Below are 47,106 nucleotides of genomic sequence, written 5' to 3' on the forward strand. Positions count from 1 at the left end.
CGAAACTCCCGCGGCGGTGACCCGTAGGGTGGGCACCCGTGCCCACGCGTTACGTGCATCGCCGTAGTCGAAGCCAAAAAAACGCCACCGCGAGGTGGCGTTTGTATTCATGGGCTACTCAGCACACAGCTTAGTGCTGGTTGATCTTCCCGCGCCAGGCACCCGTTTCGGCGCCACGCTTCTCGAGCATTTCCTTGAAGTTCTGCAGGTTACCGCGCGCTTCCATGCGCACCGCGCCGAACGCGTCGCCGATGGTCTCCAGCACGCCTTCGGGCGTGTAATCCATTTGCAGGGTGACGCGGGTCACGTTGTCGGAAATCTTGTGGAAGGTGACGACGCCGCCATTGCGCACGCCGCCGATGCTGCGCCAGGCGATGCGCTTGTCCGGGATCTGCTCGGTGATTTCGGCATCCCATTCCTTGTCTTCGCCGGCGACGTTGGCCTTCCAGTGCAGGCGCTTGTCGTCGAGCTGGCGGATCTCGTGGACGCTCTTCATGAACTGCGGGAAGTCTTCGAACTGCGTGAACTGGTTGTAGGCCGTACGCACCGGGACGTTGACCTCGATCGATTCGATGATCGACGAGTCATTGCCCGAACCACGGTTCTTCTTCATCTGTTTCGACAGCATCATCCCGCCGACAGCGAGGGCGGCAACAGTAACCACTCGATTAAGCATGTGACTCTCCTTTTGACAGTAAGCCGGCCGGCACGCGGTGACGAAGTTCAGCCCGACCCGAAAACGCGTGCACAGCCTTGCGGCTTAAAAATAGTTGGGTCGTAGTGGGCCACGCGATGGGTTCGCGTCTTTGCTGTTAAGTTAAGCGAATTCCGGAACAGGAGGCGCGCGCTAGAATTACGCGTCGATACTGATGAGTTGAGCGTAGTTGCCGACAAATGAATGCTTTGAGAATCTTTTTGTAGAGAAAAGAAGTTGACGATCAGTCGCCGCTGCAATCATATGCATTGAAATATTATTTCATAATGATTGCATTAATGAAATAATATTTCGTACAACAGGTCCGCAGTTACCGCCTCGACTGGATGGGCATACAGTAAATCCCGGCGGTATAATGGGCGCATGCAGAATCTCCTTCACAACCTCAATCCCGAACAACTCGCGGCCGTGACCCTGCCACCGCAGAGCGCGCTGATCCTGGCGGGGGCCGGCTCGGGCAAGACCCGCGTGCTGACCACGCGTATCGCCTGGCTGATCCAGACCGGGCAGGTGGGCCCGGCCGGCATCATGGCCGTCACGTTCACCAACAAGGCGGCGAAGGAGATGCTGACGCGCCTGTCCGCCATGTTGCCCGTGAACACGCGCGGCATGTGGATCGGCACCTTCCACGGCCTGTGCAACCGCCTGCTGCGCACGCACTACAAGGACGCCGCGCTGCCGCAGTCCTTCCAGATCCTCGATTCGCAAGACCAGCTGTCGATGATCAAGCGCCTGCTGAAAGCGGCGAACGTCGACGACGAGAAGTACCCGGCCAAGAACCTGATGTACTTCATCAACAACGCGAAGGAGCAGGGCCTGCGCGCCGGCCAGGTCGAGGCCTATGACCCGATCGAGCGCAAGATGGTCGAGCTGTATGAACTCTACGACCAGCAATGCCAGCGCGAAGGCGTGGTCGACTTCGCCGAGCTGCTGCTGCGCTCGTACGAGCTGCTCGCGCGCAATGCGCCGCTGCGCCAGCACTACCAGATGCGCTTCAAGCACGTGCTGGTCGACGAGTTCCAGGATACCAACGACCTGCAATACAACCTGCTGAAACTCCTGGCCGGCCACGGCGAGGGCAACGGCGGCGCCATCTTCGCCGTCGGCGACGACGACCAGAGCATCTATGCCTTCCGCGGCGCCAACGTCGGCAACATGACCGCCTTCGAACGCGACTTCCAGGTGAAAAACCTGATCAAGCTGGAGCAGAACTACCGCTCGCACGGCCACATCCTCGACAGCGCCAACTTCCTGATCGCCAACAACAAGAACCGCCTCGGCAAGAACCTGCGCACCGACGCGGGGCAGGGCGAGCCGGTGCGCGTGTATGAGGCCTCGTCCGACCTGGAAGAAGCCCAGTGGATCATCGAGGAAGCGAAAAGCCTGATGGCCGACGGCATGCCGCGCAGCGAAATCGCCATCCTCTACCGCTCCAACGCGCAAAGCCGCGTCATCGAGCACGCGCTGTTCGCGGCCGGCCTGCCCTATACGGTCTACGGCGGCCTGCGCTACTTCCAGCGCGCCGAGGTCAAGCACGCCATCGCCTACCTGCAATTGATGGACAACCCGCACAACGATTCGGCTTTCCTGCGCGTGGTGAACTTCCCGACGCGCGGCATCGGCGTGCGCTCGATCGAGCAATTGCAGATGGCGGCCGATACCTATGGCGTCTCGCTGTACGCGGCCGTGCCTTACATGACCGGCAAGGCCGGCAGCGCGCTGGGCAGCTTCGTGAAACTGATCGAAGGCGCCCGTTTCGAGACCCAGCAACTGCCGCTGCCGGAAATGGTGCGCGTGGTGCTGGAACGCAGCACCCTGCTGACCCACTACGCCAACGAAAAGGAAGGCGCCGACCGCATCGAGAACCTCGAGCAGATGGTCAACGCCGCGACCCAGTTCGTGCAGGAAGAAGGTTTTGGACAGCAGGCGCCGGCCCACCTCGGCCCGCCATCGGCGGCCCAGGCCGGCGACGCGATCCTGAACCAGGACGGCATCGAGATCCTCGACGCCGATGCGCCGCTGCCGTCCGTCATGTCGCCGCTGGCGGCCTTCCTTGCCCACGCCTCGCTGGAAGCTGGCGACGCCCAGGCGCAGGCCGGCCAGGACGCGATGCAACTGATGACCGTGCACTCGGCCAAGGGCCTGGAATTCGACGCCGTGTTCATTACCGGCCTGGAAGAGGGCCTGTTCCCGCACGAGAGCAGCTCGCGCGAGATGGATGGCGTGGACGAAGAGCGGCGCCTGATGTACGTGGCGATCACCCGTGCCCGCAAGCGCCTCTACATGAGCTTTACCCAGCAGCGCATGCTGCACGGCCAGACCCGCTTCAACATGAAGTCGCGCTTCTTCGACGAACTGCCGGAGGAGGCGCTGAAGTGGCTGTCGCCGCGCGTGCAGAGCCACTGGTTCGCCAACAAGAAGGCGCCGACCGCCTGGGACGACGCGGCCTTCCGCAATGCCGGCAGCGACAACAAGATCGCCCAGCAGATCACCCAGAAGTCGGGCGGCGGCTCGGGCTGGCGCATCGGCGAAACGGTGGCGCACGCCAAGTTCGGCGAAGGCGTGATCGTGAACATCGAGGGTGGGGCGGGCGCGGCGCGGGCCCAGATCAACTTCGGCCCGTCCGGCATCAAGGTGCTCGACCTGTCGGTGGCCAAGCTGGAGCGCGTGTCGCGCTAAGGGTCTTTGGTGGGCCGGCGGCGTTCGCGAACGCCGCCCAAGCACCGCCGGTCTGCCGGCCGGGCAGGATTTTACTTCTGCAGATTGACCCGGGCAGCGCCTGCCTCGACCGGCTTGCCGAAGATGCGGCGGTAAGCCGCGTACAGCGCGCACTGCAGCAGCAGGACGAACAGGAAGATCAGCCACATGATGGCCACGCGCGCCACGTTCGAGGCGCCCAGCAGCAGCGTGAACACGATGCACAGCCCGAACATGATCCCGAACCAGGACAGCAGGAGCACGGCGAACACGCGCGCGCTTTTCACGACGGCGAAGAAACTGTAGAAGGCAGCCTTGCCCGGACCCATCTGCTGCCAGTAGACCAGGGGCGCGGCGAAGGCCAGCGAAATCATCATGAGTGCGTTGAGCACGAAAATGCCGAATGCCGTGAGCAAGTCCCTGCCCGCCACCTGGGGCAGGGTATTCGGGTCGCGCTGCGCGAACTGCTGGAAGAAGCCGGGATCGATGGCCAGGCGCGCGGCCACGGTCAGCAGCAGCGATACCAGCAGGTAGATCAGGCCGACCTTGCACAGCTGCACCAGCACCGGCTGGCGGAAGCCGGTCAGCAGCACGGCCGGCGTGACGCGTTCGCCGTTCTCGATCATCAGGCAAGCCTTCATGAAGGCCATCGAGAACGAGGGAACGAGCACCATGACCAGCAAGGCGCCGAGCAGCGGCACGGCGCTGACCAGCAGGCTGACGAGGATGTTTGCGAAAAGCAGGGTGGTCAGTGCGGCGGGTTGTTTGCGGAAGAGTCCGGCTCCTTCCTTGAGCCAGGTCCAGCCGGTCATTGCGGGCATGTTATTCATTGTTCTCAGCGGCCAGGCCCGGCGCCGGGCTGGCAATGCGGTCGCGCAGGATGCGCTCGAAATGGGTCGGATCGTGCGGCGTCAGCATTTCGGCCGCGCGCGGCACGTGCAGGTCGTACAGGCGCGACAGCCAGAAGCGCAGGGAAGCGGCGCGCAGCATGGTCTGCCACGCCGCAACTTCTTCGGCGGTGAACGGCCGCACCGCGCGGTAGGCGTCCAGCAGCGCCTGCACGCGCGCCGCGTCCAGTTTGCCGCTGGCGAGGTCGATGCACCAGTCGTTGACGGTCACGGCCAGGTCGAACAGCCAGGTATCGACGCCGGCGAAGTAGAAATCGAAGCAGCCCGTCAGCTTTTCGCCAACGAACATGACGTTGTTGCGGAACAGGTCGGCATGCACGGGCCCGCGCGGCAGGCGCGCGTAGGCTTCGGTGGCAGCAAACGCTTCCTGCGCGGCAACTTCCTCGCGCAGCAGGCGCGCATTCTCCGGCGCCAGGTGGGGCAGCACGACCGGCGCGGTCGCGCGCCACCAGGCCAGGCCGCGCAAGTTGGGCTGGGCCAGCGGAAAGTCCCGGGCCGCAAGGTGCATGCGCGCGAGCATCGTGCCCACTTCCGCGCAATGCGCCGGCTGCGGGTCCATCTGCGAGCTGCCGGCCAGCTTGGTGACGATCACCGCCGGCTTGCCCTGCAGCGGCACCACCAGTTCGCCATCGTGGTTGGCGACCGGCGCCGGCACCGGAATGCCGCGCTCGGCCAGGTGGCGCATCAGGCCGATATAGAAGGGGAGCTGCTCGAAATCCAGGTTCTCGAAGATGGTGAGCACATACTCGCCGCGTTCGACCGTCAGGAAAAAATTACTGTTTTCGATGCCGGAAGCGATGCCGTCGAGGGCAAGTGCCTGGCCAAGGGGGAACTGCTTGATCCACTGGGTGAGCTCATCCAGTGTGACCGCGGTGAAAACTGCCATCGTGGGAGCAAGAATGAAAGGTCAAACGGCGGGGCGGTTCGCCCCGCGGTGGTCGGGTCAGCGCTGGTTCGTCGGCAACGGCGGCGGCGGCGGAACGTCCGCCGGCGCCGTCATCGGGACGGTTGCCGGCGGCACTGTGCCGGCCGGCTTGCCGGTTGCCGGCGCACCCGCGGCAGCGGCGCCGGCCGTGCCGCGCGAACCCGCCGCGGCTGCCGGTGCGGTCGAGGCCTCGTCGGCCGCGGCCTGCTTCTTGGCGCCGATGTCGAATTCCAGTACCTGCCATTGCGGCGCGCGGAAGGCGCTGCTCTGGGCGTCGCCGGCCTGGGCATTGCCGGCCGGGTTGTTCGGGCGCATGATGTAGTGGCTCTTGCCGCTTTGCACTTCGATCTCGGTGACGGTGCCGTCGTTGGAACGCTTTTCGTTGATCTGCGTGCCGCGGCGCGGCGGAATATTCGTCGTCGGCACATCGCTGCCCGGTTCGATGCGTTCGGTCGGCGTTTGTTGCTGGGTCGTCGTCGTTGCCTGCTGGGCCCCGGCGAGGCCGGTCAGCAGGGCAAAGGGAAGGACGCTCAGGCGGAGAAATGTGCGCGGCATGATGGTCACCTTGTATTGATTAGACCATTGTAACAAACAGACACCCTTCGCTGTGAAATGCGTGATATTTGTTCTCGCCGCCGGCTCCCGGACTGCACGTTATCGTGCCCGCCGGGCGTTGCGAAGGCGGTTCAACCCTCGCTTCTCCGTGCTCAACCGTGCTCGGGTATCCATTCGAGCAGATCGGTGACGCCGACATCGACTCCCGACTGCGACAACAGCGTCGTTGCCTGGCCACGGTGGTGGGTCTGGTGGTTGAACAGGTGCAGCAGCAGGCTGCCGAAATGCTTGCGGCATTCGCCGCGCGAGTTCCTGTACGTGAGCGGTTGGGCCAGGTTGCTGTCCGTGACCTCCGCCGCGAAGGCTTCGATGACCGCATCGAGCCGCTGGCGGTGTGCCAGCAGCGTGTCGAGATCGTCGCTGTAAATGTGGGCTAGTCCGGCGGGCGGCGGGATGTCGCGCATGGCTTGCAATGCAGGGAAGTTCGATGGGTGCCCCATGAAGCGGCGCAGCCAGATCGTGTCGCCGGCAACGATATGGTTCAGCGTCCCGATGATCGAGCCGAAAAAGGCGCCGCGGTCGGCGCTCAGGGCGTCCTTTGGCAAGGTGGCCGCGGCGGCGTACAGCCTGGTATTCATGGCGGCGTTATAGGTCGCCAGTAGAACGATGTCGTTCCGGGTTGGCATGCCTAGTCGTCCCGTCGATGAACTATTCTCGCAGCTGGATTGGCCGCACCGAATGTCGCTCCATTCCACGGACTACGGTCTTCCGGGTAAACAAGCTGTGCATCGTTTTCCAGCATATGGCCGAGCCTTGTCGCGATCAGTCCCATCGCGAGAGACAATGCCTGCATCGAACCGTCTCCAAAAATATCCGGGTAACGCCCATCGACGCCTTCCAGCGCAGCCGGGCAGGCCCAGGTTCGCGCGTCGACTTGATACGGCTCGCCGATGCGGGCTTCTATCTGTCGAGTCCCGTTTGATCGTAAACGCGTTTAACGAATAATTCTGGCCGTTTTTGCTGCCATTCCTTGAGCGCCAAGATGGGCGTCTTTGCGTCGAGTGCACGCTGCGGAATGTGGTGGTTGTACAGCTTCAGATAGTTCATCAATGTGGCCTGCAGGTCGGCACGGCTGTCGAAGCGGGTCTGCTGCAACAGTTCGTTGATGCGGCCGTTGAAGCGTTCAACCATGCCGTTCGTCTGCGGGTGCCGCGGTGGCGCCAGGCGGTGCTCGGCAGGTAGTGCGGCGCAAGCTACGTCGAAGGCGTGCTGGCCGCTTGGCTTTTTGTCTTTGGTGGCGAAACGATCGGTAAATTGCGAGCCGTTGTCGGTCAGGATCTTGCTGATCTTGATCGGCGAGGCCAGCTTCAAGCGGCGCAGAAAATCGACGCTGCTCTTGTCGGTCATGTCGCCGTAGATGTGCATGAAGACCCAGCGCGTGGCGCGATCGATGGCGACGAACAGGTAGCGGCGCGAGGTCTCATCCGGCATTTGTGGCAGGTACTTGATGTCGATGTGGATGAAGCCCGGCTCGTAGTCCTTAAAAGTCTTCTTCGGTTGAATCGTTTCGCCCTCGGCCTTCGGGATCACGTCTTCAAGGCGCGACATGCCTTCGCGCTTGAGCAGGCGTGCGATGCCTGACCGGGAGACGTCGGGGTTGATGTATTGCCGCGTGATGAACAGCAGATCGTCAAGAGGCAGGTAAAGCGACTGGCGCAGCGCGAGCACGATGTTCTCCTGCGCTGCGCTTAGGGTTGTATGCAGCGTGTGGGCACGATGGGAACGGTCCTGCACGTCGTCGCGCTTGAGCCATTTGCGGGCGGTGGCGCGGCTGATGTTGAAGACCTTTGCGGCCTGCCGGTCCGACAGGCCAGAATCCTTGATCTCCTGCCGGATTTTCGGGGTGGTACGGGCTTGCGGGTGAATGCGTGAACTCATGCTGCCAACTGCTCCTGGTGCGATTGAATGCCGGGACTGCTGAACCCAGCAATCAAGTCGCCCAGCATAGCTTTTGCACGGAACAAAGGCCAGCTACGACGAGGTAAATGATCGCACGAAACTAAACATCTAGTAGCTTGGTCAGGCCTAATTTACGCAACAAAGCTAATCAAACTGGAAACTAACAAAGTTCTTCCGCGCAATCTTCTCTCTTTAATATCCCTAAATGAAATAAAATTGCGCGAGAGCCCGTTTATTGTAGAACCTATCTACTTTGAATTTACAAATCGTCTTTTAACATGCGCCTATAAATAATATTTTCCTTATTTATTAGGTTTTAGCACGACTTTGGTCCACCCTTCCGCACGTTTATCAAAATTCCGATAGGCAGTCGGTGCATCATCTAGTCCAAGCTGGTGTGAAATGATCTGCGAAGGCGTTGCTTTACCTTTATGGATCAACTTTGCCAAATAACGGTTGTAATGCTTGACGTTGGCTTGGCCGGTGCCAATCTTCTGACCCTTGAACCAAAAATTGCCGAAATCGAAGGCAATCTTGCCTTCCTTTTCCAGCGCGTCTGGACCCTTCGGATCCTGCGGGAGGAATACACCAACCACGCCGATGCCGCCAGTGGCCTTGACCGTCTGCACCAAGTTATTCATTGTCAGATTTGGCACTTCCTTACCGTGCTTGTCGCAACACTGGTAACCAACGCATTCGCAGCCGCAGTCGGCGCCCTTGCCGTTGGTAAGGTTCAAGATCTTCTCGACGCCGGCGCCTTCGGTGTCGTCGATCGCCACCGCGCCCATCTTTTCGGCCAGTGCCAAGCGGTCCTTGTGCGTGTCCACGACGAAAACTTCGCTTGCGCCTTTAATGAACGCAGACATGGCCGCCATTAGGCCGACCGGGCCGGCGCCGTAGATCACGACCGATTCACCCGGCTTAAGGCCAGCCAATTCGGTAGCGTGGTAGCCGGTCGGGAAAATGTCCGACAACATCACGTAGTCATTTTCCTTTTCCTTGGCGTCTTCCGGCAGCACCAAGCAGTTGTAATCGCCAAACGGCACCCGTAGCAGTTCGGCTTGGCCGCCGCTGTACGGGCCCATGCCGGCAAAACCGTAGGCAGCACCCGCTGTGCCTGGATTTGCCGTCAGGCAAAAGCCGGACAAGCCCCGTTCGCAATTTTCGCAAAAGCCGCAGCCGATGTTGAACGGCAGACAGACAACGTCGCCGACCTTAACGCGCTCGACGGCGTTGCCGACCTCGATGACTTCACCCATGTTTTCGTGGCCCAAAATACGGCCCGTTTCCATGTTGGTGCGGCCTTCGTACATGTGCAGGTCAGACCCGCAGATGTTAGTTGTCGTGATACGGACCAAGACGTCAGTCGGCTTTTCAATCTTGGCGTCTGGCATGTCTTTAACTTGGACGTCGCACGGACCATTATAAACGAGTGCCTTCATGATTTTCCTTTCAGAACGAGAGTAAATTCATCGCAAATAGCAGCATTAGGGAAGAAAGGTATAACAAATTTTTTCACGAGTGCGCACTGTTGAAAGCGGCTCTATTGCGTAAATCAGGCCCGGCCAGCGTAAAGCGCGTAAGTATGGCAGTCTGGCCAGACTACAGCACGGTCAGCAGGCGGAAAAAGACGCTGCAGGTGGCCATCGTTATGCCGACCACGACGGGCTTGCACCTGCTGGTGGACAGCACTGGCATCAAGATGCTGGGTGAAGGCGAGTGGAAGACGAAGAAGCACGGGGCAAAACATCGCCGCCAATGGCGCAAGGTGCATCTCGGGATCGATGCGTTTACGCTCGAGATCCGGGCCATGGAAGTGACCGATAACGGTATCGGCGACGCACCTGTCCTGCCAGCGCTGCTGAGCTAGATTTCTGCTGACGAGCGCATTGCCAGCGTCAATGGCGACGGTGCGTACGACACGAAGGACTGTCATGAAGGCATTGCGTTGCGCATTGCGCATGTCATCATCCCAACCCGGAAGAACGCCAAGCCCTGGAAGGCAAACAACCGGGTGCCGATGCACGTAACGACATCCTGCAAGCTACAAAAAGGCTGGGACGGGCAATCTGGAAGAGATGGAGCGGCTACCACCGGCATAGCCTTGTTGAAACCAAGATGCGCTGTTTCAAGTTGCTGGGCGAACACGTCATGGCACGCAACTTCGAACGTCAGGTCGCCGAGCGACAAGTACGGGCTGCCATGCTGAACCGCCTCACCCGGCTGGGCCGGTTCGGCCAAAAGCGGAAGTTCGTCGGATTACCCATCTGGTTGTATAAGTGTTAAACTCATGGCAGTCACTGAAGTGTTGAGAAACCCAGTGTCGCCCTGTGTCTACTCTTTGCCACGTGCAGGAGGCGGCGTCGCCGCAAATGGTAGCGGTGCAGTCATCATTACATTTGGCTCACCGGAAAGTCGGTAATTTGGTGGCTGTTTAACTACAGGAGATATCTCATGGTCAAACTTGCGTTGTTCGTTCGTCTAGAAGCCAAGCCGGGTAAGGAGAAAGAAGTAGAGAACTTTCTGTTAAGCGGTCTTCCCCTCGTTCAGGCAGAGCCAGCTACTACAGCTTGGTTCGGCATCCGCCTGGGGCCGTCAACCTTTGGCATCTTTGACGCGTTTCCAGATGAGGCTGGGCGGCAAGCTCATCTTTCCGGCGAAGTCGCGGCCGCGCTCATGGAAAAAGCGGGTGAGTTATTCGCCCAGCCGCCGTCAATCGAAAAGGTTGACGTTCTTGCGGCAAAGCTGCCAGGCTAAGCAACCCCAGTAAGTCGCCCTGGCCGACGACTTAGAGCCTATCCCAGTAGACCTGCTGAGCGCCAGGCAATGATTCCACGAACGAGGTGAAGGCAGGCGAGATAGTTGCCTGCCTTCTTCGGCCAACGGATCAGCAGGCCACGGAATCGATTCATTCAGCTGTGCGTGCGCTCGACGACCCAACGTCGGGCGCGAAATCCTGCATCCTTGTTCAGTTCTAAAGCTTCTTCATCGCGCGCTCGAATGTGGGCGATGAAGCCAAGATCCTCGACCCATTGACGGTAAGCGTCCAGCCGCCCCACCTTCAGGGCAGAGTCAGGCCAGCGTAGAGTCTGCAAATGGCAGCAGCGAATAGATTCGGCTGTTCGGGCAGGTTGGCAGCCTGTCGAGGGTGTCGGCGAGCCAGCGGGCTGGATCCAGCCCGTTCAGTTTGGCCGTGGCAAACAGGCTCTGGCTGGCCGCGGCGCGGCGGCCAGCCCGCTCGGAGCCGGCAAACAGCCAGTTCTTCTTGCCGATGGCGATCGGGCGGATCGCGTTTTCGACTGGATTGTTGGCGATCGGTAGGATGCCGGAGCTGGCGTAGCGCACCAGGGCCGACCAGCGCTTCAAGGCGTGCTCGATAGCTTTGCCCGTACCGCTGCCGATGGCCACGGTGCGCTGTGTGGCCAGCAGCCAGGCGTGCAGTTCGTCCAGCGCCGGCACGGCGCGCGCGATGCGCATCGCCAGACGCCCGGCGGGCGTCGAGGCGGCAGCGTCCTGCTCGACGGCATACAGCTGCGCGATACGGCGCAGCGCTTCCTCGGCCACGGGGCTACCGCTGGCAGCGTGCAGGTCGAAGAACTTGCGCCGGATGTGAGCCAGGCAAGCCAGTTCGGTCGGTCCCTGCGCAAACAGGGCCTTGTAGCCGGTGTAATCGTCGACCATCAAGTGGCCGCGCCAGTCCTGCAAGAAGGCGCGCGCATGGGCGCCGGCACGGCTCGGCTGGTAGTCGAATACCACGATGGGCGGCCCATCCTCCCATGTGCCGCAGCGGTAGGCCCACAGGTAAGCCTGCTTTGTCTTGCCGCTGCCGGGATCGAGCTGGCGCACCGGCGTCTCGTCGGCATGCAGGCAGCTGCGCTGGCGCAGCAGATCACCCAGGCGGTCGGCCAGAGGCTGCAGGGCCACGCCGATGCGGCCGACCCACTGCGCCAGCGTCGAGCGCGCCAGTGGCACGCCCTGGCGCGCGGCGATTCTCTCGATCCGGTACAGCGGCAGGTGATCCAGGTACTTGCAGCTGGCAACCCAGGCCAGCAGTCCAGGCGCGGCCAGGCCGCCATCGATAACCGCGGGCGGGATCGCCGCTGCGGTGACGGTGTCGCAGGCGCGGCAGGCATATTGAGGACGGATATGGCGATGCACGAAGAAGCGCGCCGGCTCCACGTCCAGTTGTTCGCTGACTGTGGGTTCATGACGGTTCTCGATGCGCGGCAGTTCGGGCGGCAGTGCCTGACGGCCAGCGCGCTTGCGCGCAGGCTTGCTGCTGGCCTGGCTTTCCAGCTTGCCCTCGATGGCGGCCAGGTCCATGTCAACCGCTTCCTCGAACAGCGAGCGCTGCTCGCCGCTGAGCACTTCGCTGGCCTTGCCATAGCGGATGCGCTTGAGGTAGGCCAGTTCGTGCGTCAGGGCCGTGATCTTGAAATCCTTCTCGGCCAGCTGGACCTGCTGCTGCTCGACCAGCGCACGCACCTTCGCCAGCATGGCGGGATCGATATCGGTGCGGGCGAGTTCGTCGAGCAGATTCATGGGGATGCAGTGTAGCGAGCTGCGCCGACGTTTACAAGCAAAACAGTATACGTGCCGGCCCTACAGCCGCCATTGCGAGGGCGCCTGGGCCGACAGGCGCTGCCAGTCCACGCCCATGACCAGCCATTGCCACTGCTCTGCGCTGAGTTGCCAGCATTTGTCGCCAGGCTCCGGCCAGACGAACTGGCCGCGATGCAGGCGGCGCAGGCACATCCACACGCCGGTGCCGTCCCAGCTCACCACCTTGAGCCGCGTGCGGCGCCGGTTGCTGAACACATAGGCCGTGCCGTCGCAGGGCGCACGGCCCAGTGCCTGCTGCACGTGCAGGGACAAGCCATCGACGCCGGTGCGCATATCGACCGGATCGAGCGCCAGCCAGACTGACTCCGGCAGCAGCTTCACCGCAGCTCCTGCAGCAGCCTGGCCAACCACGCCGCATCGACGCCAGTGTCCATGCGCATGCTCCAGCCGGAAGGGCTGCGCAGCTCCAGGGCCGGTGCGCAACTCGGCACACCGATGCGCACCGGAAGCAGCTGGGGGCTGCCTGCTGCCCGCTCGACGCGGCGCGCCCAGTACTTGAGACGCTCCACGCCAATATCGTGATCTCGGCAATATGCTTCAGCGGATAGGCCTGTGCCGCGCCAGTGCGCCACGCGCTCGTGCCAGGTTGATGCGGGAATTCGGAGACGGGTCATGGGATCCTCGAGGTGGAAAACATCGAGTCTGCCCGTCGTCGGCACTACATCATAGGTAGGTGGGCTGCATGCTTACCGTTGCGTGACTGGATCCATCACTACAACTGGCATCGCCCGCACCAAGGCATCGGCGGCAAGGCGCCAATGTCCAGGCTCTCAACTAACCCTAACAACCTCTTGCAATTTCACACCTAGCCCTCCGGTTTTTGTCGCCCAAAGCACGAATTTTTCGGGCTGTAACCCGCATCCAGCCTAAAAACCGGTTTCTGGCCGCTTTTAAGGCTGCTTTTTGGTACTTTTAGTACTTTCCGCCCACTCTGGACGGAGTTATCCCACTATCGCCGACAAACGCCAGCCAAAGATGGTCGCCATGCGTGTCAAGTTGTAGGCGGCGAATGTGAACGTGGTCTGTGCGTACCTTCGCCAGGCCGACGAAGCGCGCCTTGCACGGCCCGCCGATGGTTTTGCTCCAGCCGAAGATCTCCTCGACCAGCTTGCGTTTGTTGATGCTGACCGCATAGCCAGCGTAGCGCGTGGTCCGTCCATCGATGGCGCTGTGTTTTTTCTGCGCCACGTGCGGAGTCACGCCCTGGTCGCACAACTGATTGACGAATTCGGCCGCGTCGTAGCCTTGTCGGCGCCCAGTGTCGCGCCGGCTTTTTCGATGCTGCGCTTGGCCATGATAAGCGCAGCGTTGCGTTCTGCGGTGCCGCTCGCCAGCGTGGTGGTGGCGTCGACCACCAGGCCGTTGCGGTTCTCCATCAGCGCGTAGCCCAGATAGCACAGCCTGGACTTGTCGCCGTTGCCCTTTTTGTATAGCCGCGCGTCCGGATCGGTCGTCGATTGATGCGTCTCGTTGGATCGCTTTTCGCCCTTGAAGTCAACCGTGGCGTTGCGCACTTCATCGCTCGGCGTTGGTCCGCTGCCATCCGTCTTGGTGAAGCTCTTGACCGATGCCCATGCCTCGATCATGGTGCCGTCCGAAGGTTACATCGACTATCCCGCGCTGGGGACGTCGCCGGCGGCGATGACGTGAGCGGGCAGCTGGCGCGCTGCCTCAGGCGCGCGCCAGCGCGGGGTCGGAAAAAGCTTCGACGATCGCGTCGAACACGCGCCTGATGCGCGGCGGCACTGGACCGCGCTGCGGACGATAGACGAATACATCCCACGCGGGTGGCGCGAACTCGTCGAGCACCGTGACCAGGCGTCCGCTTGCCAGGTCGGCAGCGACCAGGTAGTACGGCAACTGGCCGTAGCCGACGCCGGCCAGCACGGCGTCGCGCTCGGCCTCCGGATCGTTGGTCATGAAGGCCGAGGAGGCCGGCATGAACTGCTTGTCGTCGGCCAGGTACCATGGCCACACCCTGCCGCTGCTACTATCCACAAAGCCGGTGGTCGGCAGCGCCGCCAGCGCGTCCGGCGACGCGGGAATCCCGGCGCGCGCCACCAGTGCAGGCGAGCCGGCAATCACGAACGACATCTTGGTCACTGCGCGCGCCACGAAGCGGTTGTCGCGCATGAATCCCAAGCGCACCCCGATATCGATCTGTTCGTCCACCACGTCCGCAATTGCATCACCGAGGCGCAAGTCGACGATGATGGACGGATGCGCCAGCGCTAGGTTGGCCAGGGCCGGCAGCAAGTGCATGCGCGCCAGGCTGCGCGGCGCCGTGATGCGCACGCGGGTTGGCAGTTCCGGTTCGGCCGAATCGCTGGCGCGCTGGAACAAGGCATCGAGCTGCAGCAGCGAATCGCGCGCGCGCGCGGCCAGCTGCCCGCCGAACTCGGTCACGCGGATCTGCCGCGTGCTGCGGTGGAACAGCACTTCGCCGAAGTGGCGCTCGAGCTGCTGGACCGCACGCGTCACCGCCTGCGGCGAAATGCCGAGCCGCGCGGCGGCCTCGCGGAAGCTGGACGATTCGGCAGCGGCGCAAAAGATTCGTATCAGGTCAGTCTGGTTCAGCAAGCAGGAACTCCTTGGTAGCCGTCGATTATTCCACAAAATTGAATTCTGAAATCGCTCTTGTTCCATATACAACGCTGCGCCGCACTTTCATACTGTGTCCTGAACTGAACCCCATCCCTTTCGAAGGAAGCACTCATGAACCAAGATATCGCAGGCAAAGTAGTCGTGATTACCGGCGCCAGCAGCGGCCTGGGCGAAGCGACCGCGCGCCAACTGTCATCGCTGGGCGCGCACCTGGTGCTGGGCGCGCGCCGCCAGGATCGGCTCGAAGCGCTGGCCGCGGACATCCGGGGCGCCGGCGGCAAGGTCGAAATCGTCGTGACCGACGTGACCCGCAAGCAGGACGTGGTGGCGCTGGTGCAGACCGCGCTGACCAATTTCGGCCGGCTCGACGTGATGATCAACAACGCCGGCCTGATGGCCGTGGCGCCGCTTGCCGAACTGAAGGTCGACGAGTGGGATAGCATGCTCGACATTAACGTCAAGGGCGTGCTGTACGGAATTGCGGCCGCGCTGCCCGTGTTCCAGAAGCAGGAAAGCGGCCATTTCATCAACATCGCATCGGTGGCCGGGCTGAAGATGTTCGGCAACGCGACCGTGTACAGCGCCACCAAGTTCGCCGTGCGCGCCATCTCGGAAGGCCTGCGCGCTGAAGTCGGCGGCAAGATCCGCAGCACCGTCATTTCCCCGGGCGCCGTCGAATCGGAACTGAAACACGGCAGCAGCCACGCCGAGAGCGCGAGCGCGGTGCATGACTTCTACGAGATGGCGATCCCGTCCGATGCGGTGGCGCGCGCGATTGCGTACGCGATCATACAGCCGGCTGATGTCGACATCAACGAAATCGTGCTGCGCCCCACCGCCCAGGAGTTCTAAGCCATGAAAGCGGTTGCCTATCGCGCGGCACTTCCCATCTCCGCGCCTGAATCGCTGATCAACATCACGTTGCCGGACCCTGTCGCCACGGGGCGCGACCTGCTGGTGGAAGTGCATGCGGTGTCTGTGTGGACCTTGTGGCCAGCCTGACGCACACCGACCAGCACCTGCCCGAGATCGTCGCCGCGCTGGCGCCGCAGGGAAAGCTGGGATTGATCGACGACCCCGAGTCGTTCGACCTGCTGCTCCTAAAGCGCAAGAATATTTCGCTGCACTAGAAATTCATGTACACCCGCTCGATGTTCCTGACCGCCGACATGATCGAGCAGCATCGCTTGCTGACCCGGGTCGCCGATCTGAGCGACAGCGGCGTGCTGCGTTCGACGCTGGCGGCGCGCTTCGGCGCGATCAACGCCGCGAACCTGCGCCGCGCGCATGCCTTGCTCGAAAGCGGCAAGGCGCGCGGCAAGATCGTCCTATCCGGATTCTAAGGAGCCGTGAAAAAATTAGTGTGTCATGTGGGCGGTTCTGGCGGGATGCGATGCAAGGCGCGCGCAGGAGTCATAGCGAGCAATGGCGACGACGAGCAACGCCGCAGCGCGCCTGTAAGAGCCGATCCAAATGTGACAGTAATTCTTGAGCGGCTCCTAAGCGGCCCGGGCTGTCGGGCACGCTTTCATTTTTATCTAAACAACCATATCAGCTATGAAAACAAAAGCAGCAATTGCATGGAAGGCAGGCGCCCCACTGACGATCGAAGAAGTGGACCTGGCCGGGCCTAGGGCGGGTGAAGTGCTGGTGGAAATCAAGGCGACTGGCATCTGTCATACCGATTACTACACCATGTCCGGGGCGGATCCGGAAGGCATCTTCCCTGCTATTCTCGGCCATGAAGGTGCGGGCGTAGTGGTCGACGTCGGCCCCGGCGTGACGACGGTGAAGAAGGACGACCACGTCATCCCGCTCTACACACCCGAATGCCGCCAGTGCAAATTCTGCCTGTCGCGCAAGACCAACCTGTGCCAGGCGATCCGCTCGACGCAGGGCAGGGGCCTGATGCCGGACGCCACGTCACGCTTCTCGATCGGCGGCAAGCCGATTTTCCACTACATGGGCACGTCCACGTTCTCGAACTACATCGTGGTGCCGGAGATCGCGCTGGCCAATATCCGCAAGGATGCACCGTTCGCAACGGCCGCCTATATCGGCTGCGGCGTCACCACCGGGGTGGGCGCGGTGGTATTTTCGGCCAAGGTCGAAGCCAGCGCCAACGTGGTCGTGTTCGGGCTGGGCGGGATCGGCCTGAATGTGATCCAGGCGGCCAAGATGGTCGGCGCCAACAAGATCATCGGCGTCGACATCAACCCGGCGCGGGTCGAGATGGCGCGCCGCTTCGGCATGACCGACTTCGTCAACCCGAAGGAAGTGGCGAACGTGGTGGACCACATCGTCCAGCTGACCGACGGCGGGGCCGACTATTCGTTCGAATGCATCGGCAACACCACCACGATGCGGCAGGCGCTCGAGTGCACCCACAAGGGCTGGGGCCAGTCGTTCATCATCGGCGTCGCGGCGGCGGGCGAGGAAATCAGCACCCGTCCATTCCAGCTGGTGACCGGACGCGAATGGAAGGGTTCCGCGTTCGGCGGCGCGCGCGGCCGCACCGACGTGCCCAAGATCGTCGACTGGTACATGGACGGCAAGCTGCGCATCGACGAACTGATTACGCACACGTTGACGCTCGATCGCATCAACGAAGGATTCGACCTGATGAAACGGGGCGAATCGATCCGCTCGGTGGTGCTGTACTAAGGAGCCGTTCAAAAATAACTGTCACATTTGGATCGGTTCTGGCCGCGCTCTGCTGCGTTGCTCGGCGTCGCCATAGCTCGCAATGACTCCTCCTTACGCCTTGCGTCGCGGCGTGCCTTTTTCCGCGGTCCGGATTGCGGCGCAATCTGTCCGGCCAGAACCGCCCAAATGTAATACTTGTTTTTTCACGTTTCCAAAGCGCTGCGCGCTTCCCTGTGGACCGCCTGTGGACAACGGTGCCCGTTGCTCACCGTCTGTCCACAGGTCGGATAGATGTGCATGAAGACCCAGCGCGTGGCGCGGTCGATGGCGACGAACAGGTAGCGACGCGAGGTCTCGTCGGGCATCTGAGGCAGGTACTTGATATCGATATGGATAAAGCCCGGCTCGTAGTCCTTGAAGGTCTTCTTGGGCGTGATGGTTTCGCCTTCGGCCTTCGGGATCACGTCTTCAAGCCGCGACATGCCCTCGCGCTTGAGCAAGCGTGCAATGCCTGACCGGGCGACGTCGGGATTGATGTGCTGCCGCGTGACGAACAGCAGGTCGTCAAGGGGAAGATAGAGCGACTGGCGAAGTGCCAGGACGATGGCTTCCTGGGCTGCGCTCAAGGTCGTATGCAGTGTATGGGCACGGTGCGAGCGGTCTTGCACATTGTCCCGCTTGAGCCACTTTGCAGCCGTCGCTCGCGTGATGCCGAAGACCTTTGCAGCCTCACGGTCAGACAGACCGGAATCCTTGATCTCCTGCCGGATTTTCGGGGTGGTACGGGCTTGCGGGTGAATGCGTGAACTCATGCTGCCAACTGCTCCTGGTGCGATTGAATGCCGGGACTGCTGAACCCGGCAATCAAGTCGCCCAGCATAGCCTTTGCACGGAACAAAGGCCAACTACGGCGAGGAATATGATCGCACGGAACTAAACAGTTAGCCTGCTCAGCAATTCATCCAGACTGTCGATATCTCATCTCCTCACGAAACTGCAGCTGTACGATACGTCTGCTTCTGGCCGGTTGCAGACGTTTGGAACGGCTCAGTGTACGCCCTTGTTGCTCTGATGATAAGGACAGGGCTTTAGGCGTTTTTAGCTTGGCGGCATTGCTTCCAGCGCGTGCGCCGCAGCCAGCACGCCATCCAGAACCTTGTCCGCTACTACGGCTGAGAAGCCGTCCGGAAGCTCACTGCGGACCTTCTCCACGGCGTCCGGCGTGCGGGCGATGAACTCCTGGAGCAGCAGCTCCGCGTTAGCGCCGTAGCCAACCATTTTCGCGGTGCTGTTGAAGTGCCGTCGTTGGATGTCGCGCGCCAGGTAGTGCCGGTTCTTGCCGAGGAGGGCCATTGCCATCTTGACTTCGTGTTCCGACCACTGGTTCGGGCCTGGGCCCATGACGGGATAGGCCGACATCACATCATAGATGGGCGTCAGCTTGAAACGCCCCGTGCCGGCCAGCAGCTGGATACTGAAGTTCTTGGCATGGCCGTCCGGCGCGCGCATCATCCAGAACAGCAGCTGCGACGCCATCAGCGTGCGCATGTCCTCTTTGGCCTGCTGCGACTGCTGGACCAGGGTAAAAATTTGCTTCAGGCCCGGGCCGCCTTCATTTTCGTACTTCACCAGAGGCGACACGCCGGTGGCCTGGCAAAAGTCTTCCTGGACGAGCCGGAACAGCTGCCGGCCATTGGCCGCACGCACCCGGTCGAAGCGCTCGACGACGAGGACACGCTGCTTGCCAAAGGTGGCAATCTCGGCGTTCGCCGTCGGCAGGCCGAATTCCTTGAACAGTCGCAGGCAGAGCCACTCGTTGTCGACCGAGGTCGAAAAGTCAGCTTTGCGGCCGCCCACCAGCCCGATTGGAAGCTTGAAGATGTGCGTTGTCGGCGTGGCGCCGCGCGGCTTCATCCATTTGCCATCCCACCACAGGAACGCGTCCTTTTCTTGCGCGCCGGCCAGAGAAATCCGGAAGTCGTCGTCTGGGGCCTGCGGACCGCCGCGATGGTCTGGGTTCACCACATCCAGGAGGTGGCGCTCGATGGCTTCGTCATCGACTACAGTGCCGTCCACATGGTCAAGGCCCTCTGGATGGGCGCCATCCGGCAGCAGCTGCAGGGCGCCTACGCAGTCCCGGCCGATGGCGGCCAGCAGGTCGAACGGGTCAATGGAACCCGTCTTGAACCGGGCCGCAACCCTTTTGCGAATCGAATCGCTGTCGGGCAGCAGGCCGTCGAAGTAGTGGGAAACCCGGGCTCCCTTCAGCGGCTCATTGTGCAGGTTGAAGGGTAACGACAGCGAGATAGGGCGGCCGCGCGGAGAGGCGCACCAGCCGGCATCGTACTGCAGCTCCGAGTTTCCGGCGGCGTTGACCGTCCAGCGGCCGACATACTCTCCGTTGGCCCAGAGATTGAGGGTCTGGCTGTGCGAGCGACGTCCCATGGTTACCACTCTGCCGAGCTGCTGGCCGCCGACGTGTCCCTTTCGCCGAGTTTGAGCTCCAGCTCTAGTGCCGAGCACCAGCTGAGCAGCTGCTTGACGCTGATTTCCTCGGGGTGATTCTCGAGGTGAGAGAGGCGGTTCTGGCTGACCCCGACATGGACTGCCAGCGCAGCTTGCGTGATTTTGTGCCGTTTGCGCGTGGTCTTGAGGAGCTGACCGAGGTGAGACGCCGTAGAGAGCGTAAAGTAGTCGGGCGCGAAGGACATAGACGAATATCCGCTATTCAGATACGTTGATTTTATCCGAGTAACAGATAAAGTCAATATATCCGAATATCAGATAAAAAGCATTTAGCCGATATTCAGATAAATAGCAGCGCTTGGCCAAGCGGTCGAGCCAGCATAGCATCGCGATGGACAGTGCGGCCCTCAAGCTTGGGCAGGCTGTCGTAGCAACTCACTATGCTTGACTACGCTATCTGCTCGTTGGGCATGATTGTATTTCTTACTTTGCGTAGTCATGAACGTCCGCTCTTGGCCCCAAAGCGGACAACGCATTCGACTAGGTAGGTGGTAGGCTGTCAACGCCGAGCAGACATGCTTCGCATTGATTTTTCGTTTGTACGATAGCCATAAGTCCGGCAATGAACCGGTCTATGGCATTCGGTTCGGTAAGTATTTCGACTTCAAGCTTGTTCTTGCTTTCCCATGTGTGGACCGAACTCGATTCGAACGCCACACGACATTGACAGTGCCCTACCGAGTCGATAACAGAAATTGTGACCCCAAGGTACGCATAGCTATTCCGCTTTCCTGCTTGAAAGCCGACAGATTGCCCTGCAACGAGTGGAAGAGCGGCAAGCTCTCCCGCCCATTTCTTTAACGCTTCATAGGTCGTATAGACCTGAGTTTTTCCGACGAAACCCCAACTTGCCGCACGACTATCGATAGTCAACAAGCCGTCGTCTTCCCAAAGGGCTTGAATCGTAAGTTGAGATTCCATCAGTTCTCCTTAGAAGTGAACGTCTGCTCCTGGCCGATTGCAGGCATTATGAAAGGCCCAGTCTACGCACTTTATTGCTCTTGTGGCAAGTTTAACTTCCCTCAGCCGCCTTGGCCCAGCCCGGATTCTGCGATAATGCCTGTCACTTTCGGCCACCCGGCCAGCTCCACTATTCATTCCCATTATGCAAAATACCCTGCTGCTCGTTGACGGCTCCAGCTACCTCTACCGCGCCTACCACGCGCTGCCCGACCTGCGCAGCCCCGACGGCTTCCCGACCGGCGCCATGCACGGCATGGTCAACATGCTGCGCCGCCTGCGCGCCGACTACCCGGCCGCCTACATCGCCTGCGTGTTCGATGCGAAAGGCAAGACCTTCCGCGACGACATGTATCCCGAGTACAAGGCGACGCGTGCGTCGATGCCGGAAGACCTGGGCAAGCAGATTGGCCCGATCCACGAGGCAGTGCGCCACCTGGGCTGGCCGATCCTGATGGTCGAGGGCGTGGAGGCGGACGACGTGATCGGCACCCTGGCCGTGCAGGCCGCAGCGAAGGGGATGAACACGATTGTGTCCACTGGCGACAAGGACCTGGCCCAGCTGGTGAACGACAAGGTCATGCTGATCAACACGATGAGCAACGAGAAGCTCGACGAGGCCGGCGTGCTGGCCAAGTTCGGCGTGCCGCCGAACCGCATCATCGACTACCTGACCCTGATCGGCGACACCGTCGACAACGTGCCCGGCGTGACCAAGTGCGGCCCGAAGACGGCGCTGAAATGGCTGACCCTGCACGGCTCGCTCGACGGCGTGATCGAGAACGCCCACAGCATCGGTGGCGCGGTCGGCGAGAACCTGCGCGCGGCGCTGGAATGGCTGCCCAAGGGCCGCGAACTGATCACGGTGAAGACCGACTGCGACCTGGTGAACCACGTGGTGTCGATCGAGGAAAGCCTGGTCGGCCGTCCCGAAGACAAGGACGCGCTGCGCGATTTCTTCCAGCGCTACGGCTTCAAGACCATGCTGCGCGAACTGTCGCAAGGCCCTGGCGTGGGCGCACCCGCGTTGAACTCCCCGGAAGGCGCGCAGGAGACGCTGCCGGGCATGCCCATCATCAAGGGCGAGTACGAACTCGTTACCACCTGGGAGCAGCTGGATAAATGGCTGGCCATGGTCGACGCCGCCGAACTGACCTCGGTCGACACCGAGACCACGTCGCTCGACCCGATGACGGCGCAGATGGTCGGCATCTCGCTGTCGGTGGAAGCGGGCAAGGGCGCCTACATCCCGGTGGCGCACCGCTACGCCGGCGTGCCGGAGCAGTTGCCGCGCGAAGAAGTGCTGGAGCGCATGCGCGGCTGGCTGGAAAATCCGGACAAGCCCAAGCTCGGCCAGAACCTGAAGTACGACATGCACATCTTTAACAACCACGGCGTGACCTTGAAAGGGATTGTGCACGACACGCTGCTGCAGTCGTATGTGTTCGAGTCGCACAAGCCGCACGACATGGACACGATGGCGATGCGCCACCTCGGCTACACCACGATTCCTTTCGTCGACGTCTGCGGCAAGGGCGCCAACATGATCTGCTTCGACCAGGTCGAGCTGGAGCGCGCCAAGGAATACGCGGCCGAGGATTCGGACATCACCCTGCGCCTGCACCAGACCATGCTGCCGCACGTGATGAAGGACCCGGGCCTGACCTACATCTACGAGAAGGTCGAGCTGCCGACCCAGATCGTGCTCCAGAAGATCGAACGCAACGGCGTGCTGATCGACACCGCGAAGCTCGATGCGCAGTCGCGCGAGATCGGCGCGCGCCTGATGGAGCTGGAACAGCAGGCCTATGAACTGGCCGGCGGCCAGTTCAACCTGGGGTCGCCCAAGCAGATCGGCGAGATCTTCTTCGGCAAACTGCAGCTCCCGGTGATCAAGAAGACCGCCACCGGCGCACCCTCGACCGACGAAGAGGTGCTGCAGAAGTTGGCCGAGGACTTCCCGCTGCCGAAGGTCCTGCTCGAGCACCGCGGCCTGGCCAAGCTGAAGTCGACCTATACCGACAAGCTCCCTAAAATGGTCAACCAGGACACCGGCCGCGTGCACACCAACTACGCGCAGGCCGTGGCCATCACCGGTCGCCTGGCCTCGAACGATCCGAACCTGCAGAACATCCCGGTCCGCACCGCCGAAGGCCGCCGCATCCGCGAAGCCTTCGTTGCGCCGCCGGGCAGCGTGATCGTCTCGGCCGACTACTCGCAGATCGAGCTGCGCATCATGGCCCACATCTCGGGTGACGAGGCGATGCTGAAGGCCTTCGCGGAAGGCGAGGACATCCACCGCGCCACCGCCGCCGAGATCTTTGGCGTGGCGCCGGATGAAGTCCAGTCCGAGCAGCGCCGCTACGCCAAGGTCATCAACTTCGGCCTGATCTACGGCATGAGCGCCTTCGGCCTGGCCCAGAACCTGCAGATCGAACGCGCGGCGGCCGCTAACTACATCGAGCGCTACTTCGCGCGCTTCTCGGGCGTGAAGCAGTACATGGACGAGACCCGCATGGCGGCGAAAGCGCGCGGCTACGTCGAGACCGTGTTCGGGCGCCGCCTGTGGCTGCCCGAGATCAATTCCGGCAACGGCCCGCGCCGCGCCGGCGCCGAACGCGCGGCGATCAACGCGCCGATGCAGGGCACGGCGGCTGACCTGATCAAGCTGGCGATGATCGCGGTGCAGGGCTGGCTCGAAGCCGAGAAGCTCGGCACGCGCATGGTCATGCAGGTGCACGACGAACTGGTGCTCGAAGTGCCGGAAGGCGAGCTGGAACTGGTCAAGCAGAAACTGCCGGAACTGATGGCGGGCGTGGCCCAGCTGAAGGTGCCGCTGGTCGCCGAGACCGGGGTGGGGCGCAATTGGGAGGAAGCGCACTAAAGGTAAGCGGCTCGTATGCAGCTGATCGGCGGACGCATATCGCCGCGTGGGCAGCGCATACAGCGCGGCTGTGCAGAGGTCGCAGGTGCAGCTGCCCACCCTACGGATGCCGGCGCCGCGGACCGTAGGGTGGGCAGCTCCGCCATTCCCGCATGAAGACCTTTGGCGCCTGCGCTGCCCACGCGGTGATACGCGTCGCCTGACCCGCCGCGTTGACGCTTGCCGTTACCGGGCCGGCGCACACATCCAGGCACCCATGCGCAACGCCGCCGCGCCGCTGGTAAGATAGTCAACCTTACAACCAGCGACCGGAGGGATGCACATGAAGGATCTCGTACAAGACGGCGACAGCCTCGTTGCCAGCACGGCGTTCGAAGACGGCGTCGACCGCCGTGTTTTCCTGAAAGCGGCAGTCGGCAGCGGCTTCGCGGCCGCGACCCTGCCGGTCATGGCGCAATCCGTGATCCAGACCGACACCGCCGGCCTGTCCGCCGGCGACCACATCATCGTCATCGACGGCCAGGACGTACCGGTCTATCGCGCCCAGCCCGAGGGCAGGACCAACCTGCCGGTCATCCTCGTGATCTCCGAGATCTTCGGCGTGCACGAGCACATCAAGGACGTGGCGCGCCGCTTCGCCAAGGCCGGTTACCTGGCCATCGCCCCGGACCTGTTCGTGCGCCAGGGCGACGCCACCAAGGTGAGCAATATCGCCGACCTGATGAAGGACATCGTCTCGAAGACCCCGGATGCCCAGGTCATGTCCGACCTCGACACCGTCGTCACTTGGGCCAAGCAGCGCGGCGGCGACATCGAGCGGCTCGGCATCACCGGCTTTTGCTGGGGCGGCCGCATCACCTGGCTGTATTGCGCCCACAACCCGAAGGTCAAGGCCGGCGTGGCCTGGTATGGCCGCCTGACGGGCGATGTCACGCCGAATTCGCCGAAGCACCCGATCGACGTGGCCCAGGGCCTGAAGGTGCCGGTGCTGGGCCTGTATGGCGCCAAGGACACCGGCATCCCGCTGGCGTCGGTCGAGCGCATGAAGGAACAGCTCGGGAAGGGCAACAGCCGCTCCGAGATCGTGGTCTATCCGAATTCTGGCCACGCCTTCCATGCGGACTACCGCCCGAGCTACAACGAAGCCGATGCGAAGGACGGCTGGAAGCGCGCGCTGAACTGGTTCGCGAAGCACGGCGTCGCATAAGCCGAGCGCGCCGCCGCACGTTTGGGAGCCGGGAAAGGTACAATGCCCGGCTTGCCAAGCGCAGCACGTCCAGAACAAGAGGCTTCAAATCGACCCGATCCTAATCTCCATCCTGCTGGCGACCCTCGTCGCCGGCGTCGTCAGCATCTCGGCCGCGGCATTGTTTTCGTTCACGCTGCTCTCCAAAATGGTGGAGCGGCTGGTGAGCCTGTCCGTCGGCATCATGCTGTCGACGTCGCTGCTGCACGCGCTGCCAGAGGCCTTCGATTCCGGCGCCAGCCCGCAGAAGCTGTTCGCGACCCTGTTGGCGGGCCTCTTGACCTTTTTCCTGCTCGAGAAAGTGGCGCTGCTGCGCCACTCGCACCACCACGAGGGCGACGGTCACCACCACGCCCACGGCCACGACGCGCACGCGGCCGGCAAGTCGGGCTGGATGATCCTGATCGGCGACGGCATGCACAACTTCACCGACGGCATCCTGATCGCGGCGGCCTTCCTGGCCAACCCCGAACTGGGCATCGTCACCGCGCTGGCGATCGTCGCGCACGAGATCCCGACCGAGATCGGCGACTTCATCGTGCTGCTCAACGCCGGCTTCTCGCGCCTGCGCGCCTACGTCTTCAACCTGCTGTGCAGCCTGCTGGCGGTGGCGGGCGGCCTGCTCGGCTACTTCACGCTGGACCGCGCCAGCGGCCTGATCCCCTACGTGCTGGTGTTCGCCTCGTCCGGCTTCATCTACATCGCGGTGAGCGACCTGATGCCGCAGATGCAGCGCCGCGCGACGGTCAAGGAATCGATCCCGCAGGTGCTCCTGATTTCCCTTGGCGTTATCATCGTCCTGTTCCTGACCGGGCGCTGATGTCGTGAGCGGGCCCGGCCACTTTGGTCAAGGAGTCCGAGCATGAAGGTTTGTCGCTGGATCCCGGAAGACGGGTTGGGCATCGAGCACCTGGCGCTGCGACAGGAGGGCGAGATCATCCTCGCCCAGGGCGCCGTGATCGGCGGCCGCCACGGCGAAGACTACGGCGCTTTCTACAGCATCCGCTGCGACGCCCGATGGCGCGTGCGCCATGCACTGATCGAGGTCGCCGGGGGCGGGCGGCTGGAACTCCATGCCGACGGCGAGGGACACTGGCAGGACGGCGACGGCGCGCCCATCGCGCAGCTTGCCGGCTGCATCGACATCGATCTCACCGCGAGCTGTTTCACGAATACGCTGCCGATCCGGCGCCTGCATCGCGTGCTCGACGAGCGGCAGGTGGTCGATGTCGCCTGGGTGTGGATTCCGGATTTGAAGGTGGAGAGGGCGAAGCAGGCCTATACGCGGCTCGGGGCGGATATGTATCGCTTCGAGAGCGTCGGCCGCGATTTTCAGGCCGACCTGCAGGTCGACGCGGATGGATTGGTGCTGCGTTATCCAGGGCTGTTCAAGCGGGTTTCGTAGTTTCGTAGGGTGGGTACTTGTACCCACACGTCACGGCGCCCGATTCGTCGAAATCTGGCCGGTCGCTGCGCGGGGACGGTGGGGTGTGCAAGAGTACGACCGCGTGGGCTCAAGAGCCCACCCTACGAACGACGATCGGGGTTGTAGGGTGGACCGGGCCGCGAGAGTTTCGTAGGGTGGGTACTTGTACCCACACGTTACGGCGCTCGATTAGTCGAAATCTGGCCGGTCGCTTTGCGGAAGCGGTGGGGTTCGCAAGAGTACGACTGCGTGGGCACAGGTGCCCACCCTACGAACCCGTCGCCACCGGCCGCGCCGGATCGGCGCTCCACTCGCTCCACGAGCCCGGATACAGCGCCGCGCCCGGCATGCCGGCCACTTCCAGCGCCAGCAGGTTGTGGCAGGCCGTCACCCCCGAGCCGCACTGCATGATGGCGTCCTTCGGGTCGCCGATCACGCTCCCGAATTCCTCGCGCAGCTGCGCCGGCGCCTTGAAGCGTCCGTCCCCTTGCAGGTTGTCCTTGAAGAAGCGGTTCTTCGCGCCCGGGATGTGGCCGCCGACCGGATCGACCGTCTCGTTCTCGCCGCGGAAGCGGTCGGCCGCGCGTGCGTCGACCACGGTGCGCTTCGCGCTCTCGATGTTCTCCAGCACCTCGGCCACCGTCACCGTCGGCACGAAGGGCGCGCGCGCCTCGATCGTTCCGCGCGGCTTGGCGGGGACCTCGGTGACCACGGGCTGGCCCAGCGCCTGCCAGGCCGGCAGGCCGCCGTCGAGCACGGCCGCGGCTTCATGGCCGATCCAGCGCAGCAGCCACCACAGGCGCGCCGCGTACATGCCGCCGTGGGCGTCGTAGGCGACGACCTGGGTGGCGTCGTTCACGCCCCAGGCGCGCAGGGCTTCGACCAGCGCTTCTTTTTCCGGCAACGGGTGGCGGCCGCGGAACACGCCGTCCGGACCGCGCCTGGCGCCCGACAGCTCGGTCTCCATGTCGGCGAAGACCGCGCCCGGCAGGTGGCCGGCGGCATAGGCGTCGCGTCCGAAGGCGAGGTTCACGAGGTCGTGCCGGCAGTCGACCACGACCCAGTCCGGGCGGTCGATGTTGGCGGCAAGTTCGGCGGCGGAAATCAGGGTCGTGTACATGGCGTCCTCACAGTTCGCTGGCGATGGGGTCGGTCTTCTTGATCACGGCGCCGCGCGCCGTGCTCCTCGTATTGTAGAACGTCGCCGCGATGCCCGATGCGAGAATGACGCCGATGCCGAGCCAGACGTGCCAGTCGAAGCTGTCGCCCCAGAGCAGCAGGCCCCACAGGCTGGAGAAGACGATGCCGGTGTACTGCAGGTTGGCCACCACCAGCACCTTGCCGACGCGGTAGGCGCGCGTCATCGCCATCTGCGCCATCAGGGCGGCGAAGCCGATCCCGAGCAGCAGCAGGCCGCCGTACAGCGTATGGCCGTGGAAGGGGAAACCGCCCTGCGCGCCGTCGCCGCCGATCACGCCCGCCATGCCGGCGACCGCCGTGGTCAGCGAAAAATAGAAGACCACGCGGTATTCGGGCTCGCCCATCTGGCCGAGTTTGCGTACCTGCATGTAGGCCATGGCCGAGATCACCGACGAGCACAGGCCCGCCAGGCCGCCCAGCCACTGGTTCGACGCGATCGCCGGCTGCAGCACCAGGGTGACGCCGAAGAAGCTGGCGCCGACCGCCAGCACCAGCGGCCACTCGGCGTGCTTGGTCTTGGTCCACCAGCCGAGCAGGAACATCCAGGCCGCGATCCAGATCGGCGCCATGTAGTTCAGGGTCATGGCGGTGGCCAGCGGCAGCTTGGAGATGGCGAAGAACCACAGCCACAGGGAGGTCACGCCGACCGCGCTGCGCCACAGGTGGGCTTTCGGGAAGGGCGTGCGGAAGCTGCCGCCCTGCTGGCGCACGATGGCGAGCAGGATGACGGAGCCGATGAGGCCGCGGTAGAAGAGGAGTTCGGAGGTGGTGTAGAACTCGGAAGCCAGCTTCACGCCCGCGCCCATGGCGGCAAACGCGAAGCTGGCGAACAGCATCCAGAGTGAAGGCATCAAATTCCTGGTTGGTGACAGCGGACCGTTACAGCTCGATCTTGCTGCGGTACCACTCATGGAAGTGCTGCATCCCGTCTTCCATCGGCGACTGGTAGGGTCCGACCTCGTTGACGCCGCGCTCGAGCAGGATCTTGCGGCCGGCATCCATGCGCTGGGCGATCTCGTCGTCCTCGACGCAGGTTTCCATGTAGGCCGCGCGTTCGGCGTCGACCAGTTCGCGCTCGAACAGGGCGATCTCTTCCGGGTAGTAGAACTCGACCACGTTGCGCGTCTTCTGCGGGCCCAGCGGCCACAGGGTGGAGACCACCAGCACGTTCGGGTACCACTCGACCATGATGTTCGGGTAGAGCGTGAGCCAGATCGCGCCGTGCTTCGGCTCCTTGCCGCCGTTGAACTTCAGGACCGCTTCCTGCCACTTCTTGTAAGCGGGCGAGCCGGCCTTCTGCAGGCCGCGGTTCACGCCGACGGTCTGCACGCTGTAGTCGCGGCCGAATTCCCACTTCAGGTCGTCGCAGGTGACGAAGTTGCCCAGGCCCGGGTGGAAGGGCTCGACGTGGTAGTCCTCGAGGTAGACCTCGATGAAGGTCTTCCAGTTGTAGTCGCAGTCGTGGATTTCGACGTGGTCGAACAGATAGCCGGAGAAATCCAGGTCCTTCGTGACCGACAGCTCCTTGAGTTTCTCCATGACATTGTAGCCGTTCTGCTCGAACAGCAGGCCGTTCCAGCTTTGCAGCGGCGACTTCGACAGGTTCAGGCAGGGCGTCTCGGCGAAATGCGGCGCGCCGATCAGTTCGCCCTTCAGGTCATAGGTCCAGCGGTGCAGCGGGCAGACGATGTTCTTCGCATTGCCGCGGCCATTGAACATCAGCGCCTGGCGGTGACGGCAGACGTTGGACAGCACCTCGATGCCATTGGCATTGCGCACCAGCATGCGGCCTTCGTTTTCCGATGCCAGCGTGGCGAAGTCGCCCGCCTCCGGCACCATCAGCTCATGACCGACGTAGCGTGGCCCCTTCTGGAACAGTTGCTGGATCTCACGCTGCAGCAGCGCATTGTCAAAATAAACATTTACCGGAAGCTGAGCGCACGAGCGCGCCAGCTTGGCGTGGGTAGCCAGATCGGACATCCCAACCCCCCTTTTATAAAAGCACCGAGCCAAGGGACCTCGAAAATCGGCTTTTCGAGGACCCCAAAGAAGAGAAAGAATCCAAAGACCAGTATTTTGGATTTGGAAATACGGTATTTCGGACAGAACCGGAGATTATACCGTGTAACGAGCTCTACAGTCTCGGACCAGCGCGCGGCTGTGGCGCACAGAGGCAAAGAAATTGCCGGAATGGCATGGTTTTCATGGCGTTGAAGGTGCTTGCGCTAAAATATGAGCTTCCTGTCAAGATACTCAGCATCTGCGCGACCACCCCAAGGGTAAGGATTGTTCTAAAATACGCGATTAGACTTCCCCATGGCGCACAGGTTGCGTCATTCTGTGGGGTCGCTGCCCCAACACAACAAGTAACTATGGCAAACAATTCAAACGCGCAAGCGACTGCGCCGGCGTCCTTCGAGGCGGCCATGGCCGAACTGGCCCAGCTCGTCTCCCAGATGGAGGCGGGCCAACTGCCGCTGGAAGCCTCGGTCGCCGCCTATGCGCGCGGTTCCGAGCTGGTGAAGTATTGCGCCGCCCAGCTCGACAAGGTCGAATCCCAAGTGAAAGTACTCGAAGGCGACATGCTCAAGCCCTTCAGCGCCGACGGCGCGGGCGAGGGCGGCCAATGAGCGCCCCGTTCGCAGACTGGATGGCGGGCGTCCAGGCCGACGTCGAAACCGCGCTGTCGAACTTCCTGCCGGCCGCCGGCACGGAACCCGCCAAGCTGCACGACGCCATGCGCTACACGACGCTGGGCGGCGGCAAGCGCGTGCGTCCCCTGCTGGTGTACGCCAGCGGCGCGCTGTTCGGCGCCGACCCGGGGGCGCTGGCGCGCGCCGCCTGCGCGCTCGAGATGATCCACGTGTATTCGCTGGTGCACGACGACATGCCCTGCATGGACGACGACGCCCTGCGCCGCGGCAAGCCGACCGTGCACGTGGCGTATGATGAAGCGACCGCGCTGCTGGTCGGCGACACGCTGCAGGCGCGCGCCTTCGAAACCCTGGCCGGCGCCGACACGCTGCCGCCAGGCCGGCTGGTCGGCATGCTGCGCCTGCTGGCCGAGGCCGCCGGTTCGGCCGGCATGTGCGGCGGCCAGGCCATCGACCTCGACAGCGTGGGCCTGGCGCTCACCCTGGAGCAGCTCGAGCGCATGCACCAGCTCAAGACCGGCGCGCTGCTGCGCGCCTCGGTCCTGCTGGGCGCGCTGTGCGGCAAGGACCTGGACGCTGCGGAACTGGAAGCCTTGAAAGCCTATTCGAAGGCGGTGGGGCTGGCTTTCCAGGTGGTCGACGACATCCTGGACGCCACAGCGGATTCGGCAACGCTCGGCAAGACGGCCGGCAAGGATGCCGCCGACAACAAGCCGACCTATGTGTCGATCCTCGGCCTGGCGCCCTCGCAGGCGCTGGCCGAACAATTGCGGCGCGAGGCGCACGATGCGCTGGCGCCATTTGGAGAACAAGCACTGCGGCTGCGCGAACTCGCGGACCTGATCGTGCAGCGGAAGGCCTAAATGAACCTGTTAGATAACATCAACGACCCGTCCGACCTGCGCAAGCTGCCGCGCACCCAGCTCACGCCGCTGGCGCACGAACTGCGCCAGTTCCTGCTCGAGTCGGTCGCCAAGACGGGCGGACACCTGTCCTCGAACCTCGGCACCGTCGAGCTGACCATCGCGCTGCACTACGTGTTCGACACCCCGCACGACCGCATCGTGTGGGACGTCGGCCACCAGACCTATTCGCACAAGATCCTGACCGGCCGCCGCGAGCGCATGCCCACCTTGCGCCAGCTGAACGGCCTGTCGGGCTTCCCGAAGCGCGACGAAAGCATCTACGACACCTTCGGCACCGCCCACTCGTCGACCTCGATCTCGGCGGCGCTGGGCATGGCCGCGGCCGCCAAGCTGAAGGGCGAGAACCGCCACGCGATCGCCGTCATCGGCGACGGCTCGATGACCGCGGGCATGGCCTTCGAGGCCCTGAACAACGCCGGCGTCGAGGAAGACTGCAACCTGCTGGTGATCCTGAACGACAACGACATGTCGATCTCGCCGCCGGTGGGCGCGCTGAACCGCTACCTGGCGCGCCTGATGTCCGGCCAGTTCTACGCCGCGGCGAAAAACGTCGGCAAGACCGTGCTGCCGGCGCCCCTGCGCGAGCTGGCCAGCCGCCTCGAAGAACACGCGAAGGGCATGGTGGTCCCGGCCACGATGTTCGAGGAATTCGGCTTCAACTACATCGGCCCGATCGACGGCCACGACCTCGATTCCCTGATCCCGACGCTGGAAAACATCAAGAAGCTCAAGGGCCCGCAGTTCCTGCACGTGGTGACCAAGAAGGGCCAGGGCTACAAGCTGGCCGAGGCCGAGCCGATCCTGTACCACGGCACCGGCAAGTTCAATCCGCTCGAGGGCATCAAGCCGGCGACGGCGCCGGCCAAGATCACCTACACCGAGGTGTTCGGCAACTGGCTGTGCGACATGGCGGCCATCGACAGCCGCCTGGTCGGCATCACGCCGGCGATGCGCGAGGGCTCGGGCATGGTGCGCTTCCACGCCCAGTACCCGGAGCGCTATTTCGACGTCGGCATCGCCGAGCAGCACTCGGTGACCTTCGGCGCGGGCCTGGCGACCGAGGGCATGAAGCCGGTGGTGGCGATCTACTCTACTTTTCTCCAGCGCGCCTACGACCAGCTGATCCACGACGTGGCCCTGCAGAACCTGGACGTGACCTTCGCGCTCGATCGCGCCGGCCTGGTGGGCGCCGATGGCGCCACCCATGCCGGCAATTACGACCTGTCCTACCTGCGCTGCATCCCGAACATGGTCGTCATGGCCGCGTCCGACGAGAACGAGTGCCGGCAGATGCTCACCACCGCCTACCACTACCCGGGCCCGGCCGCGGTGCGCTATCCGCGCGGCGCCGGCATCGGCGCGGCTATTTCAGAGGAGCTGACCAGCATCGAGATCGGCAAGGGCGAGATCAAGCGCCAGGGCGAGAAGATCGCGATCCTGGCCTTCGGCTCGATGGTCGCCCCGAGCCTGGGCGCGGCCGCCGACCTGAACGCCACGGTCGCCAACATGCGCTTCGTGAAGCCGCTCGACGTCGAGCTGGTCAAGCAGCTCGCCGCCGAGCACGACTACCTGGTGACGGTGGAAGAGGGCGCCGTGATGGGCGGCGCCGGCGCGGCCGTGGCCGAAGCGATGGCGGCAGCCGGCATCGTCAAGCCGCTGCTGATCCTGGGCCTGCCGGATAAATTCATCGACCAGGGCGATCCGGCGGCGCTGCTGGCGTCGGTCGGCCTGGATGCCAAGGGCATCGCGGCCTCGATCCGCGCGCGCTTCGGCATGGCGGACGAACCGCGGCTGGCGGTGGTCAAGAACTGAGCTGCTCAGGCTCTTTGAAGAAGCGGCGCCTTGGCGCCGCTTTTTTTATGTTCCGCGGTGTGCATGGGTACGACAGCGTGGGTTCAAGAACCCACCCTACGCCTTTGCCGAAATACGTGGCTTCCGTTTGGTAGGGTGGGTTCTTGAACCCACGCGGTATGGCACGCGTGCATATCCCGACCTCTCAATCCTGCCAGCTTTGCGCCGAGTATCTTTACCGATAACTTTGACGGAAACGCCACAAGAAGCCCGCCCGATTTCCCCCGCCAGGGGAAACGCCGACGGCCGCATGAGACGACGGCCGCCGCGCGTCATACATCGTCTTCGACCAAGAGGGGAGATTGCATTGAAAAACAAGATCGGCCTGTTCCTGTTCGCACTCGGCCTGAGTGCGTCCTATGCCTATGCGGGTGACGACTATATCGCCTGCTTCGAAACCTGCTTCGCCAGGTACGACGCCTGCGTGGCGGGCGGTTACGGCGAGAACTTTTGCGGATACCACCAGAGCCGCTGCCTGGCGATGTGCGACGGCTGGGACGGCAACGGCGACATTCCATGATTGCTTGACCGCAGGTTGATCGCAGCGTCGGCGGGATGATCGAAGCCGTGGGCTTCGATCATCCCGCCTACTTGAACAACGCCTCGGCCCGCTGGAACAGGATCCAGGACGTGGCGATGACCTTGTCCCCGCTGACCGGCACATGCCCCTTGTGCGTGTGCGTGAACCCCGCAGGCGCGACGATCAGGCGCCCCTTGCGCGCCGCGATTCTGCGGCCCTGGTAGAGGAATTCGGTCTCGCCGCCTTGCTCCACGTCGTTGAGATAGAACTGGAACAGCAGCACCCGGTGCAGCGTTTCGCAGCTGGCGTTCTGCGGATAGATCTCGGAATGCCAGTGGTGGTAGCCGCCGCTGCCGCGCAAATACTTCTGCAGGTTGATGGGGCCGCAGCGGTACAGCGCCTGCAGCAGGGGCTCGATGCGCGCGGCGGCGAGCTCGTCGAAATTCTCCAGCGTCAGCGGCGTCGGCGCGCCGGTCGCGGGGTGGGCCAGGGTCGGCGCCAGCGAGCCGGTGACGAGCGCGCGGTAGCGATCGATGTACTCGCACAGGTGGCGCGCGACGGTGCGCGTCAGGAGCGCGTTGACGTCGTCCCATTCGCGCTGCTGGGCGATGGTCAGGTCGTAGCTGTCCTTCTTCGTCACGTCCACGCCCTGGCCGGTGCGCCCGCGCACCACCTTGTCGCTGGCGTCGAAGCGCGCCACGATGGCGTCGCATTGTTGGGGCGTCAGCGCGCCGTCGTAGATGCCGATGAAGTCGTCCAAGCCAGTCCCTTTCCGTCGAATCGATCATGCCTGTTCAAGTGTAACCCGGCCTCAACGGGAGCGGGTGCACAGCCAGACCGCGCCCGCCGTCACCAGGAAGCCCGCCAGCGCCAGCGGGTCCAGGGTCTCGCCCAGCACCGCGAAGGCCATCAGCGCGGTCGCGCCGGGAATCAGGTAGAACAGGCTGGCCACCTTGCTCGCTTCGCCCTTGCGCATCAGGACGAACAGCAGGCTGGTCGCGCCGATCGAATTCACCACCGCCAGCCAGCCCGTGGCGAACAGCATGGTCGGCGTCCACCGCACCGCGAAACCCTCGAGGCCGAGCGACAGCGGCAGCGCCACCAGCGTGGCCACCGCCAGCTGGATGAAGCCGCCGGTGCGCAGGTCCATCCCGGCGCAGAATTTCTTCTGGTAGAGCGTGCCGAGCGTGATGCCGGCCAGCGCCACCACGGCGGCGCCATAGGCGATCGGTCCGGCGCCGCCGGCCGCTTCCAGCTTGTGCCAGACCACCAGCAGCACGCCGAGCAGGCCGCCCGCCATCCCCAGCCACTGGCGCGCACCCGGCCGCTCGCCCAGCAGCAGCGCCGCCCCCAACGCCGTACAAACCGGCATGGTGCCGACGATCAGCGCCGATTCGCCGGCCGACACGCCCAGCTTCAAGGCCGTGTACAGGCCGGCGAACTGCAGCGCCTGGATCAGGAGGCCGACCATCACCAGGTGCCCGAACTGGCGGCGATTCGCCGGCCACGGCGCGCGCGCGGCCAGCGCCACCAGCAGCAGTACCAGCGCGCCCAGCCCGAAGCGCAGGCTCAGCAGGGTGAACGGCGCGGCATAGGGCACGGCCAGCTTGCCGACCACATAGCCCGAACTCCACATCGCAATGAACAGCAGGGGCAGGGCGAGGCCGGCCAGGCCGGCAGCCGCGGGGATCGAGAGCCTGATCGTTGTCATTGTTTTCTCCGGTAAGGTCATTGCTCCCAGCTTATGCCGGATACTGTTGCGATACAATCCTATCAATACAAAACACATTGTTTCCAAAGGCGATACGATGGCCACGATGGAACCGCGCGACTTTTCCGATATCTGGGCCTTTGTCCGGGTCGTCGAGAGCGGCTCGTTTTCCGAGGCGGCGCGCCGCATGGGCACCACCAAGGCCAACATCAGCAAGCAGGTGGCGCGCCTGGAAAAGACCCTGCAGGCCAAGCTCCTGCACCGCTCGACCCGCAAGCTCGGCCTGACCGAGGCCGGCGGCGCGATCTTCCAGCACGGGCTGCGCATGATCGAGGAAGCGAAAGCGCTCGAAGCGACCGCCGCCGGCCTGCAGGCGGGACCGGCCGGCACGCTGCGCGTGAGCGCCTCGGTGGCCTTCGGGACCAGCTGCCTGGCGGGATTGCTGCCGGCCTTCATGGCGCGCTATCCGGACATCCGTGTCGTCCTGAGCCTGGCCGACCGCTACGTCGACCTGGTCGAGGAAGGAATCGACGTCGCGCTGCGCCTGGCGCCGCGCATCGATACGCCGAGCCTGGTGGCGCGGCCGATTGCGCCGCTCCGCTACGTGCTGGCCGCCGCGCCCGCCTACCTCGACAAGCACGGCACGCCGACGCGCGTCGAGGAGCTGGGGGAGCACCGCTGCCTCGGCTTCGGCGGCGGCGCGCCGCTGACCTGGGAATTCGACGGCGCCGGCGGCAGAACGCGCATCAGGCTCGACACGGCGCTGGCGGCCAACAGCAGCCTGGCCCTGCACGCCGCCATGCTGCGCGGCGCCGGCATCGCGCTGCTGCCGGCGTATGTGGTCGACGAGGACCTGCGCCGCGGCGCGGCCGTGCAGGTGCTGCCGGAACTGGCGCCGACGGGCTTTTCCGGCGACCGGGTCTATGCGGTCTACCTCGAGAACCGCTTCCTGCCGCCGAAGGTAAGGGTGTTCATCGATTACCTGCTCGAGACGGTCGGGCCGCAGCAAGGCTGAGCGGCCGGCAACCACCGGCCGCGCGTGCCGGCGCCACGCATGCCACCCTGCCGGACCTGCCTCATCCACGATATTTGATATAGTTTTGCTAATCTATCGGAGATCGATCATGGAGGAAGCTGTGAAAAACGTGGATGTGAAAGTCACCGTGGATGTGCGCGTCGATCCGCTCGGCGTCGCCGTGTTCTTTGCGTCGGTTGCTGCGACGCTGTTCTTCCTCAAGAAGAACGTCAAGAGCGTGCCGCAGACCTCGGCGTCATAAAGCCATCAATCCCGGAGGAGGCAAGCGGCCGGCAGATCAACGCAGGCTGCCTTCCTCCACCATCGTCTCCTTGGCCACCTCGGCCACCTGCCTGTCGTCCTCGGTCAGCCGCACCGTCGTCCAGCTGCCGCGCGCAAACCACGCCACCGACACCAGCGCCACCGCGACGTTCGTCACCGGGAACGACCACCACAGTCCATCGGGTCCCAACGCAGTGTGCTTCGCCAGCACGTAGGCAAGCGGGAACTGGATCATCCACTGCGACACCATCGCGATGATCATCGCGCTTAGCATGTTGCCCGACGCGCGGAAGGCCGACACGATGCACAGCTGGATGCCGATCCCGCCCCAAGCCAGGCACATGATGCGGATGAAGTGGGCGCCGCCGGCGATCACCGCCGGGTCGTCCGGAATGAAGAAGCGCACCAGCCACGGCGCGCATAGCCAGGCGGCGCCGCCCAGCAGTGTCAGCAGGACGAAGCTGGCGCAGGCGCCGAGCCAGGTGATGCGCTCGGCACGCGCCGTATTCCCGGCGCCGATGTTCTGGCCGACCAGGGTCGCCACCGCCATCGCGATGCCCATCACCGGAATCGTGATCACCTGCAGGATGTTCGAGCCGACGCCATACGTCGCGATCGCCAGCGTACCGAAGCTGGCCACCAGGAAGGACATCACCATCAGGCCCAGCGCGCGCGTCGACAGCTCCACCGAACCGGGAAGGCCGAGGAAGAAGGCGCGTTTCAGGTATACCGGATCCGGCCTGAAGCCGCGCCACGCCAGGGCAATGCCATGCCGCCCGCGCAGGAACACCAGCATGCCGAGGCCCGCGGCGAGGGCCTGGGTGACCAGGGTGGCGTAGGCCGCGCCCATCACGCCCTGGCCGGGAACCGGCCCCCAGCCGAAGATGAACAGCGGATCGAGCACGAAGTTCAGCAGCACCGTGCCGGCGACGATCATCAGCGGAATGCGGGTCTGGCCGACGCCGCGCATCAACGCCTGGAACATCGCATACATGAAGACGAACAGGATGCCGACGAACGACACGCGCAGGAAACCCAGCGCGCCGCTGTAGACATCCGGCGCCACGCCGAGCAGATGCAGCAGGGTGGGGGCGAGCACGAAGCCGATCGCCCCGAACACGATCGAGGTGATCACGACCATCAGCATGGTCTGCGCCGCCACGTGGTTGACCATGTCCTGGCGCCCGGCGCCGACGTATTGGGCGGCCATGGTGGCGCCGGCCATCGCCAGGCCGGAGCCGAGCGCGATCACCAGGAAGGTGACGGGGAAGCTGACCGAAATCGCCGCCACCGCCGACGCGCCCAGGCGCCCGACCCAGAAGGCATCGGTCAGCTGGTAGCCGGTCTGCAGCAGGTTGGCGAGCATGATCGGGATCGCCAGCGTGACGAGGGCGCGCGGAATCGAGCCCTCGAGGAAGAGGGTTTTGCGGTCGGTTTTCATGACATCATGCTAAGCCAACGCGGCCCAGCATGATGTACGGTAGCGCCCTCAACCTTGACGATGCTCCGGCACGTGGATCGAGCGCGCCAGCAGATGCCCCGCCAGCCAGCCGCCGACCAGGCCGCCGATGTGGGCCGCGTTGTCGGTGTGCGGATAGATGAAGCCCATCCATAGGCTGAACAGCAGGAAGGGCAGCAGCGAGGCGCGCAGTTCCTTGACCACGGTGGGCGGCACGCCGCTGTTCTCGCGGCCGAGGAAGGCCAGCAGGCCGCCGATGATGCCGAAGATCGCGCCCGAGGCGCCGACGCTGTTCACCTGCGGGTTCCACAGCACGCTGGCGAGGCTGCCGGCCAGGCCCGACAGCAGGTACAGGCCGGCGAAGCGCACGCTGCCGAAGATGCGTTCGGTCAGGCGCCCGACCTGCCACAGCGCCAGCATGTTGAAGCCCAGGTGCAGGATGCCGCCGTGCAGGAACATCGCGGTGAACAGGCGCCACCATTCGCCGCGCAGGGTGCGCCGGCCGAAGTTCGAGCCCCATTCCACCAGCTGCTGCGCCTCCATGATCGAGGCCACGTTCGGCCGGATCTCGAACAGCTGGCGCAACGGCCCTTCCAGCGCGGCCTGGTAGCGCTGGCGCGCCAGCCACATCAGGAAGAAGATGCCAATGTTCGCGACCAGCAGCCCCCAGATCACCGGCGTCGACGGCGTCCAGTAGTCGATCCGGTCGTGGAACACCTCGTTCTCGGCATGGGCCTCGGCAAAGGAGGCGGTCTGGCGCTTCGGCAGCAGGGCGACGATGCGGTCGGCAGTGGCGGCGTCCGGCGCGCTGAAGCCGACCGTCAGGTCTTCCTTCACGCCGAGCACGTCGAACCAGACGTCGCTGCCGCTGGCATAGGCGTTGACGATGTCGACCATGCGCAGGCGCTGCTCCTGGCGCTGCGGCAGCCGGAACGAGCGGTGCCGGCTGCCGCGCACGGTGACGAAGTCGGCGCCGACCTCGATCGTGCCGTTGCCGCGGAACTGGAAGGGATTGCTCGGCCAGTTGGACCCGGCCATGTAGAAACGCACCTCGAATACGTGGGCACCCGCCATGCAAGCGTCCTTAGCCGCGCTTGCGTTCGTGGTTCCACAGCACGTCGCTGCCGCCGGCGAAGCGGTTCAGCACCCGCGCCAGCACGAACATCAAATCCGACAGGCGGTTCACGTACTGGCGCGGCTGCGGATTGATCGTGTCTTCCTTGGACAGCGCGACGATGGCGCGTTCGGCGCGCCGGCACACGGTGCGGCAGACGTGCGCGGTGGAGGCAGCGCGCGAACCGGCCGGCAGGATGAACTCCTTCAGGATCGGCAGGTCGGCGTTGTACTTCTCGAGCAGGCCGTCCAGGCGCGCCACGTGCTCGTCCTTGATCATCTGGTAGCCGGGGATGCACAGCTCGCCGCCCAGGTCGAACAGGTCGTGCTGGATCGAGACCAGTTCCTCGCGCAGGTCGATCGGCATGTCCTCGCACAGCAGCAGGCCCACGAAGGAGTTGAGCTCGTCGACTTCGCCCAGCGCGTGGATGCGCGCGCTGTCCTTGCCGGTGCGGCTGCCGTCGCCGAGGCCGGTGCTGCCGTCGTCGCCGGTGCGTGTGGCGATTTTTGAAAGTCGATTGCCCATGATTATGTCCAGCCTATAAAAAAAGATAGCCCGAGGATACGACAAAACGATGTAATTGTGCTTACAATCGCAGGATGAGCGCCTCCCTCCAAGTTCCTGTCGAGCGCCGGCAGCAGGTCGCCGCCGCCCTGCGCGCGAAACTGCCGGACCGCGTGGTCCTGCACGCCCCCGAAGACACCCGCCCCTACGAATGCGACGGCCTGGCCGCCTACCGCCAGTTGCCGATGATCGTCACGCTGCCCACGAACGAAGCCGAGGTGCTGGCCATCCTGGACGTCTGCCGCGAACTGAATGTGCCGATCGTGCCGCGCGGCGCCGGCACCGGCCTGTCGGGCGGCGCGCTGCCGATTCACGACGGCGTGGTGATCTCGACCGCGCGCCTGAACCGCATCGTCAAGGTCGATGCGTATTCGCGCACGGCGGTCGTGCAGCCGGGCGTGCGCAATCTCGCGATTTCCGAAGCGGCGGCCCAGTACGGCCTGTACTACGCGCCCGATCCGTCCTCGCAGATCGCCTGCACCATCGGCGGCAACGTGGCCGAGAACTCCGGGGGCGTGCATTGCCTGAAATATGGCCTGACCGTGCACAACGTGCTGCGCGTGCGCGTGGCCACCATCGACGGCGAGATCGTCGAACTCGGCGGCGAGGCGCTGGATGCCCCGGGCCTGGATTTGCTGGCCGTCTTCATCGGCTCCGAAGGCATGCTCGGGATCGTCCTCGAAGCCACGGTCAAGCTGGTGCCGAAGCCGGCCGTGGCCCAGGTGATCATGGCCAGCTTCGACGACGTGGTCACCGGCGGCAACGCGGTGGCGAGCGTGATCGCGGCCGGCATCATTCCCGCCGGCCTGGAGATGATGGACCGCACCTCCTCGCGCATGGTCGAGCCGTTCGTGCGCGCCGGCTACGATACCGACGCCGCCGCCATCCTGCTGTGCGAGGCCGACGGCACGGCGCTCGAGGTGGCCGAGGAGATCGGGCGCATGTCCGAGGTGCTGCAGGCGGCCGGCGCCAGCGCGATCGCGGTGTCGCAGAACGAGGCCGAGCGCCTGCGCTTCTGGTCCGGGCGCAAGAACGCCTTTCCGGCCGCCGGCCGCATCTCGCCCGACTACTACTGCATGGACGGCACCATACCGCGCAAGCACCTGGCCCACGTACTGACCAGCATCGAGCAGATGGAGAGCACCTACGGCCTGCGCTGCGCCAACGTGTTCCACGCGGGCGACGGCAACATGCATCCGCTGATCCTGTTCGACGCCAACAAGCCGGGCGAATTCGCGCGCGCCGAGGCCTTCGGCGCCGCGATCCTGGCGCTGTGCGTGGAAGTGGGCGGCACCATCACCGGCGAGCACGGGGTCGGCATGGAGAAGATCGACTCGATGTGCGTGCAGTTCGGGCGCGCCGAGCTGGACGCCTTCTTCGCCGTCAAGCGCGCCTTCGACCCGCACATGCTGCTCAATCCGGACAAGGCGATCCCGACCCCGCACCGCTGCGCCGAATTCGGCCGCATGCGCGTGAGCGGCGGCGTGCTGCCTTTCCCCGACCTGCCGCGTTTCTAGGAAGTCCAACAGCATGATCGAACAATTCAGGGACCGCGTGCGCATGGCCGCGGCCGGCGGCGGCAAGCTGCGCATCCGCGGCGGCGGCACCAAGGACTGGCACGGCCAGTCTTTCGAGGGCGAGATCCTCGATACGCGTGGCCACGCCGGCATCGTCGACTACGAGCCGACCGAACTCGTGATCACCGCGCGCTGCGGCACGCCGCTGTCCGAGATCGAGGCCGTGCTGGCCGAACGGAACCAGATGCTGGCCTTCGAGCCGCCGCACTTCGGCATTGATGCGACTTTCGGCGGCGTCATCGCGGCCGGTTTATCGGGCCCGCGCCGCGCCAACAGCGGCGCCGTGCGCGACTTCGTGCTGGGCGCGAAGCTCATGGACGGCAAGGGCGAGGTGTTGACCTTCGGCGGCCAGGTGATGAAGAACGTGGCCGGCTACGACGTCTCGCGCCTGCTGGCGGGCTCGCTCGGCACGCTGGGCCTGTTGCTGGAGGTGTCAGTGAAGGTGCTGCCGCGGCCCTTCGCCGAGACCACGCTGCGTTTCGCGATGAGCGAGATCGACGCCATCCGCAAGCTGAACGAGTGGGGCGGCCAGCCGCTGCCGCTATCGGGCAGCTGCTGGGTCGACGGCGTACTGGCGCTGCGCCTGTCCGGCGCCCAGGCGGCGGTGGACGCGGCCGTGAAGTCGCTGGGCGGCGAGCCGTTGCCGGATGCCGATGGTTTCTGGCTCGGGGTGCGCGAGCAGCGGCACGCCTTCTTCGCCGGCGAGGCGCCGCTGTGGCGGCTGTCGCTGCCGTCGGTCGCCGCCCCGCTGGCCTTCGGGAGCGGACAATTGATCGAGTGGGGCGGGGCGCAGCGCTGGCTGCGCGCGGATGCGGCAAGGGCAGGCGAGATCCGGCGCGCGGTGGCGGCGGCCGGTGGCCATGCGACCCTGTTCCGCGGCGGCGACAAGGCGGTCGGCGTGTTCCAGCCGCCGGCGCCGCCGGTGGCGCGCATCCACGAGCGCTTGAAGGCGGCCTTCGACCCTGCGCACATCTTCAATCCGGGACGGATGTACTGACATGCAAACCAATCTTGCCGATTTCATCAAGGGCACCCCGGACGGCGACGAGGCCGAAGCGATCCTGCGCGCCTGCGTGCACTGCGGCTTCTGCACCGCTACCTGCCCGACCTACCAGCTGCTGGGCGACGAGCTCGACGGCCCGCGCGGGCGCATCTACCTGATCAAGCAGGTGCTGGAAGGCGCCGAGCCGACCCGCAAGACCCAGCTGCACCTGGACCGCTGCCTGACCTGCCGCAACTGCGAGTCGACCTGCCCCTCTGGCGTGAAGTACGGCCGCCTGGCCGACATCGGCCGCCGCGTGGTCGAGGAACGCGTGCCGCGCACCTGGCAGAACCGGATCAAGCGCACCACGCTCAAGGAATTCCTGCCGCGCGCCGGCCTGTTCAAGCCCGCCTTCCGCGCCGGCAGCGCGCTGCGCGCGCTGTTGCCGAAGGAGCTGCAGGACAAGCTGCAGCCGGCGCGCGCCGCGGGCCCCTGGCCGACGCGCACCCATGCGCGCAAGATGCTGGTGCTGGAAGGCTGCGTGCAGCCGGCGATGGCGCCCAGCATCAATGCCGCCACCGCGCGCGTGCTGGACGCGGTCGGCGTGCAACTGCTGGTGGCGCCGCAGGCCGGCTGCTGCGGCGCGGTGCGCTACCACATGAACGACCAGGCCGGCGGCCTGGATGACATGCGCCGCAACATCGACGCCTGGTGGCCCTACATTGAACAGGTGGAGGCGATCGTGATGACGGCTTCGGGCTGCGGCGTCACGGTCAAGGAGTACGGCCACCTATTGGCCCACGACCCCGCGTACGCAGCCAAGGCGGCGCGCATTTCGCTGCTCACGCGCGACCTGTCCGAGATACTGCCGCAGTTCGAAGCGCAATTGGCGCTGCGGATGGCGGGGAAGGGCGCCCAGCGCGTGGCCTTCCACCCGCCCTGCACGCTGCAGCACGGCCAGCAGATCCGCGGCAAGGTCGAGGGCGTGCTGCGCGCGGTCGGCGTGGACGTGGTGCTGTGCGCTGACAGCCACCTGTGCTGCGGCTCAGCCGGCACCTATTCGGTGCTGCATCCGGAGATCGCGCACGAACTGCGCGAGCGCAAGCTGGCGAACCTGGCCGCCACCGGCGCCGGCGAGATCGTGTCGGCAAACATCGGCTGCATGACCCACCTGCAGTCGGGCACCGGGACTCCGGTGACCCACTGGATCGAGCTGGTCGACAGGATGCTGGCGCCCGTCGCGCCGGGCTGAGCCTTCCACCCCGCGTTCGGCTTCCCATGGCCGGGCCTTGCGCAGCCCGGCCGGCCGGCGTGGGCGCCGGCGCCCGCCGCATCCTTTAGCGCCTCCGTATCCCGCCTGGGCGGCGCCATGCATCGTCCATCGGGCATGTCCAGAAAGCCAAATTTCCTCTTTGTAAACAAATCGACGCCGAATTTAATTCGGGTTGTGAGACTTCGCGTAATTTCATTGTGGCAAATACACGACAAAAATCACGGAGATCGGCAGGAAATGCCAAAAGTTTCTGTTTTACCTTTGCAAGAGGGTAATGTTGTGCAACAGTATTTAACTGTCCTTGCACAATTCGTAGCATACGGTTGTGCTGGTGGACGGTTTATTAAAATAAGTTTAACAAACTGGAGTCGTTTTGAAGCACAAGAGTACTTTGAGTAAGAGCACCATCGCGATGGCCCTGACCATGGCATTCCCTGCCTTCGCCATTGCGCAGCAAACCAGCACGCCTGAAGTCAAGATGCAGCGCGTGGAAGTCACCGGTAGTAGCATCAAGCGCACCGAAGCGGAAGCTGCCGGTTCGGTCCAGATCCTGAACCGTGACGATATCGAAAAGACCGGTGAGGCGACTGCCCTGGGCATCCTGACCTCGACGGCTTCGATCGACACCAGCATCAACTCGTCCAACAGCTCCTCGGGCAGCTTCGCGACCGGTTCCTCGGGCGTGAGCATGCGCGGCCTGGGCAAGGTCTCGACCCTGGTCCTGGTCAACGGCCGCCGCATCGCGCAGTACGGCCTGTCCGACGGCGCCCAGCAGAACTTCACCAACCTCGACGCCATCGCCAGCGACGCGATCGAGCGCATCGAGGTCCTGAAGGACGGCGCATCGGCAATCTACGGCTCGGACGCCGTGGCCGGCGTGATCAACATCATCCTGCGCAAGGACTTCCAGGGCGCCAAGATCCGCGGCCAGTACAAGGAGCCTCAGCACTTCCAGGAAGACCGCAGCCGCAACGTGTCGGCGATCGTCGGCTTCGGCGACATCGACGAAGACGGCTACAACACCTACATCACCGCCGAAGCCTACAAGCGCGACGGCTACTCCCAGGCCGACCTGGCGCGCCACTATCCGTCGTGGCACCGCCTGACCCCGGGCCGCTCGACCTACGACGCAAAGAGCTCGTACTCGCCGACCGGTAACTACTACCTGAGCAGCACCAACATCGTCGCTGCACCTGGCTGCCCGCCCGAGGACATCGATCCGGTCGACCGCCTGTGCAAATTCGACACCACGCCGTACACTGGCCTGACCACCGACAGCAAGCGCAAGGCAATCGCCAGCAACACCAGCTTCCGCATCGGCAAGGACATCAACGCCAACTTCGAGGTGACCTACGCCGACGCGACCAACGAATACATCGTGGCGCCGTCGGCCCTGCAGCCGACCTCGAGCTCGAGCATCTGGTATGACGTGCGTGGCGGCAAGATGGTCGGCCCGTTCAACTATCCGAAACTGCCGGTCGGCCACGCGTCGAACCCGTACAACGTTCCGGTCGAGTTCCGCACCCGCCTGATGGACACCGGCGACGGCTTCAACTTCAACCGTACCGAGTCGGACCAGTGGCGCGTGATGCTGGCCCTGGACGGCACCATCGGCGACTGGGACTGGAAAGCCGCCGGCGGCTGGATGAAGTCCTCGGCAGTCAAGGGCACCCGTAACGCCAGCAAGGAAGGCTACACCAACGCCATCGTGAACGGCACCTACAAATTCGGCCAGCAGAACGACTACGCTGTGCTGGATTCGATGTTCCCGGTCCGTACCACCGAAGGCGCAGCCGACATCAAGTTCTTCGACGCCACCGTCACGGGCACGCTGATGCAACTGCCGGCCGGTCCGCTGAGCGTCGCAATCGGCACCGACATCCGCAGCAACGGCTACTGGATGAAGAGCTCGGAAAACGTCCTGCGCGGCGAGCTGATCGGCGTGTTCGGCCTGCAGGTCGACGACCGCGTCAACCAGTACGCCCTGTTCACCGAAGCCAATGTGCCGCTGACCAAGCGCCTGGAAATGTCGGCCGCCGTCCGCGCCGACAAGAGCGACAACGCCGACGCCCACCTGTCGCCGAAGCTGGGCCTGCGTTTCAACGCCACCGACAGCCTGCTGCTGCGCGCCACCGCATCGGGCGGCTTCCGTGCGCCGAACATCGTCGAATCGGGTAACGGCCTGGGCCGCAGCTCGGTCGCTACCCAGGTGAACGATCCGCGTCGTTGCCCGATCGCGACCCAGCTGAACAACCTGGTGCAGAACGCCGCCGGCGCTACCACCTCCGACAAGAGCCAGGCGAACAGCTTCCGCAACTCGGAATGCTCGGCCAACCTGCCAAGCTTCGTGTCCTCGAACCCGGACCTGAAGCCGGAAACCTCGCGTTCGTTCACTGGCGGTATCGTCTGGGAGCCGATCAAGAACTGGACCACCGCGATCGACTACTACTTCATCGAGCGCCGTAACGAGATCGGTACCCGTTCGACCGTCGACATCCTGAAGGGCGAGGCCGACCTGCCGGCCGGCCAGCTGGTCCGTATCGACAACAGCGTTGCCGACAACGAGTTCCTGGCGCTGGTCAACAAGTACGCGCCTGGCAACACCATCAACTACGGCGGCGTCGGCCAGCTGGGCATGGTGTACAACCCGTACGTCAACAGCGGCCGCACCCGCGTGTCGGGCCTGGACTTCGACGCATCGGGCCGCTTCAAGTACTCGGGCATGGACATCCGCCTGAAGCTGGACGGCACCTATGTCCTGAAGTACCAGGAATTCAGCGTGGCCGACAACGCCTATGACCGCAACATCGTCGGCACCTGGGACTTCGGTTCGCGCATGGCAGTCAAGGCCCGCGCCTACGTGAAGAAGGGCGATTTCGACCACGGCATCACCTGGAACTACGCGAGCGGCTACAGCAACAACAGCATCTCGTCGCCGACCTACTGCGTGACCCAGAAGGTTGCTGCCGAGTACATGGGCGATTGCGCACGCGTTGGCCGCAACACCACCGTCGACTACTCGCTGGCTTACTCGGGCATCCCGAACGTCAAGCTGAACCTGTACGTCTACAACGTGTTCAACGAAGGCCGTCCGATCGCATGGCGCGACGGCTGGAACACCACCTCGCCGCAGTTCCGTACCCTCGCGGTGGCGGCAAGCTACACGTTCTGATCGCTTGAACGCATGAGCCGGGACACCGGCTCGCGATGAAGTGCAAGAGACCAGGCCTCGGCCTGGTCTCTTTTTTTGGCGCTGTCACCGTTATGTGTTGAACATGCCCAGCGCCGCTCGCAGGAAGCGCTC

At 64.0% G+C, this 47,106-nt stretch carries 44 protein-coding genes and 5 pseudogenes; 22 read left to right on the forward strand and 27 right to left on the reverse strand.

Translation table 11 applies throughout. The features are described 5' to 3' along the window. Positions 1-130: 130 nt before the first annotated feature. Positions 131-676 (reverse strand): SRPBCC family protein, encoded by a 546-nt coding sequence (locus RT688_RS19440; RefSeq protein WP_313706499.1) that lies wholly within the window; start codon positions 674-676, stop codon positions 131-133. Positions 677-1,078: 402 nt separating this feature from the next. Here RT688_RS19440 and RT688_RS19445 point away from each other — a divergent pair, with 402 nt between their 5' ends. Further along, entirely contained in the window at positions 1,079-3,394 is a 2,316-nt protein-coding gene (locus tag RT688_RS19445; protein ID WP_313706500.1) for a UvrD-helicase domain-containing protein, read from the forward strand. Between the two features lie 71 nt (positions 3,395-3,465). On the opposite strand, the gene RT688_RS19450 is transcribed toward RT688_RS19445, so the two are convergent. The 7 genes from RT688_RS19450 to RT688_RS19475 all read right to left on the reverse strand — a co-directional run bounded on the left by RT688_RS19450 (position 3,466) and on the right by RT688_RS19475 (position 9,201). Further along, the gene (locus tag RT688_RS19450; RefSeq protein ID WP_313706501.1) at positions 3,466-4,233 is read right to left on the reverse strand and encodes a BPSS1780 family membrane protein; all 768 of its coding nucleotides are present in this window, start codon (positions 4,231-4,233) and stop codon (positions 3,466-3,468) included. Position 4,234: 1 nt separating this feature from the next. After that, the gene (locus tag RT688_RS19455; protein ID WP_313706502.1) at positions 4,235-5,206 is read right to left on the reverse strand and encodes a homoserine kinase; all 972 of its coding nucleotides are present in this window, start codon (positions 5,204-5,206) and stop codon (positions 4,235-4,237) included. A gap of 57 nt (positions 5,207-5,263) precedes the next feature. Then, positions 5,264-5,800: a hypothetical protein gene (locus RT688_RS19460; protein WP_313706503.1), complete on the reverse strand. Its 537-nt coding sequence runs from the start codon at positions 5,798-5,800 to the stop codon at positions 5,264-5,266. A gap of 152 nt (positions 5,801-5,952) precedes the next feature. Then, positions 5,953-6,486, reverse strand: a complete 534-nt coding sequence (locus tag RT688_RS19465; protein ID WP_313706504.1) for a DinB family protein — start codon at positions 6,484-6,486, stop codon at positions 5,953-5,955. Positions 6,487-6,488: 2 nt separating this feature from the next. Continuing rightward, positions 6,489-6,764: a DUF6968 family protein gene (locus tag RT688_RS23880; RefSeq protein WP_409521953.1), complete on the reverse strand. Its 276-nt coding sequence runs from the start codon at positions 6,762-6,764 to the stop codon at positions 6,489-6,491. Further along, positions 6,761-7,738: an IS481 family transposase gene (locus RT688_RS19470; protein ID WP_313706505.1), complete on the reverse strand. Its 978-nt coding sequence runs from the start codon at positions 7,736-7,738 to the stop codon at positions 6,761-6,763. Before RT688_RS19470 ends, RT688_RS23880 begins: the two co-directional genes overlap by 4 nt. Positions 7,739-8,061: 323 nt before the next feature. Further along, the gene (locus tag RT688_RS19475) at positions 8,062-9,201 is read right to left on the reverse strand and encodes a glutathione-independent formaldehyde dehydrogenase (RefSeq protein WP_312551788.1); all 1,140 of its coding nucleotides are present in this window, start codon (positions 9,199-9,201) and stop codon (positions 8,062-8,064) included. A 155-nt stretch (positions 9,202-9,356) separates the two neighbouring features. Here RT688_RS19475 and RT688_RS19480 point away from each other — a divergent pair. After that, positions 9,357-10,045, forward strand: a pseudogene (locus tag RT688_RS19480) (IS5 family transposase); the annotation flags it as partial. A gap of 168 nt (positions 10,046-10,213) precedes the next feature. Beyond that, complete coding sequence (locus RT688_RS19485; protein WP_312551786.1) at positions 10,214-10,516, forward strand: antibiotic biosynthesis monooxygenase; 303 nt, start codon at positions 10,214-10,216, stop codon at positions 10,514-10,516. Between the two features lie 38 nt (positions 10,517-10,554). Here RT688_RS19485 and RT688_RS19490 read toward each other — a convergent pair. The 4 genes and pseudogenes from RT688_RS19490 to tnpA all read right to left on the reverse strand — a co-directional run. After that, positions 10,555-10,797 (reverse strand): annotated as a pseudogene (locus RT688_RS19490) (transposase); the annotation flags it as partial. Between the two features lie 34 nt (positions 10,798-10,831). Beyond that, positions 10,832-12,301, reverse strand: a complete 1,470-nt coding sequence (tnpC, locus tag RT688_RS19495; protein WP_312551785.1) for an IS66 family transposase — start codon at positions 12,299-12,301, stop codon at positions 10,832-10,834. Between the two features lie 60 nt (positions 12,302-12,361). Next, positions 12,362-12,703 (reverse strand): IS66 family insertion sequence element accessory protein TnpB, encoded by a 342-nt coding sequence (tnpB, locus tag RT688_RS19500; RefSeq protein WP_312551784.1) that lies wholly within the window; start codon positions 12,701-12,703, stop codon positions 12,362-12,364. Continuing rightward, positions 12,700-12,996: an IS66 family insertion sequence element accessory protein TnpA gene (gene tnpA, locus RT688_RS19505; RefSeq protein ID WP_312551783.1), complete on the reverse strand. Its 297-nt coding sequence runs from the start codon at positions 12,994-12,996 to the stop codon at positions 12,700-12,702. The genes tnpB and tnpA overlap by 4 nt, the downstream gene beginning before the upstream one ends. Positions 12,997-13,074: 78 nt before the next feature. Between tnpA and RT688_RS19510 the strand changes: the two are divergent. After that, positions 13,075-13,191: pseudogene (locus RT688_RS19510) on the forward strand (integrase core domain-containing protein); the annotation flags it as partial. A 103-nt stretch (positions 13,192-13,294) separates the two neighbouring features. Here the strand turns inward: RT688_RS19510 and RT688_RS23885 are convergent. The 3 genes from RT688_RS23885 to RT688_RS19520 form a co-directional block, all read right to left on the reverse strand. Then, positions 13,295-13,570 carry a hypothetical protein gene (locus RT688_RS23885; RefSeq protein ID WP_409521952.1) on the reverse strand — a complete coding sequence of 92 codons (276 nt, stop codon included), beginning with the start codon at positions 13,568-13,570 and terminating at the stop codon, positions 13,295-13,297. Between the two features lie 8 nt (positions 13,571-13,578). Continuing rightward, entirely contained in the window at positions 13,579-13,968 is a 390-nt protein-coding gene (locus tag RT688_RS23890) for a hypothetical protein (RefSeq protein ID WP_312551781.1), read from the reverse strand. An 85-nt stretch (positions 13,969-14,053) separates the two neighbouring features. Next, positions 14,054-14,962, reverse strand: a complete 909-nt coding sequence (locus tag RT688_RS19520; protein WP_313706506.1) for a LysR family transcriptional regulator — start codon at positions 14,960-14,962, stop codon at positions 14,054-14,056. A 135-nt stretch (positions 14,963-15,097) separates the two neighbouring features. On the opposite strand from RT688_RS19520, the gene RT688_RS19525 reads away from it, so the two are divergent. The 4 genes and pseudogenes from RT688_RS19525 (at position 15,098) to RT688_RS19540 (ending at position 17,650) form a co-directional block, all read left to right on the forward strand. After that, on the forward strand, positions 15,098-15,838 hold the full coding sequence (locus RT688_RS19525; RefSeq protein WP_313706507.1) for an SDR family oxidoreductase: 741 nt from the start codon (positions 15,098-15,100) through the stop codon (positions 15,836-15,838). A gap of 3 nt (positions 15,839-15,841) precedes the next feature. Continuing rightward, positions 15,842-15,988, forward strand: a complete 147-nt coding sequence (locus RT688_RS19530) for a hypothetical protein (protein ID WP_285382214.1) — start codon at positions 15,842-15,844, stop codon at positions 15,986-15,988. Continuing rightward, positions 15,967-16,329 (forward strand): annotated as a pseudogene (locus RT688_RS19535) (zinc-binding dehydrogenase); the annotation flags it as partial. The gene RT688_RS19530 and the pseudogene RT688_RS19535, both read left to right, overlap by 22 nt. Before the next feature lie 214 nt (positions 16,330-16,543). Continuing rightward, positions 16,544-17,650: an S-(hydroxymethyl)glutathione dehydrogenase/class III alcohol dehydrogenase gene (locus tag RT688_RS19540; RefSeq protein WP_285382216.1), complete on the forward strand. Its 1,107-nt coding sequence runs from the start codon at positions 16,544-16,546 to the stop codon at positions 17,648-17,650. Between the two features lie 272 nt (positions 17,651-17,922). Here the strand turns inward: RT688_RS19540 and RT688_RS19545 are convergent. The 4 genes and pseudogenes from RT688_RS19545 to RT688_RS19560 all read right to left on the reverse strand — a co-directional run. Beyond that, positions 17,923-18,444: pseudogene (locus tag RT688_RS19545) on the reverse strand (IS481 family transposase); the annotation flags it as partial. Positions 18,445-18,730: 286 nt separating this feature from the next. Next, entirely contained in the window at positions 18,731-20,077 is a 1,347-nt protein-coding gene (locus RT688_RS19550; protein WP_313706508.1) for a type II toxin-antitoxin system HipA family toxin, read from the reverse strand. Between the two features lie 2 nt (positions 20,078-20,079). Beyond that, entirely contained in the window at positions 20,080-20,343 is a 264-nt protein-coding gene (locus RT688_RS19555; protein ID WP_313706509.1) for a helix-turn-helix domain-containing protein, read from the reverse strand. Between the two features lie 295 nt (positions 20,344-20,638). Further along, positions 20,639-21,079: a hypothetical protein gene (locus tag RT688_RS19560; protein ID WP_313706510.1), complete on the reverse strand. Its 441-nt coding sequence runs from the start codon at positions 21,077-21,079 to the stop codon at positions 20,639-20,641. Between the two features lie 184 nt (positions 21,080-21,263). Here RT688_RS19560 and polA point away from each other — a divergent pair, with 184 nt between their 5' ends. The 4 genes from polA (at position 21,264) to RT688_RS19580 (ending at position 26,653) form a co-directional block, all read left to right on the forward strand. Further along, complete coding sequence (gene polA / locus RT688_RS19565; RefSeq protein WP_313706511.1) at positions 21,264-24,002, forward strand: DNA polymerase I; 2,739 nt, start codon at positions 21,264-21,266, stop codon at positions 24,000-24,002. 322 nt (positions 24,003-24,324) lie between these two features. After that, positions 24,325-25,209, forward strand: a complete 885-nt coding sequence (locus RT688_RS19570) for a dienelactone hydrolase family protein (RefSeq protein ID WP_313706512.1) — start codon at positions 24,325-24,327, stop codon at positions 25,207-25,209. A gap of 160 nt (positions 25,210-25,369) precedes the next feature. Further along, positions 25,370-26,068, forward strand: coding sequence for a ZIP family metal transporter (locus tag RT688_RS19575; protein WP_313706513.1), 699 nt, complete (start codon positions 25,370-25,372; stop codon positions 26,066-26,068). Positions 26,069-26,110: 42 nt separating this feature from the next. After that, positions 26,111-26,653: a putative glycolipid-binding domain-containing protein gene (locus RT688_RS19580; RefSeq protein WP_313706514.1), complete on the forward strand. Its 543-nt coding sequence runs from the start codon at positions 26,111-26,113 to the stop codon at positions 26,651-26,653. Between the two features lie 289 nt (positions 26,654-26,942). Here RT688_RS19580 and RT688_RS19585 read toward each other — a convergent pair whose 3' ends face one another. From RT688_RS19585 to RT688_RS19595, 3 genes are read right to left on the reverse strand one after another with little or no spacing between them, the layout of a single operon-like run. Next, a complete protein-coding gene (locus RT688_RS19585; RefSeq protein ID WP_313706515.1) occupies positions 26,943-27,794 on the reverse strand; it encodes a sulfurtransferase in 852 nt (283 codons plus the stop codon). A gap of 7 nt (positions 27,795-27,801) precedes the next feature. After that, positions 27,802-28,725, reverse strand: coding sequence for a DMT family transporter (locus RT688_RS19590; RefSeq protein WP_313706516.1), 924 nt, complete (start codon positions 28,723-28,725; stop codon positions 27,802-27,804). A 28-nt stretch (positions 28,726-28,753) separates the two neighbouring features. Beyond that, complete coding sequence (locus tag RT688_RS19595) at positions 28,754-29,854, reverse strand: aromatic ring-hydroxylating dioxygenase subunit alpha (protein WP_313706517.1); 1,101 nt, start codon at positions 29,852-29,854, stop codon at positions 28,754-28,756. Between the two features lie 392 nt (positions 29,855-30,246). Between RT688_RS19595 and RT688_RS19600 the strand changes: the two genes are divergently transcribed. The 4 genes from RT688_RS19600 (at position 30,247) to RT688_RS19615 (ending at position 33,825) form a co-directional block, all read left to right on the forward strand. Beyond that, positions 30,247-30,504 (forward strand): exodeoxyribonuclease VII small subunit, encoded by a 258-nt coding sequence (locus RT688_RS19600; RefSeq protein WP_312549714.1) that lies wholly within the window; start codon positions 30,247-30,249, stop codon positions 30,502-30,504. After that, positions 30,501-31,391 carry a farnesyl diphosphate synthase gene (locus RT688_RS19605; RefSeq protein ID WP_313706518.1) on the forward strand — a complete coding sequence of 297 codons (891 nt, stop codon included), beginning with the start codon at positions 30,501-30,503 and terminating at the stop codon, positions 31,389-31,391. The genes RT688_RS19600 and RT688_RS19605 overlap by 4 nt, the downstream gene beginning before the upstream one ends. Then, the gene (gene dxs, locus RT688_RS19610) at positions 31,392-33,266 is read left to right on the forward strand and encodes a 1-deoxy-D-xylulose-5-phosphate synthase (protein WP_313706519.1); all 1,875 of its coding nucleotides are present in this window, start codon (positions 31,392-31,394) and stop codon (positions 33,264-33,266) included. It abuts the gene before it with no gap. 346 nt (positions 33,267-33,612) lie between these two features. Beyond that, complete coding sequence (locus tag RT688_RS19615; RefSeq protein WP_313706520.1) at positions 33,613-33,825, forward strand: hypothetical protein; 213 nt, start codon at positions 33,613-33,615, stop codon at positions 33,823-33,825. A 67-nt stretch (positions 33,826-33,892) separates the two neighbouring features. On the opposite strand, the gene RT688_RS19620 is transcribed toward RT688_RS19615, so the two are convergent. Continuing rightward, positions 33,893-34,585, reverse strand: coding sequence for a 2OG-Fe(II) oxygenase (locus RT688_RS19620; RefSeq protein WP_313706521.1), 693 nt, complete (start codon positions 34,583-34,585; stop codon positions 33,893-33,895). A gap of 51 nt (positions 34,586-34,636) precedes the next feature. Beyond that, positions 34,637-35,536, reverse strand: a complete 900-nt coding sequence (locus RT688_RS19625) for a DMT family transporter (RefSeq protein ID WP_313706522.1) — start codon at positions 35,534-35,536, stop codon at positions 34,637-34,639. Between the two features lie 97 nt (positions 35,537-35,633). On the opposite strand from RT688_RS19625, the gene RT688_RS19630 reads away from it, so the two are divergent. After that, positions 35,634-36,551, forward strand: coding sequence for a LysR family transcriptional regulator (locus RT688_RS19630; protein WP_313706523.1), 918 nt, complete (start codon positions 35,634-35,636; stop codon positions 36,549-36,551). Positions 36,552-36,660: 109 nt separating this feature from the next. Continuing rightward, a complete protein-coding gene (locus RT688_RS19635; RefSeq protein WP_312549699.1) occupies positions 36,661-36,813 on the forward strand; it encodes a hypothetical protein in 153 nt (50 codons plus the stop codon). Between the two features lie 36 nt (positions 36,814-36,849). Here RT688_RS19635 and RT688_RS19640 read toward each other — a convergent pair whose 3' ends face one another. From RT688_RS19640 to RT688_RS19650, 3 genes are read right to left on the reverse strand one after another with little or no spacing between them, the layout of a single operon-like run. Continuing rightward, complete coding sequence (locus tag RT688_RS19640) at positions 36,850-38,274, reverse strand: MATE family efflux transporter (protein ID WP_313706524.1); 1,425 nt, start codon at positions 38,272-38,274, stop codon at positions 36,850-36,852. A gap of 48 nt (positions 38,275-38,322) precedes the next feature. Beyond that, positions 38,323-39,366, reverse strand: a complete 1,044-nt coding sequence (locus RT688_RS19645) for a rhomboid family intramembrane serine protease (protein WP_313706525.1) — start codon at positions 39,364-39,366, stop codon at positions 38,323-38,325. A 10-nt stretch (positions 39,367-39,376) separates the two neighbouring features. Beyond that, entirely contained in the window at positions 39,377-39,931 is a 555-nt protein-coding gene (locus RT688_RS19650) for a cob(I)yrinic acid a,c-diamide adenosyltransferase (protein WP_313706526.1), read from the reverse strand. A 74-nt stretch (positions 39,932-40,005) separates the two neighbouring features. Here RT688_RS19650 and RT688_RS19655 point away from each other — a divergent pair, with 74 nt between their 5' ends. From RT688_RS19655 to RT688_RS19670, 4 genes are all read left to right on the forward strand, one after another. Beyond that, the gene (locus RT688_RS19655; protein ID WP_313706527.1) at positions 40,006-41,487 is read left to right on the forward strand and encodes an FAD-linked oxidase C-terminal domain-containing protein; all 1,482 of its coding nucleotides are present in this window, start codon (positions 40,006-40,008) and stop codon (positions 41,485-41,487) included. A gap of 13 nt (positions 41,488-41,500) precedes the next feature. After that, on the forward strand, positions 41,501-42,544 hold the full coding sequence (glcE, locus tag RT688_RS19660; protein ID WP_313706528.1) for a glycolate oxidase subunit GlcE: 1,044 nt from the start codon (positions 41,501-41,503) through the stop codon (positions 42,542-42,544). A gap of 1 nt (position 42,545) precedes the next feature. After that, a complete protein-coding gene (glcF, locus tag RT688_RS19665) occupies positions 42,546-43,781 on the forward strand; it encodes a glycolate oxidase subunit GlcF (protein WP_313706529.1) in 1,236 nt (411 codons plus the stop codon). A 412-nt stretch (positions 43,782-44,193) separates the two neighbouring features. Then, the gene (locus tag RT688_RS19670; protein WP_313706530.1) at positions 44,194-46,974 is read left to right on the forward strand and encodes a TonB-dependent receptor plug domain-containing protein; all 2,781 of its coding nucleotides are present in this window, start codon (positions 44,194-44,196) and stop codon (positions 46,972-46,974) included. Positions 46,975-47,106: the final 132 nt, after the last annotated feature.

Source organism: Massilia sp. (genome assembly GCF_032106685.1).
GTDB lineage: Bacteria > Pseudomonadota > Gammaproteobacteria > Burkholderiales > Burkholderiaceae_D > Telluria.

What these genes read in the sequence shown, in the direction of transcription:
- RT688_RS19440 (WP_313706499.1), bottom strand. Translation starts at nt 676, where the DNA reads ATGCTTAATCGAGTGGTTACTGTTGCCGCCCTCGCTGTCGGCGGGATG.
- RT688_RS19445 (WP_313706500.1), top strand. Translation starts at nt 1,079, where the DNA reads ATGCAGAATCTCCTTCACAACCTCAATCCCGAACAACTCGCGGCCGTG.
- RT688_RS19450 (WP_313706501.1), bottom strand. Translation starts at nt 4,233, where the DNA reads ATGCCCGCAATGACCGGCTGGACCTGGCTCAAGGAAGGAGCCGGACTC.
- RT688_RS19455 (WP_313706502.1), bottom strand. Translation starts at nt 5,206, where the DNA reads ATGGCAGTTTTCACCGCGGTCACACTGGATGAGCTCACCCAGTGGATC.
- RT688_RS19460 (WP_313706503.1), bottom strand. Translation starts at nt 5,800, where the DNA reads ATGCCGCGCACATTTCTCCGCCTGAGCGTCCTTCCCTTTGCCCTGCTG.
- RT688_RS19465 (WP_313706504.1), bottom strand. Translation starts at nt 6,486, where the DNA reads ATGCCAACCCGGAACGACATCGTTCTACTGGCGACCTATAACGCCGCC.
- RT688_RS19470 (WP_313706505.1), bottom strand. Translation starts at nt 7,738, where the DNA reads ATGAGTTCACGCATTCACCCGCAAGCCCGTACCACCCCGAAAATCCGG.
- RT688_RS19475 (WP_312551788.1), bottom strand. Translation starts at nt 9,201, where the DNA reads ATGAAGGCACTCGTTTATAATGGTCCGTGCGACGTCCAAGTTAAAGAC.
- RT688_RS19485 (WP_312551786.1), top strand. Translation starts at nt 10,214, where the DNA reads ATGGTCAAACTTGCGTTGTTCGTTCGTCTAGAAGCCAAGCCGGGTAAG.
- tnpC (WP_312551785.1), bottom strand. Translation starts at nt 12,301, where the DNA reads ATGAATCTGCTCGACGAACTCGCCCGCACCGATATCGATCCCGCCATG.
- tnpA (WP_312551783.1), bottom strand. Translation starts at nt 12,996, where the DNA reads ATGACCCGTCTCCGAATTCCCGCATCAACCTGGCACGAGCGCGTGGCG.
- RT688_RS23890 (WP_312551781.1), bottom strand. Translation starts at nt 13,968, where the DNA reads ATGATCGAGGCATGGGCATCGGTCAAGAGCTTCACCAAGACGGATGGC.
- RT688_RS19525 (WP_313706507.1), top strand. Translation starts at nt 15,098, where the DNA reads ATGAACCAAGATATCGCAGGCAAAGTAGTCGTGATTACCGGCGCCAGC.
- RT688_RS19530 (WP_285382214.1), top strand. Translation starts at nt 15,842, where the DNA reads ATGAAAGCGGTTGCCTATCGCGCGGCACTTCCCATCTCCGCGCCTGAA.
- RT688_RS19540 (WP_285382216.1), top strand. Translation starts at nt 16,544, where the DNA reads ATGAAAACAAAAGCAGCAATTGCATGGAAGGCAGGCGCCCCACTGACG.
- RT688_RS19550 (WP_313706508.1), bottom strand. Translation starts at nt 20,077, where the DNA reads ATGGGACGTCGCTCGCACAGCCAGACCCTCAATCTCTGGGCCAACGGA.
- RT688_RS19555 (WP_313706509.1), bottom strand. Translation starts at nt 20,343, where the DNA reads ATGTCCTTCGCGCCCGACTACTTTACGCTCTCTACGGCGTCTCACCTC.
- RT688_RS19560 (WP_313706510.1), bottom strand. Translation starts at nt 21,079, where the DNA reads ATGGAATCTCAACTTACGATTCAAGCCCTTTGGGAAGACGACGGCTTG.
- polA (WP_313706511.1), top strand. Translation starts at nt 21,264, where the DNA reads ATGCAAAATACCCTGCTGCTCGTTGACGGCTCCAGCTACCTCTACCGC.
- RT688_RS19570 (WP_313706512.1), top strand. Translation starts at nt 24,325, where the DNA reads ATGAAGGATCTCGTACAAGACGGCGACAGCCTCGTTGCCAGCACGGCG.
- RT688_RS19580 (WP_313706514.1), top strand. Translation starts at nt 26,111, where the DNA reads ATGAAGGTTTGTCGCTGGATCCCGGAAGACGGGTTGGGCATCGAGCAC.
- RT688_RS19585 (WP_313706515.1), bottom strand. Translation starts at nt 27,794, where the DNA reads ATGTACACGACCCTGATTTCCGCCGCCGAACTTGCCGCCAACATCGAC.
- RT688_RS19590 (WP_313706516.1), bottom strand. Translation starts at nt 28,725, where the DNA reads ATGCCTTCACTCTGGATGCTGTTCGCCAGCTTCGCGTTTGCCGCCATG.
- RT688_RS19595 (WP_313706517.1), bottom strand. Translation starts at nt 29,854, where the DNA reads ATGTCCGATCTGGCTACCCACGCCAAGCTGGCGCGCTCGTGCGCTCAG.
- RT688_RS19600 (WP_312549714.1), top strand. Translation starts at nt 30,247, where the DNA reads ATGGCAAACAATTCAAACGCGCAAGCGACTGCGCCGGCGTCCTTCGAG.
- RT688_RS19605 (WP_313706518.1), top strand. Translation starts at nt 30,501, where the DNA reads ATGAGCGCCCCGTTCGCAGACTGGATGGCGGGCGTCCAGGCCGACGTC.
- dxs (WP_313706519.1), top strand. Translation starts at nt 31,392, where the DNA reads ATGAACCTGTTAGATAACATCAACGACCCGTCCGACCTGCGCAAGCTG.
- RT688_RS19625 (WP_313706522.1), bottom strand. Translation starts at nt 35,536, where the DNA reads ATGACAACGATCAGGCTCTCGATCCCCGCGGCTGCCGGCCTGGCCGGC.
- RT688_RS19630 (WP_313706523.1), top strand. Translation starts at nt 35,634, where the DNA reads ATGGCCACGATGGAACCGCGCGACTTTTCCGATATCTGGGCCTTTGTC.
- RT688_RS19635 (WP_312549699.1), top strand. Translation starts at nt 36,661, where the DNA reads ATGGAGGAAGCTGTGAAAAACGTGGATGTGAAAGTCACCGTGGATGTG.
- RT688_RS19640 (WP_313706524.1), bottom strand. Translation starts at nt 38,274, where the DNA reads ATGAAAACCGACCGCAAAACCCTCTTCCTCGAGGGCTCGATTCCGCGC.
- RT688_RS19645 (WP_313706525.1), bottom strand. Translation starts at nt 39,366, where the DNA reads ATGGCGGGTGCCCACGTATTCGAGGTGCGTTTCTACATGGCCGGGTCC.
- RT688_RS19650 (WP_313706526.1), bottom strand. Translation starts at nt 39,931, where the DNA reads ATGGGCAATCGACTTTCAAAAATCGCCACACGCACCGGCGACGACGGC.
- RT688_RS19655 (WP_313706527.1), top strand. Translation starts at nt 40,006, where the DNA reads ATGAGCGCCTCCCTCCAAGTTCCTGTCGAGCGCCGGCAGCAGGTCGCC.
- glcE (WP_313706528.1), top strand. Translation starts at nt 41,501, where the DNA reads ATGATCGAACAATTCAGGGACCGCGTGCGCATGGCCGCGGCCGGCGGC.
- glcF (WP_313706529.1), top strand. Translation starts at nt 42,546, where the DNA reads ATGCAAACCAATCTTGCCGATTTCATCAAGGGCACCCCGGACGGCGAC.